Annotated in this window: 45 protein-coding genes and 1 riboswitch (1 of these 46 running past the window's edge); of the genes, 38 read left to right on the top strand and 7 right to left on the bottom strand. The window is 68.8% G+C overall.

The genetic code is table 11. From position 1 onward, the window contains the following. Positions 1–764, bottom strand: partial view of an esterase/lipase family protein gene (locus VBO01S_RS11225; protein WP_235926910.1) — the 5' portion only. The gene continues 292 nt to the left of window position 1, outside the view; only the first 764 of its 1,056 coding nucleotides appear in the window; the start codon lies at positions 762–764; its stop codon lies beyond the left edge, outside the window. Positions 765–896: 132 nt separating this feature from the next. Then, a riboswitch (S-adenosyl-L-homocysteine riboswitch) is annotated at positions 897–972 on the top strand. A gap of 22 nt (positions 973–994) precedes the next feature. On the opposite strand from VBO01S_RS11225, the gene metH reads away from it, so the two are divergent. The 4 genes from metH to VBO01S_RS11205 all read left to right on the top strand — a co-directional run bounded on the left by metH (position 995) and on the right by VBO01S_RS11205 (position 7,025). Further along, positions 995–3,757: a methionine synthase gene (gene metH, locus VBO01S_RS11220; RefSeq protein ID WP_082818090.1), complete on the top strand. Its 2,763-nt coding sequence runs from the start codon at positions 995–997 to the stop codon at positions 3,755–3,757. A 100-nt stretch (positions 3,758–3,857) separates the two neighbouring features. After that, positions 3,858–5,615, top strand: a complete 1,758-nt coding sequence (locus VBO01S_RS11215) for an ArnT family glycosyltransferase (protein ID WP_255221098.1) — start codon at positions 3,858–3,860, stop codon at positions 5,613–5,615. Continuing rightward, entirely contained in the window at positions 5,612–6,601 is a 990-nt protein-coding gene (locus VBO01S_RS11210) for a glycosyltransferase family 2 protein (protein WP_062473993.1), read from the top strand. Before VBO01S_RS11215 ends, VBO01S_RS11210 begins: the two co-directional genes overlap by 4 nt. Before the next feature lie 10 nt (positions 6,602–6,611). Continuing rightward, complete coding sequence (locus VBO01S_RS11205) at positions 6,612–7,025, top strand: GtrA family protein (RefSeq protein WP_062473991.1); 414 nt, start codon at positions 6,612–6,614, stop codon at positions 7,023–7,025. Positions 7,026–7,053: 28 nt separating this feature from the next. Here the strand turns inward: VBO01S_RS11205 and VBO01S_RS11200 are convergent, their stop codons facing one another. From VBO01S_RS11200 to VBO01S_RS11190, 3 genes are read right to left on the bottom strand one after another with little or no spacing between them, the layout of a single operon-like run. Further along, positions 7,054–8,253, bottom strand: a complete 1,200-nt coding sequence (locus VBO01S_RS11200; RefSeq protein ID WP_062473990.1) for an amidohydrolase family protein — start codon at positions 8,251–8,253, stop codon at positions 7,054–7,056. After that, positions 8,208–8,975 (bottom strand): TetR/AcrR family transcriptional regulator, encoded by a 768-nt coding sequence (locus tag VBO01S_RS11195; RefSeq protein WP_062473988.1) that lies wholly within the window; start codon positions 8,973–8,975, stop codon positions 8,208–8,210. Before VBO01S_RS11195 ends, VBO01S_RS11200 begins: the two co-directional genes overlap by 46 nt. A gap of 28 nt (positions 8,976–9,003) precedes the next feature. Then, on the bottom strand, positions 9,004–9,777 hold the full coding sequence (locus tag VBO01S_RS11190; protein WP_062473986.1) for a ferredoxin--NADP reductase: 774 nt from the start codon (positions 9,775–9,777) through the stop codon (positions 9,004–9,006). A gap of 319 nt (positions 9,778–10,096) precedes the next feature. On the opposite strand from VBO01S_RS11190, the gene VBO01S_RS11185 reads away from it, so the two are divergent. The 28 genes from VBO01S_RS11185 to VBO01S_RS11050 all read left to right on the top strand — a co-directional run bounded on the left by VBO01S_RS11185 (position 10,097) and on the right by VBO01S_RS11050 (position 45,152). Next, positions 10,097–11,716 (top strand): hypothetical protein, encoded by a 1,620-nt coding sequence (locus VBO01S_RS11185; protein WP_062473984.1) that lies wholly within the window; start codon positions 10,097–10,099, stop codon positions 11,714–11,716. 4 nt (positions 11,717–11,720) lie between these two features. Beyond that, positions 11,721–12,623, top strand: coding sequence for a UPF0280 family protein (locus tag VBO01S_RS11180; protein ID WP_062473982.1), 903 nt, complete (start codon positions 11,721–11,723; stop codon positions 12,621–12,623). A gap of 21 nt (positions 12,624–12,644) precedes the next feature. After that, entirely contained in the window at positions 12,645–13,286 is a 642-nt protein-coding gene (locus VBO01S_RS11175) for an amino acid synthesis family protein (RefSeq protein WP_062473980.1), read from the top strand. Positions 13,287–13,327: 41 nt separating this feature from the next. Further along, positions 13,328–13,912 carry an amino acid synthesis family protein gene (locus VBO01S_RS11170; RefSeq protein ID WP_062473977.1) on the top strand — a complete coding sequence of 195 codons (585 nt, stop codon included), beginning with the start codon at positions 13,328–13,330 and terminating at the stop codon, positions 13,910–13,912. A gap of 59 nt (positions 13,913–13,971) precedes the next feature. Then, positions 13,972–15,177, top strand: coding sequence for an ABC transporter substrate-binding protein (locus VBO01S_RS11165; RefSeq protein ID WP_062473975.1), 1,206 nt, complete (start codon positions 13,972–13,974; stop codon positions 15,175–15,177). An 81-nt stretch (positions 15,178–15,258) separates the two neighbouring features. After that, complete coding sequence (locus tag VBO01S_RS11160) at positions 15,259–17,184, top strand: ABC transporter permease (RefSeq protein ID WP_062473974.1); 1,926 nt, start codon at positions 15,259–15,261, stop codon at positions 17,182–17,184. Continuing rightward, a complete protein-coding gene (locus VBO01S_RS11155; RefSeq protein WP_062473973.1) occupies positions 17,181–17,972 on the top strand; it encodes an ABC transporter ATP-binding protein in 792 nt (263 codons plus the stop codon). The genes VBO01S_RS11160 and VBO01S_RS11155 overlap by 4 nt, the downstream gene beginning before the upstream one ends. Continuing rightward, positions 17,969–18,703, top strand: coding sequence for an ABC transporter ATP-binding protein (locus VBO01S_RS11150; protein ID WP_062473972.1), 735 nt, complete (start codon positions 17,969–17,971; stop codon positions 18,701–18,703). Before VBO01S_RS11155 ends, VBO01S_RS11150 begins: the two co-directional genes overlap by 4 nt. Positions 18,704–18,737: 34 nt before the next feature. After that, complete coding sequence (pncA, locus tag VBO01S_RS11145) at positions 18,738–19,463, top strand: bifunctional nicotinamidase/pyrazinamidase (protein ID WP_062473971.1); 726 nt, start codon at positions 18,738–18,740, stop codon at positions 19,461–19,463. Positions 19,464–19,533: 70 nt separating this feature from the next. After that, positions 19,534–20,694 carry an ABC transporter substrate-binding protein gene (locus VBO01S_RS11140; RefSeq protein ID WP_174543644.1) on the top strand — a complete coding sequence of 387 codons (1,161 nt, stop codon included), beginning with the start codon at positions 19,534–19,536 and terminating at the stop codon, positions 20,692–20,694. Further along, entirely contained in the window at positions 20,672–21,184 is a 513-nt protein-coding gene (locus VBO01S_RS11135) for a (2Fe-2S)-binding protein (protein ID WP_082818089.1), read from the top strand. The genes VBO01S_RS11140 and VBO01S_RS11135 overlap by 23 nt, the downstream gene beginning before the upstream one ends. Further along, complete coding sequence (locus VBO01S_RS11130; RefSeq protein ID WP_062473970.1) at positions 21,181–24,912, top strand: molybdopterin cofactor-binding domain-containing protein; 3,732 nt, start codon at positions 21,181–21,183, stop codon at positions 24,910–24,912. The genes VBO01S_RS11135 and VBO01S_RS11130 overlap by 4 nt, the downstream gene beginning before the upstream one ends. Positions 24,913–24,977: 65 nt before the next feature. Beyond that, positions 24,978–26,165: a fumarylacetoacetate hydrolase family protein gene (locus VBO01S_RS11125; RefSeq protein ID WP_062473969.1), complete on the top strand. Its 1,188-nt coding sequence runs from the start codon at positions 24,978–24,980 to the stop codon at positions 26,163–26,165. A gap of 140 nt (positions 26,166–26,305) precedes the next feature. Beyond that, positions 26,306–27,391, top strand: coding sequence for a type VI secretion system protein TssA (tssA, locus tag VBO01S_RS11120; RefSeq protein ID WP_062473968.1), 1,086 nt, complete (start codon positions 26,306–26,308; stop codon positions 27,389–27,391). Between the two features lie 85 nt (positions 27,392–27,476). Beyond that, the gene (gene tssB, locus VBO01S_RS11115; protein WP_062473966.1) at positions 27,477–28,046 is read left to right on the top strand and encodes a type VI secretion system contractile sheath small subunit; all 570 of its coding nucleotides are present in this window, start codon (positions 27,477–27,479) and stop codon (positions 28,044–28,046) included. After that, positions 28,043–29,551, top strand: a complete 1,509-nt coding sequence (tssC, locus tag VBO01S_RS11110; protein WP_056583649.1) for a type VI secretion system contractile sheath large subunit — start codon at positions 28,043–28,045, stop codon at positions 29,549–29,551. The genes tssB and tssC overlap by 4 nt, the downstream gene beginning before the upstream one ends. Before the next feature lie 51 nt (positions 29,552–29,602). After that, a complete protein-coding gene (locus VBO01S_RS11105; protein ID WP_062473964.1) occupies positions 29,603–30,085 on the top strand; it encodes an Hcp family type VI secretion system effector in 483 nt (160 codons plus the stop codon). Between the two features lie 140 nt (positions 30,086–30,225). Continuing rightward, positions 30,226–31,101: a type VI secretion system accessory protein TagJ gene (locus VBO01S_RS11100; protein ID WP_062473962.1), complete on the top strand. Its 876-nt coding sequence runs from the start codon at positions 30,226–30,228 to the stop codon at positions 31,099–31,101. Beyond that, positions 31,098–31,643 (top strand): type VI secretion system baseplate subunit TssE, encoded by a 546-nt coding sequence (tssE, locus tag VBO01S_RS11095; protein WP_062473960.1) that lies wholly within the window; start codon positions 31,098–31,100, stop codon positions 31,641–31,643. Before VBO01S_RS11100 ends, tssE begins: the two co-directional genes overlap by 4 nt. A 127-nt stretch (positions 31,644–31,770) precedes the next feature. After that, positions 31,771–33,642: a type VI secretion system baseplate subunit TssF gene (gene tssF / locus VBO01S_RS11090; RefSeq protein WP_062473958.1), complete on the top strand. Its 1,872-nt coding sequence runs from the start codon at positions 31,771–31,773 to the stop codon at positions 33,640–33,642. Further along, positions 33,639–34,799, top strand: a complete 1,161-nt coding sequence (tssG, locus tag VBO01S_RS11085; protein WP_174543641.1) for a type VI secretion system baseplate subunit TssG — start codon at positions 33,639–33,641, stop codon at positions 34,797–34,799. Before tssF ends, tssG begins: the two co-directional genes overlap by 4 nt. After that, positions 34,796–37,501, top strand: coding sequence for a type VI secretion system ATPase TssH (gene tssH / locus VBO01S_RS11080; protein ID WP_062473956.1), 2,706 nt, complete (start codon positions 34,796–34,798; stop codon positions 37,499–37,501). The genes tssG and tssH overlap by 4 nt, the downstream gene beginning before the upstream one ends. A 17-nt stretch (positions 37,502–37,518) precedes the next feature. Continuing rightward, positions 37,519–39,912: a type VI secretion system Vgr family protein gene (locus VBO01S_RS11075; RefSeq protein ID WP_082818088.1), complete on the top strand. Its 2,394-nt coding sequence runs from the start codon at positions 37,519–37,521 to the stop codon at positions 39,910–39,912. 14 nt (positions 39,913–39,926) lie between these two features. Then, the gene (locus VBO01S_RS11070) at positions 39,927–40,388 is read left to right on the top strand and encodes a hypothetical protein (protein WP_157627346.1); all 462 of its coding nucleotides are present in this window, start codon (positions 39,927–39,929) and stop codon (positions 40,386–40,388) included. 42 nt (positions 40,389–40,430) lie between these two features. After that, positions 40,431–42,989: a DUF2169 family type VI secretion system accessory protein gene (locus VBO01S_RS11065; protein ID WP_062473953.1), complete on the top strand. Its 2,559-nt coding sequence runs from the start codon at positions 40,431–40,433 to the stop codon at positions 42,987–42,989. Between the two features lie 11 nt (positions 42,990–43,000). After that, positions 43,001–44,035 carry a pentapeptide repeat-containing protein gene (locus VBO01S_RS11060; protein ID WP_255221097.1) on the top strand — a complete coding sequence of 345 codons (1,035 nt, stop codon included), beginning with the start codon at positions 43,001–43,003 and terminating at the stop codon, positions 44,033–44,035. A 61-nt stretch (positions 44,036–44,096) separates the two neighbouring features. Continuing rightward, positions 44,097–44,759: a DUF3540 domain-containing protein gene (locus tag VBO01S_RS11055; RefSeq protein WP_062473948.1), complete on the top strand. Its 663-nt coding sequence runs from the start codon at positions 44,097–44,099 to the stop codon at positions 44,757–44,759. Between the two features lie 12 nt (positions 44,760–44,771). Next, positions 44,772–45,152, top strand: a complete 381-nt coding sequence (locus VBO01S_RS11050) for a DUF4150 domain-containing protein (RefSeq protein WP_062473947.1) — start codon at positions 44,772–44,774, stop codon at positions 45,150–45,152. A 45-nt stretch (positions 45,153–45,197) separates the two neighbouring features. On the opposite strand, the gene VBO01S_RS11045 is transcribed toward VBO01S_RS11050, so the two are convergent. The 3 genes from VBO01S_RS11045 to VBO01S_RS11035 form a co-directional block, all read right to left on the bottom strand. After that, positions 45,198–46,019, bottom strand: a complete 822-nt coding sequence (locus VBO01S_RS11045; protein ID WP_062473945.1) for a PP2C family protein-serine/threonine phosphatase — start codon at positions 46,017–46,019, stop codon at positions 45,198–45,200. Then, positions 46,012–47,904, bottom strand: a complete 1,893-nt coding sequence (tagH, locus tag VBO01S_RS11040) for a type VI secretion system-associated FHA domain protein TagH (RefSeq protein WP_062473943.1) — start codon at positions 47,902–47,904, stop codon at positions 46,012–46,014. Before tagH ends, VBO01S_RS11045 begins: the two co-directional genes overlap by 8 nt. Positions 47,905–47,968: 64 nt before the next feature. Beyond that, entirely contained in the window at positions 47,969–48,343 is a 375-nt protein-coding gene (locus tag VBO01S_RS11035) for a TssQ family T6SS-associated lipoprotein (RefSeq protein WP_223301458.1), read from the bottom strand. Between the two features lie 171 nt (positions 48,344–48,514). Between VBO01S_RS11035 and tssJ the strand changes: the two genes are divergently transcribed. The 6 genes from tssJ to VBO01S_RS11005 all read left to right on the top strand — a co-directional run. Beyond that, positions 48,515–49,030, top strand: coding sequence for a type VI secretion system lipoprotein TssJ (gene tssJ / locus VBO01S_RS11030; protein ID WP_062473939.1), 516 nt, complete (start codon positions 48,515–48,517; stop codon positions 49,028–49,030). 243 nt (positions 49,031–49,273) lie between these two features. Then, positions 49,274–50,569 carry a type VI secretion system baseplate subunit TssK gene (gene tssK / locus VBO01S_RS11025; protein ID WP_235926916.1) on the top strand — a complete coding sequence of 432 codons (1,296 nt, stop codon included), beginning with the start codon at positions 49,274–49,276 and terminating at the stop codon, positions 50,567–50,569. Positions 50,570–50,577: 8 nt separating this feature from the next. Continuing rightward, on the top strand, positions 50,578–51,957 hold the full coding sequence (locus VBO01S_RS11020; protein WP_062473937.1) for a DotU family type VI secretion system protein: 1,380 nt from the start codon (positions 50,578–50,580) through the stop codon (positions 51,955–51,957). Then, complete coding sequence (gene tssM, locus VBO01S_RS11015; protein WP_062473935.1) at positions 51,957–55,592, top strand: type VI secretion system membrane subunit TssM; 3,636 nt, start codon at positions 51,957–51,959, stop codon at positions 55,590–55,592. Before VBO01S_RS11020 ends, tssM begins: the two co-directional genes overlap by 1 nt. A gap of 1 nt (position 55,593) precedes the next feature. After that, on the top strand, positions 55,594–56,319 hold the full coding sequence (gene tagF, locus VBO01S_RS11010; RefSeq protein WP_062473933.1) for a type VI secretion system-associated protein TagF: 726 nt from the start codon (positions 55,594–55,596) through the stop codon (positions 56,317–56,319). Positions 56,320–56,355: 36 nt separating this feature from the next. Beyond that, positions 56,356–57,671, top strand: a 1,316-nt coding sequence (locus tag VBO01S_RS11005; RefSeq protein WP_062473931.1) for a serine/threonine-protein kinase, incomplete at its 3' end; no start/stop codon positions are given.

Raw genomic sequence — 57,671 nt, 5'->3', positions numbered from 1 at the left:
ACGCCGTTGGCCACGGCCGCACCGCTCTTCACGTCGCACGACGAGCCCGGCGCGGGGCGCCCCTGCGGGAACTTGGCGTCGAAGGCCGCGCCGCCCGCCGTGGTCAGCGAGGCCAGCGCGTTCAGCGGCACTTCGGGCAGCTGACTCGGGTCCTTGCCCGAGAGAAAGCCGATCAGCCCTGTCAGCAGGCCGACGGCCTTCACCACCAGGGTCTGGCCGATGCCGCCCTCGGGCAGCTTGGCCAGCAGGTCGGCCACCTTCGAGCCGCCGTTGGCACCGCCCACCGAGGTGACCGAGGCCACCATGTCGGGCGCCACCGCCGCCACGTAGCGCACCGTGGGCGAGCCCTGCGAATGGCCGATGAGGTTGAACTTGAGCGTGGGGTTCTGCTCCAGCGCGCGGATGGTCTTGAGCTCCTGCAGCAGCTGCTCGCCGCGGATCTCGGAGGTGTTGGTGCCCGACACCTGCGCCACGTACACCTTGGCGCCCGCGGCGGCCAGCCTGCCGGGGATGTCGTAGAAGTAGTCGACGCCCAGCAGGTTGTCGAAGCCCAGGAGGCCGTGGACCAGCACGATCGGGTACTTCGTCTTCGCCGTGTCGGAGGTGACGCGGGCCTCGACGCGGGTGGCGCTGTCGCCGGCGGCGGCACGCGCCGGTGGCGCATGAACCGCGAGGGCCGCGGCGGCCAGGAGGCCGCAGCTCAAGGCCACGGCGCGCATCGGGGTGGCTGCATGCTGCAACCGGACATTCCACTTCCTGGCCATCGGCGAACTCCCTTACGTTTGGTTAAAAACACGAACGTTCGTTCAGAAACGGTGGGCGCATTCTGTTGACACGTGCAGGAATGAAAACTGGGGTTTTCCCAGGGCGCAATCGAATCGACCTAAAATGCGCGACTTCCCAAGGAGCGTTGCAGCGGTTCGCCACAGAGGCGAATCGTCAGGCTTGGGGCGACAACGACGCTCGCCTGTCCGACTCTTCCGCAGGTGAGGCCATGTCCCAGATTCCCGCATCCGTTTCCGCTCCCGTCGCTCCCCCTCCCATGAAGCTGTCCGGCCTCGAGCCGGTCGCCATCGGCGAAGGCTCGCTGTTCGTCAACATCGGCGAGCGCACCAACGTCACCGGCTCCAAGGCCTTCGCGCGCATGATCCTCAACGGCCAGTTCGAGGACGCCCTGGCCGTCGCGCGCCAGCAGGTGGAGAACGGCGCGCAGGTGATCGACATCAACATGGACGAGGCCATGCTCGACAGCAAGGCCGCCATGGTGCGTTTCCTGAACCTCATCGCCAGCGAGCCCGACATCGCGCGCGTGCCGGTGATGGTCGACAGCTCCAAGTGGGAGGTCATCGAGGCCGGCCTGCGCTGCATCCAGGGCAAGGGCATCGTCAACTCCATCTCCATGAAGGAGGGCGTCGACAAGTTCAAGCACGAGGCCAAGCTGGTCAAGCGCTACGGCGCCGCCGCCGTGGTCATGGCCTTCGACGAGAAGGGCCAGGCCGACACCTACGCGCGCAAGATCGAGATCTGCGAGCGCGCCTACCGCGTGCTGGTCGACGAGGTGGGCTTCCCGCCCGAAGACATCATCTTCGACCCGAACATCTTCGCCATCGCCACCGGCATCGAGGAGCACGACAACTACGCGGTCGACTTCATCAACGCCGTGCGCTGGATCAAGCAGAACCTGCCGGGCGCCAAGGTGTCGGGCGGCGTGAGCAACGTGAGCTTCAGCTTCCGCGGCAACGACCCGGTGCGCGAGGCCATCCACACCGTGTTCCTGTACCACGCGATCCAGGCGGGCATGGACATGGGCATCGTCAACGCCGGCATGGTCGGCGTGTACGACGACCTGGAGCCCACGCTGCGCGAGCGCGTGGAAGACGTGGTGCTCAACCGCCGCCCCGACGCGGGCGAGCGCCTCGTCGAAGTGGCCGAGACCGCCAAGAGCGGCGCCAAGGACGACAGCAAGAAGCTCGAATGGCGCGGCACGCCCGAGCACCCGGTGCACGTCAACCAGCGCCTGTCGCACGCGATGGTGCACGGCATCACCGACTTCATCGTCGAGGACACCGAAGAGGCCTACCAGCAGATCCTCGCCAAGGGCGGGCGTCCGCTGCACGTGATCGAAGGCCCGCTCATGGACGGCATGAACATCGTGGGCGACCTGTTCGGCCAGGGCAAGATGTTCCTGCCGCAGGTGGTGAAGTCGGCGCGCGTGATGAAGTCGGCCGTGGCCCACCTCATTCCGTACATCGAGGAAGAAAAGCGCCAGGACGAGGCCGCGGGCCGCGACGTGCGCACCAAGGGCAAGATCATCATCGCCACCGTGAAGGGCGACGTGCACGACATCGGCAAGAACATCGTCACCGTCGTGCTCCAGTGCAACAACTTCGAAGTGGTGAACATGGGCGTGATGGTCCCGTGCCACGAAATTCTGGCGAAGGCCAAGGTCGAGGGCGCGGACATCGTGGGCCTGTCGGGCCTCATCACGCCCAGCCTCGAAGAGATGCAGTACGTGGCCGGCGAGATGCAGAAGGACGACCACTTCCGCATCAAGAAGATCCCGCTGCTCATCGGTGGCGCCACCACCAGCCGCGTGCACACGGCCGTGAAGATCGCGCCGCACTACGAAGGCCCCGTGGTCTACGTGCCTGACGCCTCGCGCAGCGTGAGCGTGGCGCAGTCGCTGCTCTCGGACCAGGCCACCGCGTACATCGACGAGATCAACGCCGACTACGAGAAGGTGCGCACGCAGCACGCCAACAAGAAGCAGGTGCCGATGTGGCCGCTGGCCAAGGCGCGCGCCAACAAGACGCCGGTCGATTTCGCCAACTTCGTGCCCACCGTGCCCAAGTTCATCGGCCGGCGCGTGTTCAAGAACTTCGACCTCACCGAGCTGGCCAAGTACATCGACTGGGGCCCGTTCTTCCAGACCTGGGACCTGGCCGGCCCGTTCCCCGCCATCCTGAAGGACGAGATCGTCGGCACCGAGGCCGTGCGCGTGTACGCCGACGGCCAGCGCATGCTCAAGCGCCTCATCGAAGGGCGCTGGCTCAGCGCCAGCGGCGTGGTCGGCTTCTGGCCCGCCAACACCGTGAACGACGACGACATCGAGCTCTATACCGACGAGACGCGCAGCGAAGTTGCGCTCACCTGGTACGGCATGCGCCAGCAGACCGAGAAGCAGATGATCGACGGCGTGATGCGCCCCAGCCGCTGCCTGGCCGACTTCGTCGCGCCCAAGGACAGCGGCGTGAAGGACTACGTCGGCGTGTTCGCCGTCACGGCCGGCCTGGGCGTCGAGAAGAAAGAGAAGTTCTTCATCGACGACCTCGACGACTACTCGGCCATCATGCTCAAGGCCCTGGCCGACCGGCTGGCCGAGGCTTTTGCCGAAGCCATGCACCACCGCGTGCGCACCGACCTGTGGGGCTACGCGCCCCACGAGGGCCTGAGCAACGACGACATGATTGCCGAGAAGTACCGCGGCATCCGCCCCGCGCCCGGCTACCCGGCCTGCCCCGACCACAGCGTGAAGGGCCCGATGTTCGACCTTCTGAACTGCGCGGACATTGGCATGACCCTGACGGAGAGCCTCGCTATGATGCCCGCCGCCAGCGTGAGCGGCTTCTACCTCGGGCACCCCGATGCGACGTACTTCAACGTCGGCAAGATCGGGCACGACCAGTTGCAGGACCAGGCCGCGCGGCGCCGCACGAGCGAAGCGGAGCTCGAGCGCCTGCTGGCGCCGAACCTTTGAACCTGCCGGCCGGTCGGCGCGACCGGAGTGACCGGCCACGGGAGTTGATATTCAGAAGCTGATCTTTGCCGCCGCGCACTACGCCCAGTTCGCGATCTTCGTGATTGCCTGCTGGGGTGCCGGCCGCGCGGTGCTCGCGCGCCTGCGCCCGCCCTCGCGCCGCGACGCCTGGCTCGAAGCGGCCATATCGGCCGCGCTCGGTGTCGGCCTTTACATCTGTGCCTTCCAGGCGCTGGCGATCTTCGGGCTCTTTCGCCGCGAGGCCACGCTGGGCCTGATCGGCGCGGGCGTCGTGGCCGCCGCGTGGCAGTGGCGCGGCTGGCGTGCCGAGGTGCGTGCGCTGCGCGCGGCCGCGCCCGCCACGCCGCCGTGGACCCGCTTCGAACGCATCGCCGCCATCGCGCTGGCACTGGTCGCGCTGCCCGCGCTGGTGGCGCCGCTCGCACCGCCGGCCGCCTTCGACGAGCTGATGTACCACCTGCCGTATGCACGCCTCGTGGCGCAGCAGGGCACGCTGGGCATCCACGACTGGCTGCGCTACCCCTGGTTCCCGTACAACTACAACCTGCTGTACGCCGCCGCGCTGCAGGTGGGCGACGACGTGCTGCCGCACTTCCTCAACGCCCTGGCGGGTGCGCTGTCGGTGCTGATGATCTTCCGCCTGGGCATTCTGCACGCCAACCGGCTCACCGCCTGCATCGGCGCGGCCATCTGGCTGGGCATGGGCGACTACGCCAACGCGCTGATCGACATGGGCGTGGCGCTGTTCGTGCTGTCGGCCTTCGTGGCGCTGTGGTGGTGGCGCGAATCCGAACCGCTGCGCGACGGCACGCGCTGGCTCTCGCTCGCGGCGTTCTGCCTCGGCGTGGCGGCGGGCTCCAAGTACCAGGCGCTGATCTTCCTGCCGCTGGTGGCGCTGTTCGTGGTGCGCCACGAGCGCCGCCTGCTGCAGGCCTGGGCGCCCGCGCTGCTGTGCTTCCTGATCCCGTGCATCTACTGGTACGCACGCAACGCGATCATGACGGGCGACCCCTTCAACCCGATCGGCGCGCGCGTGTTCGGCTTCACCGAATGGGTGCCGGCCGACTACGTGCAGCAGGTGGCCGACGTGCGAGATCACGCCGAGATGCCCAACGCGCTGATCTGGTCGGTGTTCCTCGCGCCCTTCAGCGTGTGGTGGAAGCGCTCCGCCGCCGTGCGCGCGGCGGGCTGGTTCTGCCTGTACTCGGTGGCCGTGTGGGTCGTGACCTCGCGCTACCCGCGCTACCTCATGGCCTCGTTCCCGCTGCTCGCGATGACGGCCGCCGTGGGCTGGCAGGTGCTGTTCGGCTGGATCGCGGCGGGCGTGCGCCGCCTGCGCGGAGCGCCCGTTGCTGTCGCTGCAGACGGCCCGCGCAGTGGCGCCGGCGTTGGCGACTGGGTCGTGGTGCTGCTGCTGGCCGTGCTGGCCGCCGTGTCGGTGGGCCAGACGGCCACCAAGGTGTCGATGATCTCGCTCACGCCCGAGGCGCGCGAGGCCTTCCTGCGCAAGCACGTGCCGGGCTACGGCGTGATGGATTACGTGCGCCGCAACGTGACCGGCCGCGTCTACCAGATCGCGCTGAACGAGGCGATCTACTACGGCCCCAACCCGATCTGGGGCGACACGCTGGGGCGCTGGCGCTACCGCGACTACCTGCTGATGTCGCCCGGCGACACGGCGCGCAAGCTGGCGGCCGAGGGCTTCACCACCGTCGTCATGTCGCCCGAGATGGTGAAAGTGCTCAGCGTGCGGCCCGGCTTCGACCAGTACTATGGCCTGCTGCACGACCAAGACGGCAGCCGCGCCTACCGACTCCTTCCGACGACCGCTCCATGACGACCGACCACCGACCCGCCCCCGTGTCCGCCATGCCGCGCATTGCCGCCGTCATTCCCTGCTTCAACGAGGCCCTGGCCATCACCCAGGTGATCGAGGGCTTCCGCGCGGCCCTGCCCGGTGCCGAGATCCACGTCTTCGACAACAACTCCACCGACGACACGGCCGCCGTGGCCCGCGCGGCCGGCGCGATCGTCACGCACGTGGCCGCGCGCGGCAAGGGCAACGTGGTGCGGCGCATGTTCGCCGACGTCGAGGCCGACATCTACGTGATGGTCGACGGCGACGCCACCTACGACACCACCGCCGCGCCGCGCCTCATCGCGCGGCTGGTCGAGGGCAACCTGGACATGGTGGTCGGCAGCCGCGTGGACGACGGCCAGGACGCGCTCACCTACCGCGCCGGCCACCGTTTCGGCAACTGGCTGCTCACGGGCACCGTGGCGCAGCTCTTCGGCGGCGGCCTCACCGACATGCTCTCGGGCTACCGCGTGTTCTCGCGCCGCTATGCCAAGTCGTTCCCCGCGCTGTCGCAGGGCTTCGAGATCGAGACCGAGCTGACCGTGCACGCGCTCGAACTGCGCATGCCCTACGCCGAGGAAGCCACCGCCTACAGCACGCGCCCCGAAGGCTCGCACAGCAAGCTCTCGACCTACCGCGACGGCTGGCGCATCCTGAAGACCATCGGCAAGCTGTTCGTGAGCGAGCGGCCGCTGCAGTTCTTCTCGATCGTCGCGGCCGTGCTCGCGATCGCTGCGCTCGCGCTGGCCCTGCCGCTGTTCATGACCTACGCCCACACCGGCCTGGTGCCGCGGCTGCCCACGGCGGTGCTCGCCACCGGCGCGATGCTGGCGGCGCTGCTGTCCTTCGTCTGCGGCGTGGTGATGCACACCGTCACGCTCGGCCGGCAGGAGGCCAAGCGGCTGCGCTACCTGGCGCAGCCCTGCGTGCGCGAGAGCTTGCGCAAGAGCCTGCGCGCGCACTGACGGCGGCGCGATGAAGATCGGGCGCGAGTTCCTCTCGTTCGCCGTGGCCGGCGTGATCGGCTTCGTGGTGGACGTGACGGTGCTCTACCTGCTGGCACCGCTCTTGGGATGGTACGGCGCGCGCGTCGTGTCCTTCCTGGCCGCCGCCACCACCACCTGGCTCTACAACCGCCGCTACACCTTCGCGGCGAGCGCGGCCGGCGCCGCCACGGGGCGTTCGGTCTGGCGCGAATACCTGGGCTACCTCACGACCATGCTGGCCGGCGCCGTGCTGAACTACGGCACCTACGTGCTCACGCTGCACTGGGTGGAAGGCCGCTGGGCCGCCGCGCTCGGCGTAGCGCTGGGCAGCCTCGCGGGCCTGGGCGCCAACTTTCTCTCGGCGCGCTACCTGGTCTTCCGCTCGCATCGCAGCGGCGGCTGAGGCCATCGCCGGGCGCGTTCAAGCGCGCTCAGTGCCCGCCCGACACCACCACCGGGATCTCGGTGGCCGGCGGCGTGTTGCGGCTGCGACCGCAGCGCACGAGGCCGTCGATCATCACCATGCCCACGCCCGGGATGTCGCCCAGCTGCACGCTTTCGAGCAGGCCCGGCGCGGGCGAATGCTGGGCGCGGTCCATGAACACGAAGTCGGCCGCGCGGCCCACTTCGATCAGGCCGCAGTTGAGCTTGCGGATCTTCGCCGTGTTGCCGGTCGCGAAGCAGAACACCAGCTCGGCCGGAATGTTCGCGATCGACGACAGCATCGCCACCATGCGCAGGATGCCCAGCGGCTGCACGCCCGAGCCCGCGGGCCCGTCGGTGCCCAGGATCACGCGGTGCGGGCACTTCAGCTCGAGCGCGGCCTTCGCCGCCGCGATGGCGACCTTCTCGTTGCCGTTGTGCACGATCTCGATGGCGCGCGAGCTCTTCTCGCACAGCTCGCACACATGCGCCTCGGGCAGCGAGGTGTGGCCGCCGTTGATGTGGCCGATGACGTCGGCGTCGGCTTCGAGCACCACGTCCTTGTCGATCAGGCCCGAGCCGGGGATCGACGGGCCGCCCGTGTGGATCGTGCTCTGGATGCCGTACTTGCGCGCCCAGGCCACCATTTCCTTGGCCTCGTAGCCGGCCTTCACCGAGCCCAGGCCCACTTCGCCCAGCAGGCCGACGCCGGCTTCGGCGAGTTCCTTGAAGTCGCTCTCGACCATGCCCTTTTCGATGACGGGCGCGCCCGCCAGCACCTTCACGCCGCCGGGGCGGAAGTTGTCGAAGGCGCGCTGCGCGGTGATGGCCAGCGCCTTCAGGCCGACGATGTCCTTCGGGCGGCCGGGCAGGTGCACTTCGCCGGCGGAAATCATGGTGGTCACGCCGCCGTGCATGGTGGAGTCGATCCAGCCGATCTGGCCCTGGCGCGGCGTCCAGTCGCCGAACACCGGGTGCACGTGGCTGTCGATGAGGCCGGGTGCGACGCAGGTCTTCTTCGCGTCGATGACGGTGACGGCGCCTTCGAGGTCGCAGTCTTTCTCCTTGCCGACCGCCACGATCAGGCCGTCGTTCACCACCAGGGTGTCGGCGTCGAGGATGGGCTTGTCGATGTCGCCCGAGAGCAGCAGCCCGATGTTCTTTATGACGACCTTGCCCGACTTTGCGCCGGCTGCGATTTCTGCCATTTCGTTGTGTCCTCGTCGTGGGGTGGGGAGTGGTTGACTTGTTCCTGGATGTCGTCCGCGCGCACGGTGCGCAGCAGGGTCTCGATCACGAAGTCTTCCCAGTGCGCGACGGCTTCCGGCGACTCCAGCGGCTCGCCGAGGAAGGCCGTGAGCGTGTGCCGGTTCGAGGTGTAGAAATAGCCGGTGGACGCGATCAGCAGGTAGATGTCGCGCGCCACGAGGTCGGTGCGGAACAGGCCCTGGGCCGCGCCGCTGGCGAGGATTTCCGAAATGATGGCCACCGCCCGCGACGAGTACTCGCGCGCCCGCAGCGACTTCGAGATGTGCCGGCCCTTGTGCAGGTTCTCGGTGTTCAGCAGGGTGACGAACTCGGGGTTCTTGCGGTAGTAGCCGAGCACGAAGCGGATGACTTCGGTGAGCGCTTCCACGGGCCGCGAGGCGTCGAGCGCAATGGCGGCTTCGGCATCGTCCATGCGCTGGTAGATGCCTTCGAGCACCGCGATGAACAGGCCCTCTTTGCTGCCGAAGTAGTAGTAGATCATCCGGTCGTACGACTTGGCGGCCTTGGAGATCTTCTCCACGCTGCCGCCGTCGTAGCCGTACTTGGCGAACACCTTGGTCGCCGCCTTGAGGATGCTGTCGCGCGTGGCCTGGGCCGCGGCCTCGCGCACGCCGGTGCGGCGCTGGGGCTTGGGCTTGCTGACGGAGCGGGAGTCGGCCATCGTGCGCGCAGCGCCTCTGTGTCGGGTCTTACTTCTCGGCGAAGGCGCGTTCGACGACGAAGTCGCCCGGCGTCGAGGTGTTGCCTTCCTTGAAGCCGCGCTTTTCCAGGATGTGCTTCAGGTCGACCAGCAGGCCGGGGCTGCCGCACAGCATCACGCGGTCTTCCTCGACGTTCAGCGGGGGCAGGCCCAGGTCGTCGGTGAGCTTGTTGCTCTCGATCAGGTCGGTGACGCGGCCCTGGTTGCGGAACTCCTCGCGCGTGACCGTGGGGTAGTACAGCAGCTGCTTGGCGATCATCTCGCCCAGGATCTCGTGCTTGGGCAGGTGGTCGGTCACGAGGTCGTGGTACGCCAGCTCGTCGACCTGGCGCACGCCGTGCACCAGGATGACCTGCTCGAACTTCTCGTACGTGTCGGGGTCGCGGATGATGCTCATGAACGGCGCCAGGCCGGTGCCCGTGCCGAACAGGTACAGGCGCTTGGCCGGCAGCGTGTAGTCGATCAGCAGCGTGCCGGTGGGCTTGCGGCCCACGATCACGGTGTCGCCCACCTGGATGTGCTGCAGCTTCGAGGTGAGCGGGCCGTCTTCCACCTTGATGCTCAGGAACTCCAGGTGCTCCTCGTAGTTCGGGCTCACGATGCTATAGGCGCGCAGCAGGGGCTTGTTGTTGACCTTCAGGCCGATCATCGTGAAATGACCGTTCGAGAAGCGCAGCGCCGGGTCGCGCGTGGTGGTGAAGGTGAACAGGCGGTCGGTCCAGTGGTGGACGCTCAGGACGCGTTCTTCGCTGAATGCACTCATACAGAACTCAAGTGTTGGTTGAAGACAGAAAAGGGTGGCTGAGCCGAAATGCACGCCTTTGGGGCGTCCGCCATCGGCCGGCTAGCAACCCTCCATTGTCGTTGGTCGGAAAAACCCCGATGAACACCGCGAGAAAACACCATTGCAAGCATCGGGCCTGTTTGCTACATTGACATTTGATGTAGTGAACGCAACATGAAAGTGTAGGGGATGCTACACAAACGAAAGCCGCCGCACAAGCACCTGCACGGCACGTTTGTTGCAAACCTCCGGGGCCTGAAGACCCGCTCCGACAGCACCACACCACGAGATCGCCCCGATGACTGAACACACCAAGACAGACGGATTGCCCGGCATCGACATGCCCCTGGTCGCGCAGGCCGGCGGCGCCGCCTTCGGCAAGGCGCCGCCGCGCAACGAGAAGATGAGCACCGCCAAGGTCGAGTGCAACGCCTGCCCGGTGCTGTGCCAGATCTCCGACGGCCGCACCGGCGCCTGCGACCGCTACGCCAACCGCCAGGGCGTGCTGGTGCGCGTCGACCCGGTGGTGCTGCTGCGCCGCACGCTCGCCAGCGAGCAGCCGGCGCTCGTGCCCTTCGACCGGCCCGGCGCCGACGCGGCCGAGGCCCATGCTGCGCCCGACTGGAACGGCGACCTGCTGCACGCCGACGAGGTCTTCGTCACCGGCGTGGGCTCGTCCACCACCTACCCCGACTACAAGCCCGCGCCCTTCATCGTGGCTTCCAAAGCCCAGGGCGTCGACATGGTCACCGTGGTCACCGAAGGCATCTTCAGCTACTGCAGCTTCAAGGTGAAGATCGACACCGACCGCTTCCTGGGCGCCGAGCAGGCCAACGTGCGCTACAAGGGCGAGGTCGTGGGCCATGTCACCACGGCCGAGTACGGTTCGCAGATGCTGTCGCTGGGCGGCGTGCACCACCTCACGGGCGGCAGCAAGAAAGAGGGTCGCATGACGGCCGAGCTCATGCAACTGCTGGGCAACAAGCAGGCGGTCGAATGCACCATCGACGGCGGCGCCAGCCTCGTCATCCAGGCCGGCAAGGCGCCCATCGTCAACGGCGTGGAAGAGCAGCGCATGCGCGTGGGCTGCGGCTCGGCCGCCGTGGGCATCTTTGCGCGCCAGTTCGCCGGCGTGGCCGACGAGGTGGTGGTGGTCGATGACCACATCACCGGCGTGCTCACCGAGCACCAGGCCGGCCGCTGCCTCGACATGACGCCCTCGGGCATCCAGATGCTGGGGCGCAAGTCGACGCCGGGGCGCTACTTCCAGGTCGCGAATCCCGGCAACGGCTGGGGCGGCACCGACATCGCCGACCCGCTCGCGATCATCGAAGGCTGGGAAGAGGGCGTGGCCCGCCCCGGCCTGCGCCTGCTCATGACCTCCACCACCGGCGAGCACGCGCAGTGGTACGTGCTCGACGAGGCGCTCAAGCCCATCGAGCAGCCCATGCCGCCCGAGGTGCGCCGCATCGTCGACCGCATCGGCGAGAACTGCGAGCCCTCGCTGTGCACCGTGCTGTTCCTCGGCGGCGCCGGCGGCAGCCTGCGCGCGGGCGTCACCGAGAACCCCGTGCTGCTCACGCGCGCCATCAAGCGCGCGCTGGTCAACGTCACCTGCGGCGGCGCGCCGGCCTATGTGTGGCCCGGCGGCGGCATCACCGTGATGGCCGACGTCATGCGCATGCCCGACAACAGCTTCGGCACTGTGCCCACGCCGGCCATCGTCGCGCCCATCGAGTTCAGCATGCGGCGCGACGACTACGAGGCGCTCGGCGGCCACGTCGAACACATCTTCCCGCTCGAACAGGCGCTCGCGCGCGGTGCGTGGCAGGAAGACGGCGCACCGCTGGCGCGCCAATGGCTCGTCATCGACGATGCCAATCCGTGGCCGCTCGGCCACGCCCCCATGCTGGGCTGAAACCATGTCCGCCCAACGCACGGCGCTCGACGCGGGCCGCTGGCATTTCAACCACGGCCCGATCGACATCGTGGCCGAAGCGCACGGCGACCCGTACGCCGTCGCCGCCGCGCACGATGCGGCCTGGGCGCGCTTCGGCCATGTGCTCGACGAACTCGTGCGCGAGCTGCCGCAGCTGCGCCTGCCCGTGGCCGCACGCCAGCGCCCGCGTGGCGTGGTCGCGCGCCGCATGTGGGACGCCTGCGATGCCTTCTCGCCGCTGTTCCTCACGCCCATGGCGGCCGTGGCCGGCAGCGTGGCGCAGGAACTCATCGCCTTCTACGACCGGCCCGGCATCGAGCGCGCCTGGATCAACAACGGCGGCGACATCGCGCTGCACCTCGCGCCCGGCCACACGGCGCGCGTGGGCTTGTTCGCCGACCTCGCGCGCTTCGACTGGCGCGACAGCGGCATGCTCACGACCGATGGCCAGTTCGAGCTGCACGCCGACCAACCCGTGCGCGGCGTCGCCACCAGCGGCTGGCGCGGGCGCAGTTTCTCGCTGGGCATCGCCGACAGCGTGACGGTGTTGGCCGCCACCGCGGCGCAGGCCGACGCCGCCGCCACCGTGATCGCCAATGCCGTCGACGTGGCCGACACCGCCATCCAGCGCCTGCCCGCCAGCGAATGCAAGGACGACAGCGACCTCGGCGACACCCTCGTCACCGTCGACGTGCCGCCGCTGGCGCCCGCGCAGGTGCACCATGCACTCGATGCGGGCGCGGCGTGCGCCCACGCGTTGCAGAAAAGGGGGCTCGTGTGGGCCGTTCTGCTCGTTTGCCAGGGGCAGTGGCGGCGGGTGGAACCCTTATGCTCGAAGTCGCTGGACATCGCGCTGCCCGAAGCAGTTGGTTCAGTATTTGCTTAACGAAAAGCAAGGTTCTTTTTCATGATCGAAATCCGTCGCGTCTTCACCCATGTCGAGCACATCCACCACGAGTTCGGACCGCGTGCCGACACGCCGCTGGTGCGCGGTGCCATCGGCGCGGTGCTGACCAATCCTTTCGCGGGCCGCTACGAGCCCGACATCCTGCCGATGATGGCGCTGCTCGACCCCGTGGGCGTCGACATGGCGCACCAGCTGCACGCCGCCATGGACGTGCCGCTCGAGCAGATCGCCACCTACGGCAAGGGCGCCATCGTCGGCGCCGACGGCGAGCTGGAGCACGGCGCGCTGTGGCATGTGCCCGGCGGCTACGCGATGCGCGAGCTGCTCGGCTGGAAGGGCAGCCGCGCCGCCTACACCGCGGGCAAGGCCGAAGAGAAAACCGGCCAGCCCGGCAACGCGCTGTCGATCGTGCCCTCGACCAAGAAGGTCGGCCCGCCCGGCGCCGCGCTCGACGTGCCGCTCACCAACATCAACGCCAGCTACGTGCGTGGCCAGTTCGACGCCATCGAAGTGCGCGTGCCCGGCGCGCCGATGGCCGACGAGATTGTCTTCATCCTCGCGATGAGCACGGGCTACCGCGTGCATGCGCGCGTCGGCGGCCTGCTCGCCAAGGACATCAGCAAGTGGGACGGCCTGCGCTGACCGCACAAGACAAGAGACAAGACAACAAGGAACACACAGACATGACCGCCAACATCCGCAAGCTCGTCATTCAAGTGGACGAAACCCGCAAGGAAATGGGGCAAGACGTGACGCCGCCCACGCGCCGCGCCGTCGCCATCGCCGTCATCGAGAACCCCTACGCCGGCCGCTACAGCGAGAACCTCGACGAGCTCATCGCCATCGGCGAAGAGCTCGGCGCGCTGCTCGGCCAGAAGGCCGTGAAGGCGTTGGGTATCGAGCCCGGCCAGGCGCAGAGCTACGGCAAGGCCGCCATCGTCGGCGAGCGCGGCGAGCTGGAGCATGCCGCCGCGATCCTGCATCCCAAGCTGGGCGCGCCGCTGCGCGTGGCGGTCGAGAAGGGCGCGGCGCTCGTGCCCTCGGCCAAGAAGCAGGGCACGCTGGGCACCGCCATCGACGTGCCGCTGGGCCATAAAGACGCCGCCTTCGTGCGCAGCCACTTCGACGCCGTCGAGGCCCGCGTGAGCGACGCGCCGCGCGCCAACGAGATCGTCGTGGCCGTGGCCGTCACCGACAGCGGCCGTCCGCTGCCGCGCGTCGGCGGCCTGCAGGCCAGCGAGATCAAGGGCGAAGACGGTCTTCGCTGACCTGTCATTGCATCGTCACCCGCATCGTGTTTTCTGTTCGAACTTCTAGGAGCTTCCCGATGAATCCATTGCGCCTTGCCTTCTGCGCCGCTTCCGTCGTCACGCTGGCCACCGCCCTCGTCCCCGCGCATGCGCAGGGCGTGATCAAGATCGGCGAAATCAACAGCTACAAGGCGCAGCCCGCCTTCCTCGAGCCCTACAAGAAGGGCATGGAACTGGCGGTCGACGAGATCAACGCCAAGGGCGGCGTCAACGGCAAGAAGCTGGAGCTCATCAGCCGCGACGACAACGCCAACCCCGGCGACGCCGTGCGCGTGGCCGAAGAACTCATCTCGCGCGAGAAGGTCGACGTGCTGGCCGGCGCCTTCCTGTCGAACACCGGCCTGGCGCTGACCGACTTCGCCAAGCAGAAGAAATTCTTCTACCTCGCCGCCGAACCGCTCACCGACAAGATCGTCTGGAGCAACGGCAACAAGTACACCTACCGCCTGCGCCCCTCGACCTACATGCAGGTCGCGATGCTGGTGCCCGAGGCCGCCAAGCTCAAGAAGAAGCGCTGGGCCATCGTGTACCCCAACTACGAGTACGGCCAGTCGTCGGTCGCCACCTTCAAGACGCTGCTCAAGGCGATCCAGCCCGACGTCGAGTTCGTCGCCGAGCAGGCGCCGCCGCTGGGCAAGGTCGATGCGGGCAGCGTGGTGCAGGCCCTGGCCGATGCCAAGCCCGACGCCATCTTCAACGTGCTGTTCGGCGCCGACCTGTCCAAGTTCGTGCGCGAAGGCAACACGCGCGGCCTGTTCAAGGACCGTGAGGTCGTGAGCGTGCTGACCGGCGAGCCCGAGTACCTCGACCCGCTGAAGGACGAGGCGCCCAACGGCTGGGTCGTCACCGGCTACCCCTGGTACGGCGTGAAGACCGCCGAGCACAAGGCCTTCAACGACGCCTACCAGGCCAAGTTCAAGGACTACCCGCGCCTGGGCTCGGTGGTGGGCTACAGCGCCATCTACTCGATCGCCGCCGGCGTGAAGAAGGCCGGCAGCACCGACACCGAGAAGCTCGTGGCCGCCTTCAAGGGCCTGCAGGTCGACACGCCCTTCGGCAAGATCAGCTACCGCGCGCAGGACAACCAGTCCACCATGGGCGCGTACGTCGGCAAGACCAAGAACGACGGCGGCAAGGGCGTGATGGTCGACTATGTGTACCTCGACGGTGCCAAGTTCCAGCCCACCGACGACGAAGTGAAAAAGATGCGCCCTGCGGACTGACCGCACGGCTCCTGCAACGCGTCCGCCGCCGCTTCTTGAGCGCGGCGGGGCGCGGTGTCTCCAGTTTCCTCAGGGTCCCTCATGAGCTTTTCAGGCTTCGTTGTTCAGTTGCTCAACGGGTTGGCCGGCGCGTCTTCGCTGTTCTTGGTGGCGGCCGGCCTCTCGTTGATCTTCGGCGTGACGCGCATCGTCAACTTCGCCCATGGATCTTTTTTCATGGTGGGCATCTACGTCGCGTACACGCTGGTCGAGAAGCTCGGCCCGAGCGTGGGCTTCTGGCCTGCGCTGTTGATCGCCGCGCTCGCGGTGGGCGTGCTGGGTGCGCTCATCGAGGTGCTGCTGCTGCGCCGCATCTACAAGGCGCCCGAGCTGTTCCAGTTGCTGGCCACCTTCGCGCTGGTGCTGGTCATCAAGGACACGGTGCTGTGGCTTTGGGGGCCTGACGAACTGCTCGGCCCGCGCGCGCCGGGCCTGAAGGGCTCGGTCGAAATCCTCGGTCGCCAGTTTCCTTCCTACGACCTGTTCCTGATCGTCGTCGGCCCGCTGGTGCTCGGCCTCGTGTGGCTGCTGCTCACGCGCACGCGCTTCGGCACGCTGGTGCGCGCCGCCACGCAAGACCGCGAGATGGTCAGCGCGCTGGGCGTCAACCAGGCCTGGCTCTTCACCGCCGTGTTCGCGCTCGGCGCGCTGCTCGCGGGCCTGGGCGGCGCACTGCAATTGCCGCGCGAACCCGCCACGCTCGAGATGGACCTGAACACCATCGGCGCCGCCTTCGTCGTCGTGGTGGTCGGCGGCATGGGCTCGCTGCCCGGCGCCTACGTGGCCGCGCTGCTCATCGCCGAGATCAAGGCCGTGTGCATCTGGCTGGGCGTGGTGCAGATCTTCGGCATCGACGTGTCGTTCTCCAAGCTCACGCTGATGGTCGACTTCCTCGTGATGGCCATCGTGCTGGTGTGGCGCCCCTGGGGCCTGTTCGGCCGGCCGCAGGCGCCGAGCCGCTACGTCGGCATGCAGGAAGAGCCGCTGCGCCGCCCCAGCACCGCCTACATCGTGGCCGCCGCCGGGCTGGCGCTGGTGCTGGCCGCGCTGCCGCTGCTGACGGCCGGCTCGCCCTACACCACTGTGCTGATGATCGACCTGCTGATCGCCGCGCTGTTCGCCACCAGCCTGCACTTCATCATGGGGCCGGCCGGCATGCACTCCTTCGGCCACGCCGCCTACTTCGGCCTCGGGGCCTACGGCGCGGCGCTGCTGGTGCGCGCGCTGCACCTGCCGATGGAGCTGGCGCTGGTGGTCGCGCCGCTGGTGGCGGCACTCGGCGCCTTCGTCTACGGCTGGTTCGCGGTGCGGCTGTCGGGCGTGTACCTGGCGATGCTCACGCTGGCCTTCGCGCAGATCACCTGGGCCGTCACCTACCAGTGGGACAGCTTCACGGGCGGCAGCAACGGCCTGACCGGCGTGTGGCCTTCGGAGTGGCTGTCGAACAAGCAGGTGTACTACTGGCTCACGCTGGTGCTCGTGGGCGCGGGCGTGTGGTGGCTGCGCCGCGTGCTGTTCTCGCCCTTCGGCTATGCGCTGCGCGCGGGCCGCGACTCGGTGCTGCGCGCCGACGCCATCGGCATCGACGTCAAGCGCATGCAGTGGGCGGCCTTCGTCATCGCCGGCACCGTGGCGGGCCTGGCCGGCGCGCTCTATGCGTTCTCCAAGGGCAGCATCTCGCCCGAGAGTCTGTCGGTCGGCAAGTCGGTCGACGGCCTCGTGATGGTGCTGCTGGGCGGCATCCAGACCCTGGCGGGGCCGGTGGTCGGCGCCGTCACCTTCACCTGGCTGCACGACACGGTGGCACGCAACACCGACTACTGGCGCGCGATGCTCGGCGCCATCATCCTGATCCTGGTGCTGCTGTTCCCGCAGGGCATTGCAGGCTCGATCAAGCAGCTCGTCGACCGGTGGCGCGCACCGAAGCATGATGAAGCAGACGCCAAGCTCAAGGAGGTGAAGGCATGAGCCTCCTCAAAGTAGAAAACCTCGGCAAATCGTTCGGCGGCGTGAAGGCCGTGGACGGCATCAGCTTCGAGCTGCCACCCGGCGAGCTGCTCGCGCTCATCGGCCCCAACGGCGCCGGCAAGTCGACCACCTTCAACATGGTGAACGGCCAGCTCAAGGCCGACCAGGGCTCGATCACGCTCGACGGCCACGAACTCGTGGGCCGCAAGCCGCGCGAGATCTGGCGCAAGGGCGTGGGCCGCACCTTCCAGATCGCCGAAACCTTCGCCTCGCTGACCGTGGTCGAGAACGTGCAGATGGCGCTGCTCTCGCACGACCACAAGCTGTTCTCGATGTGGCGCCGTGCGGCCGACCACAAGCGCGACGAAGCGCTGGCACTGCTCGACCAGGTCGGCATGAAGGCGCAGGCCGACCGGCCCTGCAGCGTGCTGGCCTACGGCGACGTGAAGCGCGTCGAACTCGCCATCGCCATGGCCAACTCGCCCAAGCTGCTGCTCATGGACGAGCCCACCGCCGGCATGGCGCCCCAGGAGCGCAACTCGCTCATGGCGCTCACCAAGGACCTCGTCATCCAGCGCGGCATGGCCGTGCTCTTCACCGAGCACAGCATGGACGTGGTGTTCGCGTACGCCGATCGCATGATCGTGCTGGCGCGCGGGCGCCTCATCGCGCAGGGCAAGCCGCTCGAAATCCGCGACCACCCGAAGGTGCAGGAGGTGTACTTCGGCAGCGGCAAGACCTTCGAGAAGATTGCAGAGAAAGCCGCAGCGCTGGGAGTCACCGCATGAGCACGCACGAACCGCTTCTGGAAGCCAAGGCGCTGTGCGCCTGGTACGGCGCCGCGCAGATTCTCTACGACGTCGACCTCGAAGTGCGGCGCGGCGAAGTCGTCGCGCTCATGGGCCGCAACGGCGCGGGCAAGTCGACCACGCTCAAGACGCTGATCGGCATGCTCACCAAGCGCCGCGGCGCCGTGTGCTTCCTGGGTCACGACATTTCGAAGAGCGAGCCGCACCACGCGGCGCGCCTGGGCCTGGGCTTCGTGCCCGAAGACCGGCGCGTGTTCACCGACCTCACGGTGATGGAGAACCTCGAGGTCGGCAAGCAGCCCGCGCGCCAGTGGGCCGACGGCACCGCCGCGCCGCTGTGGACGCCCGAGCGCCTGTTCCAGCTGTTCCCCAACCTCGGCGAGATGCCCAACCGCCCCGGCGGCCGCATGAGCGGCGGCGAGCAGCAGATGCTCACCGTGGCGCGCACGCTGATGGGCAACCCCTACCTCGTGCTGCTCGACGAACCTTCCGAGGGCGTGGCCCCGGTCATCGTCGAGCAGATGGCCAACATGATCCTCGAGCTCAAGGCGCAGGGCGTGAGCATCCTGCTGTCGGAGCAGAACATGCACTTCGCCGAGCTGGTCTCCGACCGCGCCTACGTGCTCGAGAAGGGACAGATCCGCTATCACGCGACGATGGCCGAGTTGGCGGCCAACGAAGAAGTGCGCAGGGCCTACCTCAGCGTCTGACCGTTTTCTTTCCTCAACCACCGGAGTCCACACCATGCATCGCAGAACCGTCTTGAAGTCCGCCGCTGCCCTGGGGCTCGCCGGCAGCCTCGGCAGTTTCGGCCTCTCCGCTTTCGCGGCCGGCAAGATCAAGCCCGGTGGCAAGGCCGCACTGATCGTGGTCGATGTGCAGAACTGCTTCCTCGACGGCGGCACGCTCGCGGTGAAGGGTGGCAACGAAGTGATCCCGGTCATCAACGCGCTGGCGCCCGCGTTCCAGAACATCGTCGTCACGCAGGACTGGCACACGGCGGGCCATGCCTCCTTCGCCAGCACCTACAGCGGAAAGAAGCCCTTCGAGACCACCAAGCTCAATTACGGCACGCAGGTGCTGTGGCCCGACCACTGCGTGCAGGGCACCGAAGATGCCGCGCTCGGCAAGGAGCTGAAGGTGCCGACCGCGCAGCTCATCATCCGCAAGGGCTTCCACAAGGACATGGACAGCTACTCCGCCTTCGAGGAGGCCGACCACAAGACGGCCACCGGCCTGGCCGGCTACCTCAAGGCGCGCGGCATCAAGACCGTGTTCGTCACGGGCCTGGCCACCGACTTCTGCGTGGCCTGGACCGCGATGGACGCGCGCAAGGCCGGCTTCGAGGCCTACGTGATCGAAGACGCCACGCGCGGCATCGACCTCAACGGCTCGCTGGCCGCCGCCTGGAAACAGATGACGGCCAAGGGCGTCAAGCGCATCCAGTCCGGCGACATCCAGGCCGGCTGACGACGACGAAGTCCGCGGCGCCGCCGCGGCAACACCCCTCCGACGACAACAACAAAGAGACAGACGACGCATGAAGCTTTCGATTTCAAGGCGCACCCTGGTGGCGGGCGGCGCGGCCCTGGCGCTCGGCCCCGGCCTGCTGCGGCCGGCGCGCGCGGACAACGGCGTGAGCGACACGGCGATCCGCATCGGCCAGTCGGCCGTGTTCAGCGGCCCGGCGAAAGACTTCGGCGTCGACTACCGCGCGGGCATCCAGCTGTACTTCGACCGCGTCAACAAGTCGGGCGGCATCCACGGCCGCAGGATCGAACTCGTCACCTACGACGACGCCTACGAGCCCGCGAAGACGGCCGTCAACACGGCCAAGCTGATCGACGAGGACAAGGTCTTCGCGCTCACCGGCTACGTCGCCACGGGCAACCTCGCGGCCGCGATGCCGCTGGCCGAGAAGGCCGGCGTGCCGATGTTCGCGCCGCTGGTGGGCACCACGTCGTTCCGCACCAAGACCAACCGCTACCTGTTCCACGTGCGCGCGGGCTACGACCTGGAGCTGCGCAAGATCATCAGCCACCTCTCGACGCTGGGCATCCAGTCGATCGCCGTGGTCTACCAGGACAGCGCCTTCGGCAAGTCGAACCTCGCCACCTGCGAGCAGCTGGCCGCCGAGTACAAGGTGAAGGTGGTGCAGACGCTGCCCATGGCCATCGCGGCCGAAGACGCCAAGCAGGTGATCGGCGGGCTCGCCGAAGGCCGCCCCGGCGCCGTCGTGATGATCATGGCCGGTCGCATGACCGAGGTCTTCATCCGCGACTACCGCGCGAGCGGCGCGGCCGCGCCGCTGTACACGCTGTCGGTCGGCATCACCGACGCGGCGGGTTCCGCCAAGCGGCTCGAAGGCAAGCTCGCCGGGCTGGTCACGGCCAGCATCGTGCCGCCGCCCGGCGCGCAGCGCGTGCCCATCGTGGCCGACTACCAGCGCGACCGCGCCGAGTTCGGCCAGAAGATCGACAGCTACACCGCGCTCGAGGGCTACATTGTCGCGCGCGTGATGGCCGAGGGCCTGCGCCGCGCGGGCAAGGCGCTCACGCGCGACAGCTTCATCGCCGGGCTCGAGAGCATCGGCAGCACGCGCTTCGGCGACTTCCCCGTCGACTACAGCGCGAAGAACCACAACGGCTCGACCTTCGTGGACCTGGAGATGTACACCCGTGACGGCCAGTTGCGGCGCTGAGCCGCTGCACCTGCAGGTCAACGGCCGGGCGCACACGCTCGCCGGCGTGCCGCGCGAAGCCACGCTGCTGCACCTGCTGCGCAACGACCTCGGGCTCAACGGGCCCAAGTACGGCTGCGGACTCGGGCAGTGCGGCGCGTGCACGGTGCATGTCGACGGCGTGGCCGCGCGGTCCTGCGTGATTCCCGCGTACGGCGTGGCGGGGCGCAGCATCACCACCCTCGAAGGCCTGGGCATGCGCGGGCGCTGGCATCCGGTGCAGGCCGCCTTCGAAGACGCGCAGGCCGCGCAGTGCGGCTACTGCCTCAACGGCATGGTCATGCAGGTGGCGGCACTGCTCACGCGTGATCCGCACGCGAGCGAGGCGCGCATCCGCAGCGAGCTGTCGGGCAACCTGTGCCGCTGCGGTACGCACATCGAGATCCTCGACGCCGTGCAGCGCGCCGCCGTGCGCCTGCGTGCGGCCCCGCCGGACGCCCCCGCCGCATGACGCGCCGCGCCGACCTGCCGCAGACCCGCGCGGAGTTCCTCGCCGCCGACGGCGTGCTGCTGGTGGTGCGCGAGGCACCGCCCCCGCCGCCGCCCGCCAAGGGCCAGCCCGCCTTCATCGCCAGCCACCCCAGCGAAGGCGACGAGGTGCTGCTCGCGCTGTGGGACGACGGCAGCGTCTCCGCGCTCAACGGCCACGTCGACCTGGGCACCGGCATCCAGACCGCACTCGCGCAGATCGTGGCCGAGGAGCTCGACCTCGGCATGCCCTGCGTGCGCATGATGCTCGGCGACACCGCGCGCGCGCCCAACCAGGGCGCGACCATCGCGAGCGCGTCGATCCAGATCCACGCGCAGCCGCTGCGGCTGGCCGCGGCGCAGGCACGCGCCTGGCTGCTGGCGCGCGCGGCCGAACGGCTCGGCGTGGCCGTCGATGCGCTGCAGGTGCGCAACGGCGTGGTGCGCGTGGCCGAGGCGCCGGACCGTCACGTCAACTACGCGGACCTCGTGGCGCACCAGCGCACGGTGCTGCGGCTGGACCTCGACGCCACCCCCAAGAACCCGGCCGACTACCGCCTCGTCGGCACGCGCCAGGCGCGCGTCGACATCCCGGCCAAGCTCGCGGGCGACCTCGTGTTCGTGCACGACATGCGCGTGCCCGGCATGCTGCACGGCCGCGTGGTGCGCCCGCCGTACGCGGGCGCGGACCACGGCGAGTTCATCGGCAACACGCTCGAAGCGGTCGACGAAGCATCGATCGCGCACATCCCCGGCATCCGCGCCGTGGTCGTGGTGCGCGACTTCGTCGGCATCGTCGCCGAGCGCGAGGAGCACGCCGAGCAGGCGATGCGCGAGCTGCGCGTGACCTGGAAGCCCTGGCCCGGCATGCCCGACCTGCGCGACGTGGCGCAGGCCCTGCGCGACAACCCCTCGACGCAGCGCCTGCTGGTCGACGAAGGCGACGTCGACGGCGCCATGGCCGCCGCGGCGCAGCCGATGCAGCGCACCTACGTGTGGCCCTACCAGATGCATGCGTCCATCGGCCCGTCGTGCGCGCTGGCCGAGTGGCAACCGGCCGACGGCAGCGGCATGCAGCTGCGCTGCTGGGCCGGCTCGCAGAACCCGCACGTGCTGCGCGCCGATCTCGCCAAGCTCATGGGCGTGGACGACGTGCAGGTCGATGTGGTGCGCATGGAGGCCGCGGGCTGCTACGGCCGCAACGGCGCCGACGACGTGGCGGCCGATGCCGCGCTGCTCGCGCGTGCCGTGGGTGCGCCGGTGCGCGTGCAGCTCTCGCGCGAGCAGGAGCATGCGTGGGAGCCCAAGGGCGCCGCGCAGCTCATGGAGATCGACGGCGGGCTCATGGCCGACGGCCGCGTGGCCGCCTACGACTTCGAAACCTCGTACCCCTCGAACGGCGCGCCCACGCTGGCGCTGCTGCTCACGCGCACGGTCGAGCCCGTGGCGCAGGCCTACGAGATGGGCGATCGCACCGCGCGCCCACCCTACACCTACGACAACCTGCGCGTGAAGGTCAACGACATGGCGCCGATCGTGCGCGCCTCGTGGCTGCGCGGCGTGTCGGCGCTGCCGAGTTCGTTCGCGCACGAGTCGTACATCGACGAGCTGGCCACGGCCGCCGGCGTCGACCCCGTGCAGTTCCGCCTGCGGCACCTGGACGATCCGCGCGCGGTCGAGCTCGTGCAGGCCACCGCGCAGAAGGCCGGCTGGCGCATGCGCACCGGGCCGCAGGAGAACGCCGACGGCGGGCTCGGCGAAGGCGGCGACATCCTCTTCGGCCAGGGCTTTGCGTACGCGCGCTACATCCACAGCAAGTGGCCGGGCTTCGGCGCCGCATGGGCCGCGTGGGTGGCCGACGTCGAGGTCAACCAGAAGACCGGCGAGGTGCATGTGCGCCGCGTGGTGGTGGGGCACGACGCGGGGCTGCTGGTCAACCCGGCGGGCGTCGAGCACCAGGTGCACGGCAACGTGATCCAGACCACGAGCCGCGCGCTCAAGGAGCAGGTGCAGTTCGCGCCGCAGCAGGGCGCCGCAACGGGCGGTGCGCAGTTGCCGGGCGTGCTGCCTTCGGGCGTGGTCGCGAGCCGCGAGTGGGGCAGCTACCCGATCCTCAATTTCCGCGACGTGCCGGTGATCGAGGTGATGCACATGCCGCGTCCCGGCGAGTCGTCGCTGGGCGCGGGCGAGTCGTCGTCGGTGCCGGGCACGGCGGCGATCGCGAATGCGATCTTCGATGCGACGGGCGTGCGCTTCCGCTCGCCGCCGTTCACGCCGGAGACGGTGCTGGCGGAACTGAACCGGGGTTCGCTGCCACCGCCTCCGGGCCAGGGCGATGGCCACGCGAAGGGCGATGCCGCCGGACCCTCTTCCTCAGCTGCCTCGAGCGCAGGCGTGAGCAACGCCCTGTGGCCGCGTCGCAAGGGCCTGTGGGCCACCGGCGCCGCGCTCTTCATCGGCGGCCTCGGCGTCATCGCCGGCCTGCTCGGCTGGCGCTCCGCCATCGCGCCCGTGTCGCTCACCGCACCGGTCTACAGCGAGTCCACCATCGAACGCGGCCGCGTGCTCGCCGCACTCGGCGATTGCGCCGTGTGCCACACCGCGCCGGGCGGCGCACCCAATGCCGGTGGCCGCGCGATGGACACGCCCTTCGGCACGCTCTACACCACCAACCTCACGCCCGACGCCGAGACGGGCCTGGGCCGCTGGTCCTTCAGCGCCTTCCAGCGCGCGATGCGCGAAGGCGTCTCGCGCGACGGCCACCACCTGTACCCCGCGTTCCCCTACACCGCCTTCGCGAAGACCAGCGACGACGACCTGCAGGCGCTCTATGCGTACTTCATGTCGATGCCGGCGGTGCGTGCACCAACGCCCAAGTCCGAACTGAAGTTCCCGTTCAACCTGCGCCCGCTGATGGCCGGCTGGAACGCGCTGTTCCACGACCCCGCGCCGCTTCCGCCCGTGCCCACGCAGAGCGCCGAATGGAACCGCGGCGCCTACCTCGTCAACGGCCTGGGCCACTGCGGCGCCTGCCATACGCCGCGCAACGCGCTCGGCGCGGAGCAGGGCGGCGGCGCGTTCCTCTCGGGCGCGATGGTCGATGGCTGGGAAGCGCCCGCGCTCACGCAGCTGTCGAAGGCCGCCGTGCCGTGGGACACCGACGCGCTGTACCGCTACCTGCGCAACGGCCACTCGCCGCGCCACGGCATCGCGGGCGGGCCGATGGCCGAGGTGGTGCGCGAGCTTGCGCAGGTGCCCGACGCCGACGTGCGCGCAATGGCCGTCTACCTCGGCGCGTTCAACCCCGCGCCGGTCGCGCAACCGCAAGCGCTCGCGCAACAGGCCATCGACAACGCCGCGCGCACGCAGGGCCAGTTGCTCGGCCCCGCGCAGCGTATGTTCGACAGCGCGTGTGCGTCGTGCCACCACGACGGCGACGGCCCCACGCTGCTGGGCGTGAACACGCCGCTCGCACTCAACAGCAGCCTCACGAGCACACGGCCCGACAACCTGCTGCGCACCATCCTCGATGGCGTGCGCGCGCCCGCGCACCGCGACATCGGCTTCATGCCCGCGTTCCGCGAGGCGCTCGACGACCGCCAGATCGCCGACCTCGCCGGCTACATGCGCGCACGTTTCGCACCACAGGAAGCGCCGTGGCCGAACCTGCCCGCCGAGGTGGCGCGCGTGCGGGCCACGCCAGGCCACTGACACACAGCGGTTCCCGGGGCGCGGCTACGATGGCGCGCAGACCTTATTCACGGAGACACCCCACTATGCCTTTGGACCTTTCGACCGCTTCCAGCCTGCCCCGCGACGCCGAGCGCGCCACCCTTGTCGGCCGTCTCTGGCAGCCCGGCGTGGGCCCGGTGCTGGTGGCCGTGCAAGGCGATGGCCTGCACGATCTGTCGACGCTCGCGCCCACGATGAGCGACCTGCTCGAACGCCAGGGCTCGCCGGCCGAGGCCGTGCGCGCTGCACTGCAGAGTGGCACCGCGCCACGCATCGCCGCACTCGATGCCGTGCTCGCCAACAGCGACGAAAGCACGCGCGACAGCCACCAGGCCTGGCTGCTCGCCCCCTGCGACCTGCAGGTCGTGAAGGCCAGCGGCGTGACCTTCGTCGCGAGCCTGCTCGAACGCGTGATCGAAGAACAGGCGCGCGGCGATGCCTCGCGCGCCGAGGCCACGCGCGCGGCCATCGGCGACGTGCTCGGCGACAACCTCGCCGACATCGTGCCGGGCTCGCCCGAAGCCATGAAGGTGAAGGACGTGCTCATCGCGCAAGGCATGTGGTCGCAGTACCTCGAAGTGGGCATCGGCCCCGATGCCGAGGTCTTCACCAAGGCACCGGTGCTCGCGGCCGTGGGCACGGGCGCCGACGTGGGCATCCACGCGGACTCGGCCTGGAACAACCCCGAGCCCGAGGTCGTGCTCGCAGTGAACAGCCGCGGCGAGGTGCTCGGCGCCGCGCTCGGCAACGACGTCAACCTGCGCGACTTCGAAGGCCGCAGCGCACTGCTGCTGGGCAAGGCCAAGGACAACAACGCCTCGTGCGCCATCGGGCCGTTCATCCGTCTGTTCGATGCGCACTTCGGCATCGCCGATGTGCGGCGCATCACGGTCGCGTTGAACGTGACGGGGCCCGAGGGCTTCACGCTCGAAGGTTCGAGCTCGCTCGCGAAGATCAGCCGCGATCCACTCGACCTCGTGGCGCAGACACTCAACCGCCACCACGCCTACCCAGACGGTTTCATGTTGTTTCTGGGAACGATGTTCGCGCCGACACAAGACCGTCACGGACCGGGGCAAGGATTCACGCATGTCGTGGGCGACCATGTGCGCATCGCGGCCCCTGAATTGGGTGCGTTGAACAACCGCGTGGTGCATGCAGACCAGGCGCCGCGGTGGTCTTTCGGCCTCGGTGCGTTGATGCGCAACCTCGCGTCGCGTCGGCTGCTGTAGCCCGTACTTCTGCACTTTAAAAGCAGATGTACTCCTTTGGAATTCAGAGGCTGCACTTTGCATTCTGTTGCGGTTGACCATGCCTCTTCTTACCCTCAAGATGACTACCATCGCGAGTGGATAAATCAAGGGAGTCGTGGTTGCTGCCGAATGAGATCGATCTGTTGCAGACGCCCGTCGAGGGCCCGCTTCCCTGTGGTGAAGATCTGGAATACGACGCCGATTTCATGGCGCTCCAACAGGCGGCCACGGGCAAGCGCGAGCAGCAGTTCGGCGACACCATCATTCCCGCCGAGCCGCCCGACTGGGCGCGCGTAGACCGCATCGCACGACAGCTGTGCCTGCGCACGCGCGACCTGCGCGTGCTGGTGCCGCTCACGCTCGCATGGACCGAAAGCCGCGGCTTGCCCGGCTACGTCGACGGGCTGCGCCAGGTCGATGCGGTGCTGCAGACTTTCTGGAACGACGTGCATCCGCGCGTCGTCGATGGCACGAACGAAGACCCGCTGCCGCGCATGAATGCGCTGGCCGCACTGGCCGAAGCCGAAGGGCTCGGACGCAGCGTGCGCGATGCGCGGCTGCTCGAAGACGGCGGCACGGCGATGAGCCTGCGGCAGGTCGAGGCGCTGCTCGATTCGAGCAAGAGCGACCAGGTGGACTACCCCGGCGGCGTCGGCCGCCTGCGCGAGGCCGCACGCCGCGCACACGACAAGGCGGCGGCGCCGGTCGTGGCCCTGCGTGAGGCTTTGGCACTCCTGCAGCGCATCCGCGAGACCTGCGAGCGTGCGCTGGGTCAGAGTTGGGCGCCCGATTTTTCAAGACTCGAACGGTCGCTGCGCACCGTGGGCCAGTTGCTGCCGGAGCAGCCGCACAGCGAAGTGCCGCAGGCGTCGGCAACGGGCCGTGCAGAAGACACAAGCGGTGCGGCGCAGGTGCACGCACCCGCAGCGCACGTTGCAGCGGCCACGCAGGCTGCGGTGCGTCCGCTGCGTATTCAAGAGATTGAAATATCGGCTCGTGAAGATGTGCAAGTGTTGTTGGAAAAAGCATGCGAGTTCCTGGAACGAACGGAACCGAGCCATCCGGCACCCATGCTGATCCGCAGGGCCCAGCGGCTGATGGACCTCAACTTCTTCCAGATCATCGAAGAGCTCGTGCCCGAGGGATTGCAAAAGATAGAAAGCCTTGCCGGCCGCCCGTTGAACGGCGACGCCGCATTGCCCTAGCGGCCGTTGCTGCCGGCGAGCAGGAACAACGCGCCGGCACCGGTCGACCGGTACGACCCATGCATTCAGTTTCAAGAGGACGCTTATGGCAGACAACCGTGTCAGGAACAGTGGTCAGAAGTTCATCGCGCGCAACCGGGCGCCGCGCGTGCAGATCGAGTACGACGTCGAGATCTACGGCAGCGAACGCAAGATCCAGCTGCCCTTCGTGATGGGCGTCATCGCCGACCTCGCAGGCAAGCAGACCGACCCCATGCCCGACCTCGCGGAGCGCGAGTTCATGGCGGTGGACATCGACAACTTCGACGAGCGCATGAAGTCCATCAAGCCGCGCGTCGCGTTCCAGGTGCCCAACACGCTCACCGGCGAAGGCCAGATGAACGTGGACATCACCTTCGACAGCATGGACGACTTCTCGCCCGCGCGCATTGCGCGCCAGGTCGATGCGCTGCAGCAGTTGCTCGAGGCGCGCACCGAGCTGTCGAACCTGCTCTCGTACATGGACGGCAAGAACGGCGCCGAGCAACTCATCGCGCAGGCGCTGCAGAACCCGGCGCTGCTCAAGTCGCTGGCGTCCGCGCCCAACCCCGCGGTCGCGCAGGCGGCCGCCGATGCTGCAGCAGCCAAGCAAGCCGACGACAGGACCGCACCATGAGCACCGCATCCCAGCAAGGCGCACGCGCCCGCACCGCCACCGTCGAAGCGCTCGAGCCCAACGAGTTCTCCGACCTCCTGCAGCGCGAGTTCAAGCCCAAGACCGAGCAGGCGCGCGAGGCGGTGGAGAACGCCGTCAAGACGCTGGCCGTGCAGGCGCTCGAGAACACCGTCACCATCTCGAACGACGCCTACCGCAGCGTGCAGGCCATCATCACGGAGATCGACCGCAAGCTGTCGGAGCAGATCAACCAGATCCTGCACCACGAAGACTTCCAGCAGCTCGAAGGTGCATGGCGCGGCCTGCACTACCTCGTGAACAACACCGAGACCGACGAGCAGCTGAAGATCCGCGTCATGTGCGCATCGAAGCGCGAAGTGGCGCGCTCGCTCAAGCGCCACAAGGGCATCGGCTGGGACCAGAGCCCGATGTTCAAGAAGATCTACGAGGCCGAGTACGGCCAGTTCGGCGGCGAGCCCTTCGGCGCGCTGATCGGCGACTTCCACTTCGACCACAGCCCGCCCGACGTCGAGATGCTCGGCGAGATGGCCAAGATCGCCGCCGCCGCGCACTGCCCCTTCATCGCCGGCGCCTCGCCCACCGTGATGCAGATGGACTCGTGGCAGGAGCTGTCGAACCCGCGCGACCTGACCAAGATCTTCCAGAACACCGAGCACACCGCGTGGCGCTCGCTGCGCGATTCGGAAGACGCGCGCTACATCGGCCTGGCCATGCCGCGCTTCCTGGCGCGCCTGCCGTATGGCGCGCGCACCAATCCGGTCGACGAGTTCGAGTTCGAGGAAGAAACCGATTCGGCGCTGCACACGCGCTACACCTGGGCCAACTCGGCCTATGCGATGGGCGTGAACATCAACCGTTCGTTCAAGCAGTTCGGCTGGTGCACCTCGATCCGCGGCGTGGAGTCGGGCGGCGCGGTCGAGAACCTGCCCACGCACACCTTCCCGACCGACGACGGCGGCGTGGACATGAAGTGCCCGACCGAGATCGCCATCAGCGATCGGCGCGAGGCCGAGCTCGCCAAGAACGGCTTCATGCCGCTGGTGCACCGCAAGAACTCCGACTTCGCGGCCTTCATCGGCGCGCAGTCGCTGCAGCAGCCGGCCGAGTACTACGACGCCGACGCCACGGCCAACGCCAACCTGGCGGCGCGCCTGCCGTACCTGTTCGCCTGCTGCCGTTTCGCGCACTACCTGAAGTGCATCGTGCGCGACAAGATCGGTTCGTTCCGCGAGCGCGAGGACATGGAGCGCTGGCTCAACGACTGGATCATGAACTACGTCGACGGCAGCCCCGGCACCTCGTCGCAGGACACGAAGGCGATGAAGCCGCTGGCGGCGGCCGAAGTCCAGGTGGAAGCCATCGAGGACAACCCCGGCTACTACGCCGCCAAGTTTTTTCTCCGGCCGCACTACCAGCTCGAGGGGCTGACGGTGTCGTTGCGGCTGGTTTCGAAGTTGCCGTCCAACAAGAAGGACAGCAGCTAATTCCACTGTCCCGCTACCGGGCAATTCATCGATAACTTTTGGGGGTCAATCATGGCAGTAGACATGTTCATGCGCGTCGAGGGTGCAAACGGTGAGTCCAAGGACTCCAACCACAAGGACTGGACCGACATCAAGTCGTTTGCATGGGGAGCGACGCAGCCTGGCAACATGGTCAGCGGCGGTGGCGGCGGCGTGGGCAAGGCCAGCTTCAACGACCTGCAGGTGCTCGCGCGCATCGACAAGGCGGCGCCTTCGGTGCTGAAGAACTGCGCGAGCGGCAAGCACCTGAGCAAGGTCGAAGTGGCCGTGTGCAAGGCCGGCGGCTCGCAGATCGAATACACGCGCGTCACGCTCGAAGAGGTGCTCGTCACCTCGGTGCAGTACACGGCCGAGCAGGGCGGCGATGCGGTGCTCGTGCAGTACGCCTTCCAGGCCGCGAAGGTGAAACAGCAGTACTGGGAACAGACCGACAAGGGCGGCAAGGGCGCCGAGACGGTGCTGGGCTGGAACATCAAGGAAAACAAGGAAGCCTGATTTCCTTGTTGCGCGGCGGGGCCGTGGCCTTCAGGGCCACGCAGCCCCCGCCGGCGGTCCACAGCCGTTTGTCTGTCTCCTGCGGCGCCCCTTCGCGGCGCGCCGCCTTTCACCTTTCAGCCAGTCAACGGGGAAGTTTCATGGGCGATGGGTTTGCAGTGCTGGGCGAGCGCTCCGTGGCCGAGCACACCGAATGGGTACAGCGGCAGATCCGCGCCAGTCCCCAGAATGCCGGCCTGCGCCTTGCCCTGTGCCACTTCCTCGCGCTGCGCGGCGAATGGCAGCGGGCCGAAGACCAGCTCAAGCTCGCGACCAAGCTCGACCCCACGTTCACGCCGGCCAGCGTCACCTGCGCGATGGCGTTGCGCGGCGAGCGCGAGCGCACCGACTTCTGGGCCGGCGGCGGACGCACGCCGGCCATCGTCTCGGGCAATGCCGACTGGGTCGAGCAGCTGCTCGGCGCCGCCGTGTTGCCCGCCGAACGTGCCGACGAGGCCGCGGCACTGCGCGAAGCCGCGCGTGACGCGGCGCCCGCGCTGCAGGGCACGCTGACCACCGTCGACCGCTCCGATGCGCGCGCCGTGCAGGCGCTCGACGGCGAGCCCGCGGCACACAGCGACTTTGCCTGGCTGTGCGACGGCGACGCGCGCATCGGCGCTGTGCTCGAACTGTTCACGCCCTCGGGCTATGCATGGCTGCCGTTGCCGGCGGTGCGCCGCATCAAGTTCTCGCGCCCGCAGCACCTGGTCGACCTGCTGTGGGCGCCGGCCGAGATCGAGCTGCACGACGGGCGCGGCCTCAACGGCCTCGTGCCGGTGCGCTACCCGGGCGCGCTCGACAGCCTCGACGACGAGACCGCGCTGGGCCGCCGCACCGACTGGCAACCGCTCGCGGGCGACGACCAGTTCGCGGGCATCGGCCAGCGCACGCTGATCAGCGAGGCCGGCGACCACTCGCTGCTCGACCTGCGGCGCATCGAGTTCGAAGCCGCAGTGGCGGAAGGCGCGGCCCCATGACACCCGCCGTCACCACCGACATCGACGGCGACGCCCAGGAAAGCGTCGCGCGCGACCGCCTGCAGCCGGTGCTGCTCGACCGCCTCACCGACAAGGCGCCGCAGAACGGCCAGGAGCGCGCGGGCGCCTTCCTCATGAGCGGCAAGCTGCTGCGCGACTCGGTGCTGCGCGACCTGCAGTGGCTGCTCAACACCACCAACTTCGGCGCCGACCACCGCATCAACGGCATGCCGCGCGCACGCGGCTCGGTGGTGAACTACGGCGTGCGCGGCTGGGCCGGCGGGCGCATGTCGGAGGTCGACTTCGCCGACGTGGAGGCGGCCATCCGCGCGGCCATCATCGACTTCGAGCCGCGCATCATGAAGGACAGCATCGACGTGCGCTGCGTGACCGATGCGACCGACCTGGAGCACCACAACCTGCTCGCACTGGAGATTCGCGGCACGCTGTGGTCGGTGCCGTACCCGATCGAGTTCATCCTGCGTTCGGAGCTGGACCTGGAAAGCGGGCACATGGTGCTGCGACCGACAGGAGGGCTGTGATGCGACTGCATGGGTCCTCTTTTCAAGGAACACCGTGGAACCGGCTTTGCCGGGCCACTGGTGTTGCCCCCGGTGAGGGGGTAGGAGTAGCGACACGAAGTGCGCGAAGCCTGGGGGAGAGCCACTGATGGACGCCAAGCTCCTCGACTACTACAACCGCGAACTCACCTACATGCACGAGCTCGGGGCCGAGTTCGCGCAGCGCTACCCCAAGATCGCGGGCCGCCTGGGCATGCGCGGCATCGAGGTCAGCGACCCGTACGTGGAGCGCCTGCTCGAAGGCTTCAGCTTTCTCACGGCGCGCATCCAGCTCAAGATGGACGCGGAGTTTCCGCGCTTCTCGCAGCGCCTGCTCGAGGTGGTGTACCCCAACTTCCTCGCGCCGCTGCCCGCGATGGCCGTGGTGCAGATCGACGGCAACCTCAACGAGGGCTCGCTGAAGGCGGGCTACGAGCTGCCGCGCCACACGCTGTTGCGTGGCCGCATGATCAAGGGCGAGCAGACGGCCTGCGAGTTCCGCACGGGCCACGCCGTCACGCTGTGGCCCATCAAGATTGCCGAGGCGAGCCTCGGCCCGGTGCCGGCCGAGATCGCGCATGCGCTGCCGATGGCGGCGCGCCAGGCCAAGAGCGCGATCACCATCAAGCTCGAGGCCGTGGGCGGCGCGCGCTTTTCGGAGATGCCGCTCGATCGGCTCGAGTTCTTTCTCTCGGGCGCGGAGCTGCACGCGCTGCGCGTGCTCGAACTGGTCGCTCACCACAGCGTGGCCACCGTGTGCCGCGCCGGCCCCGGCAGCACGGCGCGCATCGTGCCGCTGGGCGACGAGGCGATCCGCCACGAGGGCTTCGACCCCGAGCAGTCGCTGCTGCCCTACGACGCGCGCTCGTTCCAGGGCTACCGCCTGCTGCACGAGTACTTCGCCTTTCCCGAGCGCTACCTCTTCTTCAGCGTGAAGCACCTGCGCGCGGCGGCCTCGGCCATCGGCGGCACCACGATGGAGATCGTGATCCTGCTCGATCGCGCCGACGCCGACCTGGAGCGGCTGGTCGATGCCAGGCACTTCTCGCTGTTCTGCACCCCCATCATCAACCTCGTGCCGCGCCGCAGCGACCGCATCCCGGTCGGGCCGGGCCAGCATGAGCACCATGCGGTGATCGACCGCACGCGCCCGCGCGACTTCGAGATCTTCACCGTCGAGCGCGTCACGGGCCACATGGCCAACGGCTCCGAAGAGCGCGAGTTCCGGCCCTTCCTCGGTTCGTTCGCGTCCGACGACGGGGACTTCGGCGCCTACTTCTCGCTGCGCCGCGAGCCGCGCCTGGTGTCCGACCGTGCACGCGCGCAGGGCACGCGCACCAGCTACACCGGCAGCGAGGTGTACGTGTCGCTGGTCGACCAGCACGACGCGCCGTTTCCGCACAGCCTGCGCCACATCACCATCGACGCGCTGTGCACCAACCGCGACCTGCCGCTGCTGCTGCCCACCGGGCTCGAATCGGACTTCACGCTGCGCGTGTCGGCGCCGGTGCGCGGCGTGCGCATCCTGCGCGGGCCGTCGCGGCCGTACCCGGCGCTGGCCGAAGGCGCGCTCACCTGGCGCCTCATCAGCCACCTGGGCCTGAACTACCTGAGCCTGACCGACGTCGATGCCACGCAGGGCGCCGCCGCGCTGCGCGAGATGCTCGACCTGTACGGCAACCTCGCCGACCCGGCCGTGCGCCGGCAGATCCAGGGCGTGCGCTCGATGGCGCTGGCGCCCGTGTTCCGCCGCCTGCCCGAGCCGGGGCCGATCGTGTTCGGGCGCGGCGTGGAGATCGCGCTGCAGATCGACGAGGTCGCGTTCTCGGGCACGAGCCCGTACCTGTTCGGCGCCGTGCTGGAGCAGTTCTTCAGCCGGCACGTGTCGCTCAATGCCTTCACCGAGTTCGCGCTGTCCAGCCTGCAGCGCGGCGAAATCGCGCGCTGGACCCCGCGCGTGGGACGCCGCCCCACCGTATGAGCACGACCGGCCTCACCGACGACGCCATGCTGCAGGTGCTGCCGGCAGAGGCCGAGGCGCGCGACGAGGCGGCCGTCGATGCGCGCAGCCCAGTGCAAGCGAAGGCGAAAGCCCCGCCGCGCCGTGGCGTGCCCGAGGCCGACCCCGCGCTGTGGGCCCGGCTCGTCGAGCAGCCCTTCGAGCACGACCTGTTCATGCTGCTGCGCCGGCTCGACGCGCAGGGCGACCATCCGCTGCTGGGCCGTGCGCCGCGCCCGCGCGACGAGCCGCTGCGGCTGGGGCAGGAGCCCTCGATGGCCTTCGCGCCGTCGAACGTGTCGGGCGTCGAGGTCGACGAAGACGGCGCGCCGCGCATCTCGATCTACGGCTTCGGCCTGTTCGGCCCCAACGGCCCGCTCCCGCTGCACCTGACCGAGTACGCGCGCGAGCGCAAGCGCCACCACGCCGACAACACGCTCAGCGCCTTCGCCGACCTGTTCCATCACCGGCTGATCCTGCTGTTCTACCGCGCCTGGGCCGACGCGCAGTCGGTCAACAGCCTGGACCGCACCGACGGCCACCGCTTTGTCGACTACGTGGCCAGCCTCATGAACATGGGGCAGCCCGGCCTGAAGGCGCGCGACCGCATCGCCGACCATGCGCGCACGCACATGGCGGGGCACCTGGTGCGCCAGACGTGCAACCCCGAAGGGCTGATTCAGATTCTTCGCCTGTACTTCGACGTGCCCGTGCGCGTGGTCGAGTTCGTGAGCGACTGGGTGCACATCGACGAGCGCCAGGTCAGCCGCATCGGCCAGCTCGGGCGCAACCACCGGCTGGGCAGCGGCGCCACCATCGGCCTGGCGGTGCGCGATGCGCAGGGCAAGTTCAGGCTCGAACTCGGCCCGTTGTCGCAGCAGCAGTTCCGCGAGTTCCTGCCGGGCAGCCCGCGGCTGCAGCAGGTGGTCGACTGGGTGCGCCAGTACGTCGGCATCGAATTCGCCTGGGAGCTGCGGTTGGTGCTCAGCAAGCCCGAGGCGCGCGGCATGCGGCTGAGCAGCGACCAGCGCCTGGGCTGGGGCAGCTGGCTCGGCACCCGCCTGTCCGACACCGACGCCGGCGACATGGTGTTCCAGCCCGAGGCGCTCTTTTCCCGCAACGCACCGGCTTCCTCATGACCGACATCCGCCGCGTCTCTCTGTTCTCCAAGTTGAACCCGATGCTCTACAAGGCATTGGAGACCGCCACCGCCTTCGCCAAGCTGCGCGGCAATGCCTACGTCGAGCTCGTGCACTGGCTGCACCAGATCCTGCAGCTGCAGGACAGCGACCTGCTGCGCATCATCAAGCGCGCGGGGCTCAACCTCGACGCGGTCGAGCAGGACCTCGTGCGCGCGCTCGACCGCCTGCCGCACGGCGCCACGTCGATCAGCGACATCTCCGAGCATGTTGACCACGCCGTCGAGCGTGCGTGGGTCTATGCCAGCCTGCGCTTCGAAGCGACGTCGATCCGCGGCGCCTACCTGCTCGCGGGCATCGTGAAGACGCCGGGCCTGCGCCAGGTGCTCTCGGGCATCTCGCGCGAGTTCGACAAGCTCGTGCCCGATGTGCTGGTCGCGCAACTCGCCGCATGGACCGAAGGCTCGCCGGAAGACGACTACGACGCCGCGTCGGAGGCGGGCGGTGGTGCACCGGTGGCGCAGCACCAGGGCGACACGCCCGCCGCTGGCGGCTCGGCCCTGGCCAAGTACGCGAGCGACCTCACGGCCAAGGCGCGCGCCGGCGAGCTCGACCCCGTGTACGGCCGCGACGACGAGATCCGCCAGATCGTCGACATCCTCATGCGCCGGCGCCAGAACAACCCGCTGCTCACCGGCGAGGCCGGCGTCGGCAAGACGGCCGTGGTCGAAGGCCTGGCCTCGCGCCTGGCTGCGGGCGACGTGCCGCCGTCGCTGAAGGACGTGTCGCTGTGGGTGCTCGACCCCACGCTGCTGCAGGCCGGCGCGGGCGTGAAGGGCGAGTTCGAGCAGCGGCTGCGCCAGGTGATCGACGAGGTCGAGAAAAGCCCCAAGCCCATCGTGCTGTTCGTCGACGAAGTGCACACGCTGGTCGGCGCGGGCGGCACCGCCGGCACAGGCGACGCAGCCAACCTGCTCAAGCCCGCGCTCGCACGCGGCCGGTTGCGCACCATCGGCGCCACGACGTGGTCGGAGTACAAGAAGTACATCGAGAAAGACCCGGCACTCACGCGGCGCTTCCAGACCATCCAGGTGCACGAGCCCACCGAGCCCAAGGCCGTGGTCATGCTGCGCGGCATCTCGGCCGAACTGGAGAAGCACCACGGCGTGCTCATCCTCGATGCCGCGCTCGAAGCGGCCGTGAGCCTGTCGCACCGCTACATTCCCGCACGCCAGTTGCCCGACAAGGCCGTGAGCCTGCTCGACACCGCGTGCGCGCGCGTGGCGCTGAGCCAGCATGCCTTGCCTGCGGCGCTCGAAGATTTGAAGCGGCGCATCGAGGTGCTGGGCATCGAGTCCGGCATCGCGGGGCGCGAGGCGGCGATCGGGGTCGGCGAGCACCAGCGCGTCGAAGACATCGCGGCGCAGGTGGCTGCCGCGCAGGCTGAACTTGAACTGCTGGAGCAGCGGCGCGTGGAAGAGGCCGCGCTGGTCGAGCGCATCGTCGCGTTGCGCAAGCTGCTGTCGCCTGCGGCGGTGCCGGTGCAATCTGAAGCGGAAGATGACCGCGAAGAGAAACCGCCTACCGAGCCCGAGCGAACGCCCGAGGCCATCCGCGCCGAACTCAACGAAGCGCAAGACCAGCTCGTGCAATTGCAAGGCGAGACACCGCTCATCCTCGCGGCGGTGGATGCGCAGGCCGTCGCCACCGTGGTCGCCGACTGGACCGGCATCCCCATCGGCCGCATGGTGCGCGACGACGCGCAGTCGGTGCTGCGCCTGGGCGAGATCTTGTCGGCCCGCGTGGTCGCGCAGCCCGATGCGCTGGAGACCATTTCGCGGCGCATCCGCACCGCGCGTGCGCGGCTGGACAACCCCAACAAGCCCGTCGGCGTGTTCTTGCTGTGCGGCCCCTCGGGCGTGGGCAAGACCGAAACCGCGCTCGCGCTGTCGGAGGCGCTGTACGGTGGCGAGCAGAACCTCGTCACCATCAACATGAGCGAGTTCCAGGAGTCGCACACCGTCTCCACGCTCAAGGGCGCACCGCCCGGCTACGTGGGTTATGGCGAAGGCGGCGTGCTCACCGAGGCCGTGCGCCGCCGGCCCTACAGCGTGGTGCTGCTCGACGAGATCGAGAAGGCCCACCCCGACGTGCATGAGATCTTCTTCCAGGTCTTCGACAAGGGCTGGATGGAAGATGGCGAAGGCCGCCACATCGACTTCCGCAACACCGTGATCATCATGACGTCGAACGTCGGCACCGACCTCGTCATGCAGCTGTGCGAAGACCCGACGTTGCGCCCCGACCCCGAGCCGCTGGCGGCGGCACTGCGCGAGCCTCTGCTGAAGGTGTTCGCGCCCGCGCTGCTCGGGCGCCTGGTGGTCGTGCCCTACTACCCGCTGCAGGCCGACGCACTGCACCGGATCATTCGCCTGCAGCTGGACCGCATCGCGGCACGCCTGCAGGCCAACCACGGCATTGCATTGGCTTACAACGACAGCGCCGTCGCGCTTGTCGCGCGCCGCTGCACGGCCATAGAGTCGGGTGGCCGGATGATCGACGCGATCCTCACGCACACCATCCTGCCCCGGCTGAGCGAAGAAGTCATCGGCGCCACCGTCAGTGCGCGCAAGCTCGCCGGCGTGCAGCTGGGCGCAGCGGGCGACGACTTCCAGTACGAGTTTTCAGAACGCCCCGCGTAGACACAAGGGAGAGCCGCATGGACAGAGTCGTCAAAGCCCACACCCCGCTTGGAGAGGAACAGCTGCTGTTCCGCTCGATGCACGGCAGCGAAGGGCTGTCGCAGCTGTTCGAGTTCGAGGTCGACCTGCTGAGCCCGAACACCTCGGTCGACATGAAGGGCCTGCTCGGCAAGCCACTGGCGCTCGAGATCCAGACGCTGAGCGGCACGCCGCGCTACCTCAACGGCCAGATCACGCGCTTCACCATGATCGGGCGCGAGGGCGGCTCTTCGCGCTACACCGTGTACCGCGCCGCGGTGCGGCCGTGGCTGTGGTACCTCACGCGCACCAGCGACTGCAAGATCTTCCAGAACAAGTCGGTGGTCGAGATCCTCGAAGACGTGCTGGGCGAGTACGGCTTCGCCTTCGAGAAGAAGCTCAGCGCCTCGTACCGCCAGTGGGAGTACTGCGTGCAGTACCAGGAGACCGACTTCGCCTTCGTGAGCCGCCTCATGGAGCACGAGGGCATCTACTACTACTTCAAGCACGACAAGAACCAGCACACGCTGGTGCTCGCCGACGACATGAGCGCGCACGAGACGCTGCCCGGCTACCCGAAGATCGGCTACCTCGCGAGCGACCGCGCCACCGACCCCGGCCGCGAAGTGATCGACCAGTGGGAAGTCACCGAAGAGATCCGCCCCGGCACCTACGTGGTCGACGACTTCGACTTCAAGAAGCCCCGGGCCGACCTGCTCAACACGCGCAGCCAGCCGCGCGGCAGCGACCACGGCCGCTACGAGATGTACGAGTGGATGGGCGGCTACAGCGACGCGGGGCAGGGCGAGCACTACGCGCGCATCCGCCTCGAGGAAGCGCAGGCCCAGGCCGAGGTCGACACCGGCCACACCAACGTGCGCGGCATGGCGCCCGGCTACCGCTTCACCATGCAGAACGCACCGCGCAACGAGGACAACCGCGAGTACCTCGTCGTCTCGGTGATGTACAGCCTGCGCGAGGGCGGCTATGCCAGCGGCGGCATGCCGGGCGAGTACAGCTTTCACTTCGGCGTGCAGCCCACCTCGTTCCCGTTCCGCGCGCGCCGCATCACGCGCGTGCCGAGCACCCAGGGCCCGCAGACCGCCACCGTGGTCGGGCCGCCCGGCGAAGACATCTGGATCGACAAGTACGGCCGCGTGAAGGTGCAGTTCCGCTGGGACCGCTACGGCCAGCGCAACGAAGACAGCTCGTGCTGGGTGCGCGTGTCCAGCGCCTGGGCCGGCTCCAACTTCGGCGCGGTGAACCATCCGCGCGTGGGGCAGGAGGTGATCGTCGATTTCATCGCGGGCTGCCCCGACCGGCCGATCATCATCGGGCGTGTCTACAACGCCGACCAGATGCCGCCGCTGGAGCTTCCTGCCAAGGCGACGGTCAGCGGCTTCATCAGCCGCACCGTGAAAGGCGATGGGGAGTTGGCCAACCATTTTGTGATCGACGACGACCCGAGCAACGAGTCGATCAAGATCCATGCACAGAAGGACTTCTTCATCGAGGTCGAGAACGACGAGACCCACACGGTGGAGGGTCACCGCACCACCAACGTCCACAAGAACGACGAGCTCACCGTGGACCAGGCGCGGACCACGACGGTGGTCAACGGCCTCGATCACGCGATCTACAAGTCGGGCTCGAAGCTGGAAGTGACAAAGAAGGCCGAGCACTTCTTCAACAACGCCATCGCGATCACGACCAAGGAGGGGGCCACGGAGACCGTTGAGACAGGCGACTCCAACGTGCACGTGATGGCCGGCCTGCGACAGGAGAATTTCGACAACGCGCTGCACGTCGACGTGAAGAACGGCATGACCGAGCACGTCTACACCGGGGACTCCAGGCTGGAAACCTGGGCCGGCAAGCGGTTCGAGAGCTACAAGACAGGGTGGGAGCGGGATGTCCTGGGCGGCGGCGGCAAGGACACGATCAAGGGTGGCCTCACGGAGACGATCGAAACGGGCGACCACACGTCCACCGTGTCGGCGGGCGACTACGTGGGCAAGGCCAAGAACGTGTCCATCGACGCCGAGACGAACTTCAACGTCAAGGCCAAGAAGATCCTCCTGCATTCGACCGAGAAGCACACCAACAAGTACGACGGCAGCATCGAGACCGTGGCGGGTGGCAGCGCCACGACCAAGGCGTCGAGCTACATCCGCTCGCAGGCCAAGCTCATGTTCTCGTTCGCCTGGGTGAACTCGCTCACCTACGCCACCCTGTCGGAGACCTTCAATGCGGTCTCCACCAACATCGGTGGGGCGAGTTTCGACATCAAGGCCTATCGCTGGTCGAACCAGGCCTTCAACCAGAAGGCCGAAGCCAAGGTCTCGATCGGCACGGTCTACATCGACATCAAGATCCTCGTGCTGATCCCGTGATGACCGCAACCGCGATGCCCCATCGACGCGCGATCCGAGTCCTGGGCGCCGTGCTGGTGGCGGCGGGCCTGCTGCCGCTCCTGCTGCCGATGGAAACCCTCTCGATGTGGCTCGTGCTGCCCTGCATCGCATCGATCTTCGCGGGCTCGGCCTTGCTGTGCGGCGCGTGGGAGTTGCTGTCGATCCGTCGCCGCGAGGCGCGCAGCCGCGGCTTCGACGCGCAGGCGCAGGGCGTCATCGTCGGCAGCGAGGTCGGCGGCGCCTACAGCGATACCAGCCCGCTGATGAATCTCACCGTGCGCTTCGCCGACCGCGACGGCGTCGAGCGGCAGGTCGTCGTGCAGAAGGTGGTGATGCTGAACGAGCTGCCGTTGTACGCGATGGGGCGGCCGGTGCTCGTGCGCTTCGCCTCCGCATCGCCCACCACCGAGCTGGTGATCTCGCCGATCGTCGCGCCGGGCGGTTTTTCCTTCTGATTCCGCGCCCCCACCGCGCACTGCCCACACCCGAAGCCGACCTTGAAGATCGTCAAGCCCTTTCGCCTCAGCCTTCTCACCCGCCCCTACCGCTGGCGTTCCCGCAACCAGCTGGGCATTGCTGTGCTGGCCTGCGCCAGCCTGGAGGCCGAGTCGCGCCTGCAGCCCGAGCAGGAGCTCTGGCAGATGGCGGGCGATGTGCTCGATCCCGGCAGCGTGCTCGACATGAGCATGCCCAAGGGCGAGGCCGAGGTGCTGGCCAGCGGATTCGCCTACACGGCGCACCAGGACGACAAGACCCGGTGCGCGGTGCGGTTGCGCGTCGGCGGGGTCGACCGTTCGCTGGCCGTGTTCGGCGACCGTTTCTGGTTGGGCGGGCGTATTACCGAGCCGGCCGCATTCGAGCAGATGCCGCTCGACTGGCGCCACGCGTTCGGCGGCCCCAATGTTCCCGACAACCCGTTGGGGCTGGGCACGGTCGACGAACTCGTCAATGGCGTACAGACCTGCCGGCTTCCCAATGTGGAGGTGGTCGGGCAGCAGATTCAGCGCCGCGGGCAGCGCTCGCGGCCGGCCTCGTTCTCGGGCTACCTGCCCGATGCACCGCAGCGCATGGCGCTGGCCGGGACGAAGTACGACGATGCATGGCTGCAGACGGGATTCCCCGGCTTTGCCGACGACCTGGACTGGCGCTTCTTCAATGCCGCCAGCCCCGAGCAGCGCTGGCCCGGCCAGCCCGTGCTTCCCACGGGTGCGCCCTACGAGCTCTGGAACATGCACCCGCGCATCCCGGTGCTGCGCGGCAACCTGCCCGCGTGGCATGCGGTCTGCCACCTCAATTTTTCCAAAGAGGTCGGTGAGTTGCGCCGCGTCGACCTCGGACTGAGCACCGCCTGGTTCTTTCCCGACCGCGAACGGGTGGTGCTGGTGTGGCACGGCACCACCCCGATCCGGGAGGACGATGCCGCGGACGTGACGCACATCATGCCGTCGATCGAACTGCCGGACGCGCCGCGCACGCTGACGCACTACGCCGACGTGATGCGCAAGCGCATCGACCCGGAAAAGAGCAGCATCCACGTCCTGCGCGACAGCGATCTGGTGCCGCGCCCGCTGCTCGCGGAATGGACTGCGATGCGCATGCCCGATACCTTGGCCGAGCCCTTGCCGCGCAACCTGCAGGCCGGCATGCGCAGGCACTACGAGAGCCAGCGTGCCGAGTTGCTCGCACAGGGGCTCGACCCCGGCGACTACCTCACGCCGCCGCCGGCGCCCGAGGTCCTGCCGGCCTTCGACGACCTGCCCGAGTACCTGGAGCGCGCCGAGGCGCAGGCGGTCCAGACGCGCGCGCGGCTGGAGGGCGAGGTGGCCCGGGTCGAGGCCGAACGCGCATCGGAGCCCGAGGTTCCCGAGGGCGCCGAGGCCCCGGTGCCTTCGGTATTCGAGGAGGAGGCAGAAGGCTCGCGCGAGGAAAGCGAAGCGAACGAAGAGAGCGTCGATGCCCCGGTGGAGACCGATCCGCTGAAGCTTCAGGGCCGCCTCTATTCGGCGCACCTGACCCCGACGCCACCGCGCGTGCCGAGCTTCAGGGCTGCCAAGTTGCGCCGCAGGCTGGCCGCGGCGGAGCCTGGGCGGCGCCACTTCTCGAAGATGAATCTCACCGGTGCAGACCTGTCGGGCATGGACCTGCGCGGGGCCGATTTCACCCACGCGGTCCTGGCCGATGCGAACCTGCAGGGAGCGAATCTCGAGGGCTGCGACTTCTCCGAAGCCGTGCTCGCGCGGGCCGTTCTCACGGACACACGCCTCGTGGGCAGTCGGCTGGACAAGGCCAACCTGGGTGGCGCGCGCCTCGAAGATTGCGATCTCGCGTCGGCCAGCCTGCGCGAGACCCTGTGCCATGGCACGCGCTTCAGGGGCTGCAGCCTGCGTGGCGCGCAGCTCGATCAGACCCAGCTGCACGAGACCGAAATGGTGGAATGCGCCATGCAATCCTCGCGCTGGACGCAGGTCGCGCTGCGCCGCATGACGCTGCGCGATCTGGTGCTGGACCAGGCCGAGCTGAACCAGGTCGTGCTGCTCGAATGCAGCCTGGAGCGTGTGTCCTTGAAGGCCGCGCGATTGGTGCGCTGCGGCTTCGTCACGGTCACGCTGGTTGCGGATGTCGACTTGTCCCATGCGCGGTTCGATGCCTGTGGTGTCGCGCTCGGCAGCTCATTCGCCGGCGCGACGGCCGTGGGAATGTTCATGAAGCAGTGCGGGCTGCGCGGCACCTCCTTCGCGGCAGCGGACCTGACCGCGGCCCGTCTGGAGAACTGCGACCTTTCGGAGTGCGATCTGTCCGATGCGCGGCTGGACGGCTTCGTCGCCGGCGAAAGCCTGTTCGTGCGCGCAAACCTCGCGCGCGCCTCGCTGCGCAAGGCCCACCTGATCGACGCCAACCTCTCGAAGTCGAACCTGCTCGGCTGTGACCTGCGCGAGGCGAACCTGTTTCGCGCCGACGTGTCGCAGGCCTTCATCGATGCCACCACCTTGCTCGACGACGCCTACACGCAGCATGCCAAGGTCTGGCCGCGGCGCGACCCGGAGGCGGCATCATGACTCCCGAGTCCTTGCTGGACGACGTGCGGCACGGCGTGCAGCTGCACGGACTCGATTGCCGCGGCTGGGATCTGCGCGGGCTCGACCTCTCGGGGGCGCTGTGGGACCGCATCGACTTCACCGGCGCCGATTTCCGCGGCGCCGATCTGTCGGGCAGCGTCATCACCCATTGCCCGATGGACCGCTGCGATTTCTCGGGTGCGACGGGCAAACAGGTACAGATGTTCCGCGGGCGCTTCGAGGGCGCGAATCTCTCGCAGGCCATGCTCGAGCAGGCGTCGTTCGTCGAGTCTCATCTGGCGGGCGCCCGCTTCGACGAGGCGGTGCTCGATCGCGTCACCTTCTTCCGCTGCGACCTGGCGGACGCCTCGTTGCGGACCCGCCGCATGGCGCAGGCCACGGTCATGGAATCGAACCTGGCGCGCTGCGATCTCACCGGTGCGAGCCTGAACACCGTGACGATGTTCAAGCTCGACCTGCGCACCGCCGTCTTCGCACAGTTCGAAGGCGAGGGCGTGGTGTTCCTCGAATGCGACCTCGCGCGCCAGCACTTGGCCGGGCTCGTGCTGCGCCGCTGCCAGTTCACCGACTCCAAGCTCGACGAAGCGGATTTCCGCCATGCCACGCTCACGCAGAGCAACTTCAAGGGGGCCTCGCTGCGCGGCGCCCGCTTCACCGGGGTCGAGGCCGGCATGACGATCTTCGCGGAAGCCGACCTGGGCGGTGCCGACTGCACCGCGGGGCGGTTCGACCAGTCGCTGTGGGTGGATGCCGCGCTCGAGGGGGTGAGCTTCGCGCAGGCGCGGCTGCCGCTCAGCGTGTTCCAGCGCGCACGCTGCAAAGGCAGCAGCTTCGCGCAGGCCGACCTGCAAGACGCAGACTTCTCCTATGCGGACCTCACGGACGCGGACCTCAGGGACGCCCGCTTTCTGCGCACCCGCCTGCACCGCGCCGTCCAACAGGGGACCCGTTTTTCCGGGCGCGGCGGCATCATCGAAAACGATCCGGACCTGCACCGCGCACAGTCGTGGTCCGACGCTCGCTGATGGCTCGCCATCCTTTCATACGAGGGCCGAAGCCTCGTCCAGTTCGAAAAGGGAAATCATCATGAATGTTGTTCCGCTGCGCGTCGCATCCGACGCCTCATCCCCGGTTCATTCGATCGGCACGGTTCGCCGCCTGCTGGACGACGGGCAGTTCGCCGTCGAGGACGAGGCCGGTGGCGTGCGCACCTGCCGGCGTGCGGCCAGTTGCCTGCTCAAGCCGCAGGTCGGCGACACCGTGCTGCTCTCGGGGCCGGACTCCTACCGCGTCTTCCTGATCGCGGTGCTCGAGCAGGCCGATGCCGCCGTCAGCCGCATCGAGGTCGATGGCGCACTGGTGCTCGGCGGCAATGCGCATCCGGTCGCGATCGAGAGCGAGGGCGAGGTGCGCCTGCGCAGCGGCACCCGGCTCGCCATGAGCGCCGGGCAGTGGGCCTTGCAGGCCGACACTGCCGATTGCCGCACCGACGAATTGCGCTTCACCGCGAAGTCCGTCGAGGCGACCGCAGGAACGACCAGGTTCTTCGGCAAGGTCCTCGAGACGGTGGCCGACCGGATCGTGCAGATGGCACGCAACACGTTGCGGATCGTCGACGAGATGGACCAGTCCCGGGTCCGGCACCTCGACTGCAAGGCCAGCGACACGGTGCGTATCCATGGCCGGCACACGATGGTCACGGGGCAGGACCTCGTGAAGGTCGATGCCTCGCAGATCCACATGGGCTGAGGAGGTCGCACGATGTTCGCCAATTGCCAACTCATGGGGATGGATCTCGCGTTTCCCGACGTGTGCCGCACGCCGGTTCCCATCCCTTTCCCCAACATGGCGTTGGGGCCGATGGCCATTCCCAATGCATGGAACATCCTGTTCGCGGGCATGCCGGCCCACAACATGGCCACGGTGACACCGATCACGCTCGGCGATCAGCCGGGTGCGCTTGGCGGTGTGGTGTCCCAGACCTTCATGCAGCAGTCGCGCCACCTGACGGGCGCCTTCACCGTGCTGCTCAAGGGCACGCCAGCCACGCGCGTTACAAGCATCACGTTGCAGAACCGCTGCAACATCGTCGGCATGCGGTTGGTGCCAAGCCAGTTGAAGGTGCTTGTGCTGGCGGCCTGAGGCGCCGCCCTGTCGAGCGGTGCGCGACGGGGCTGTTTCCCCGGCTTAACGGGGCGCGACTGGCTGCGCTGTCGAAGTTGCCCCCGCCAGCGTCACCTGCTGCGGCGACCCCACCCACACCGCCAGCGCCGAGTAGTTGTCGCGCGACTTGTCGGCCTTGGCCTCGGCCGCGCGGCGCAGCAGGGCGAGCCACTCTTCCGCGCTGTCGGCCAGCTGCAGCGATCGTTCCATCACCTGCTGCGAGATGAGCTGCCAGAGCCCGTCGGTGCACAGCAGGAACGCATCGCCATCGGCCAGCCGCTGCGGTGTCGACACCGAGGTCTCCGCCGTCGCGCGCGCACCGAGCGCGCGGTACAGCAGGTTGCTTTTCACCAGGCGCTCGCCGCCGTTGGCGCCCTGGCCCGCGGCGGCTTCGCCGGAGCGTTCGGACAGGCTGTGGTCTTCGGTGCGCTGCATCAGCGCGCCGCGGCGGAACCAGTAGAGGCGGCTGTCGCCGACGTGGGCCCAGCAGGCTTCGCCGGTGGCGCGATCGACGAACAGTGAGACGATGGTCGCGCTCATGCGGCTCTGGTCGGCCAGCTCGCGCTGCTTGGCGAGCACGGCGTCGTTGGCTTCTTTCACCGCATGGCGGATGTCGTCGGCCGCGACGGACGGGTGGTCGACAAAAGTGTTGAGCGCGGTGTCGACCACGATGCGCGAGGCCAGCTCGCCGCCCGCGTGGCCGCCGACGCCATCGCTCACGACGAAGCAGGCGTTGCGTTCGTCCAGGTGATAACCGATGGCGTCCTGGTTGCCGCTGCGTTCGCCCACGCACGAGAACTGCGAGGTCGAGATAGGCACTGCGAAGGCGTGGGTGGCTTCAAGCACGGCGCGCCTCCTTCAAGCGTTCCATCTCGCGGTCGTAGGCCTGCTGGAAGGCGCGGCCGAAGACGGCCTGGAAGTCGTCCTCGACGGCGGCGGTGGTGCTGGCGTGCAACTGCTTCAGCTGGCGCCACAGCCGCGCTTCGCGACCGCCGGGTAGAAACTTCTCGCCGAGCCCGCCGTCGTGCGGCGTGGCCTTGTCGAGGCCGCCCGGATCGAAGCGATGCAAGAGCGTGAGCAGTGCGGCGCGCATGCCGGCGACCATGCCGAGCTGGTGCGACTGCAGGTCGCCCAGCGCATCGTGCACGGCGGCCTCGGGCGTGAGAAAGCCGGGCATGCGCGCGCCGAACATCTGCATCAGCACGGCGCGGCCGTTGGGCAGGATCTTGAAGGGGTTGTTCTCTTCATCCACGATCATGGTGATCTCGGCGCGCACCTCGCGCTTGAGCATCGCGCGCGACGACAGCAGCTCGATGGTGCCGTCGGTGAAGGCGCGCATCAGCCGGCCGAGGTGGCGCATCGCCTCGGCATCGAGCGGCTGCTGGCCCGCGATCTCGGGCACGCCGGCGCCTTCGAGAAACGCCTTGAACAGGTCGTCGCCGGAGGAGGGGGCGCGTGGTGAGGTCGGCACCGGCGCAGGGACTGCAGCGACGGGCAAGGCAGGCGGCGCTTCTTCTTCAAGCACGGCGGGCTGCGCCACGGCGGCCGGAATCTCCGGCGCTGCGACAACGACAGGCTCCTCTTCAACCGGCACAGCCTCTTCCACAGGCTCCGGCACGGCGACCGATGGCGCAACTGCCACCGGCTGCGGCGGATTGAACTGCGACGTCATCTCGCGCGCATGGTTCGCGAGGCTGTGGCCCGACGCCGCGGCCGGCGGTCGCGCGATCAGTTCCATGGCCGGGTGCACGTCGTCGAGCGGGTTGTCCTGCGTCAGCGCCGTGGGGCGCGGGTCGGACAGCGGCGAGGGCGCATCGCGGTCTTCGGCGAAGAAGGAGAGCGGGTCCATGCTGCGCTTGAGCGCGAGGTCCGACAGGCCTTGCGTCGCCTGCGGATCCAGTTCGGCGAGCGGATCGACGGGGTTGCGCTGCGCCTGCGAGGGCAGGGCGAAGGGCTCGTGCGCCAGCGGGTCGGGCATGGGCGCTGCCGCATCGTCGGCGCGGCGCGGTGCGTTCGCGAGGATGGCGTCCCAGTCGGCGGCCGACGGCATCTGCGCGGAGACCTGCGTGGTCGTGGAGGTTGCTGCAGCAGTAGAAGACAACGGCGGCGGTGCAGGTAGCGGCGCAGGGGCCGGTGCATTCACCGGCGCCGGCGCGAAGGTCGGCATCGCGACCGTCTTCTCGGGCGGTGCATCACCAAGAGGCAGCGCGCCTTCGCCGAACAGGTCCGCGAAGACATCGGAGGCCGGCGCTGCAGTGGGCAGCAGCGCGCTGATCGACGGCGCCGATGCGAGGTTCGATGCCACAGGCGGAGCAGACACCAACTGCGACAGCGACGGCTCGGTGATCGGTGCGGCCGGTGGCTCCGTGAGCGGCTCGGTGATGGGCGCCTCGGCGATCGCAGGCGGTGGGGCCTGGCTTGCACTCGCGGCTTCGAGCACGTAGCTGCCGATGGTCACGCGGTCGCCCAGCGCGACGCGCGATTCTTCTTCGTGGCGCAGCGTGCGTCCGTTCACGCTGATCGGCAGCACCGCACTCATGTTGCGCACCACGGCGGCGCCGTCGTCGTCGAAGCGCACGGTGGCCTGCAGGCGCGAGATCTGCCGGTGTTCGTCGGGCAGCACGAGGTGGTTGTCGGGGCTGCGGCCGATGGTGCCGCCCGGGGCGGCGAGCAGTGCCGAGGGCCCCGAGGCCACGGGCATGCCGCCGTGTTCAATCACTGTCCAGCGCATGGCATCTCCATGTTCGTCGCGGTGGGCGCGAGCGTGCCCGGGCGCGGCCGTGGCCGGCCGCGTGTCATCCGCGCTTCATCTTCTTCGCGGCCTCGAACGCGGGGCCCCACACGGGGTGGGTGCGTTCCGCGACATTCAGGTCGAAGCTCGGGAACACATCGAGGAGCTTGCGGAATTGCGTGCGGCATTCCGCGATCTGGTTGTTCACGCAGTAGCTGAAGGCTTCGAGCTTGAGTGCGGCCAGCCGCGTCGCGGGCTCGGCCCCGTCGAACACCGACACGCCGCCGCTCTTCAAGGTGGAGATGGCCTTGGCGTAGTCGCCCGCATCGTAGGCCTGCTGCGCGCGTTCGAGCGTGGTGCGTGCCACTTGCTGGCTCAGGCGTTCGGGTTGCTGTGAGGCATCCGGGGTGCTCTGGCAGCCGCTCAACAGCGCAAGCATGAAGGCAAAAGACAGAACAGGCAGGCAAGACTTCAATCTTTTCTCCTACTTCGCGAGAGGCAATGCGTGAGAGAGGGCGTGCTGTTGCATCACGATGCAACAGCACGCAATGCACACCGTGCGCGTGCATGGTTTCGATAATATAGATCGCGAAGCTTTCAGGGAGATCTCATGCATCGACGGACCTTGATTCAAGGCGCATTGGCCACATCGCCGTTGCTCGCAGGCCTCGCTGGTTGCGCATCGACAGCGAAGTCGATGCCCACGCCGTATGCCATCACCGTGCGCATCGACGACGGCGTGAATCCCGATGGTCGCGGCCAGGCCGCACCGATTCTCGTGAAGGTCTTCGAACTGAAATCTTCCGGCAACTTTGAAACGGCAGACTACTTCGCGCTGCAGGACCGCGACCGCGAGACGCTCATGACCGAACTCGTGAACGCGGACCAGGCCATCTTGCGCAGCGGCGAGGAACGCGTGTTCAAGCGCGAGGCCGGACTCGACTCGCGCGCCATCGGCGTGATCGCCGGCTATCGCAAGCTGGAAGCGGCGCGGTGGCGCATCGTGTTGCCGTTGAAGGAACCGAAACAAACGAATCTTTACAAGGTGTGGCAGTTTTCTCCGAGCGAGCAGAGCGTGCGCATCGCGGTGCGCAAGAGCGGCCTTGAACTGCTACCAAGTCGTTAAGTTTCAGCACGCGCTAATACGAAAGTGCGGCGCATTCGCCTCTGAAAAGGCATGCAAAACGCAAGAGGCGCCGTGTAGCATCAGACGCGAAAGAAGATCGAGCGGGGAGCCGCTGTACAGCGCATTTCCCGCCTCCGTGTGAGCACTCCAGGAGGTTCTTTGGTGACAGTTCGCAACGCGGGCGCAGCCGGTCAGGGCGCCCAATCTCAGGCATTGGCGAATCGCGTGGTGTGGTCCGAAGGCATGTACCTGCGGCCCCAGCACTTCCAGCAGATGGAGCGCTATGTCGAGCAGTACGTCACTCGCCGCACCGCGGGCATGCAGGGTGCCTACTGGGGATGGCTGCACCTGGACATCGACCGCGATGCCTTCGCGCTCGGGCGCGTGTCGCTGCTCGGCGGTGCGGGCGTGCTGCCCGACGGCACGCCGTTCTCGTTCGGCCTCGAAGACGCACCGATGCCCTTCGACGTGCCCACCGACCTCACCGACGAACTCATCGTGCTCGCATTGCCGCTGCGCAGGCCCGGCAGCGAAGAGGTGATCTTCTCGGAGGACGAAGGCTCGGCCGCGCGCTTCGGCGTGGTCGAGCGCGAAGTGGCCGACGGCAACGCGGTGGCGCTCGGCCCCGCGGTGCTGCAGCTGGCGAAGCCGCGCCTGCGGCTGGCGCGCGCGTCGTCGCTCACGGCCGAGTGGCAGGCCATCGGCGCGGTGCGCGTGATCGAGCGGCGCACCGACCACAAGCTGGTGGTCGATGCCAACTACATTCCGCCGGTGCTCGATGCCTCGGCGCACCCGATGCTGCGCAGCATGACGGCCGAGCTGCACGGCCTGCTCACGCAGCGCTCCGAAGCGCTGGCCTCGCGGCTGTCGCAGCCGGGGCGCGGCGGCGTGAGCGAGGTCTCCGACTTCCTGCTGCTGGAGCTGGTCAATCGCTACCTCGCGCTCACCTGGCATGCGCAGCAGGCGGTGCAGGTGCACCCCGAGACGCTGTTCGTCGACTGGCTCAAGCTGGCCTGCGACCTGGCCACGCACACCTCGCCCACGCGCCGTCCGGTGGTGTGGCCGGTGTACGACCACGACAACCTCAACGAGAGCATCCGCCCGCTGATGGAAGAGCTGCGGCGTTCGCTGTCGGCGGTGCTCGAGCAGAGCGCCATCGCCATCGAACTCGAAGAGCGCAGCCACGGCGTGCGCGTGGGCCGCATGCCCGACCCGGTGCTGGTGCGCAACGCGGCCTTCGTGCTCGCCGTGCATGCCGACCTGCCGGCCGATGCCGTGCAGCAGCGCTTTCCGACGCAGGTCAAGATCGGCTCGGTCGAGCGCATCCGCGACCTCGTGCAGTTGCAGCTGCCCGGCGTGGTCGTGCGCTCGCTGCCGGTGGCGCCGCGCCAGATCCCGTACCACGCGGGCTACCACTACTTCGAACTCGACAAGGGCGGCGACATGTGGCGCCAGCTCGAGAAATCGGGCGGCGTCGCCATGCACCTGGCCGGCGACTTTCCGGGGCTCGCCATGGAGTTCTGGGCCATCCGTCCGTGAGGGACCCTATGAACGGTGCCAATGACATGGCCGTCGGCCCGGGTGGCTTCGTGCCGCCCAATCCGGGCGGCGGCGCGACCACGCACAGCGGCCCGGGGCCGCAACCCCAGCAGCAACCCCAGCCCGATGCCTTCACCGCATGGCACGACGCGCGGCGCCCGCATGCGGGCGACACGGCGCTGGCGGGCAACAACCCGCTGGTGGCGGCGGCCAACCCGCTGCTCGACCTGATCCCGCAGATCCGCGCCACCGGCCACCACCCGTCGCCCGCGCAACTGCGCGAACACCTGGTCGACGAAGTGCGGCGCTTCGAGACACGCGCGCAGCAGGCCGGCATCGCGCCCGAAGTGATCATCGGCGCGCGCTACTGCCTGTGCACCGCGGTCGACGAGGCCGCGGCACTCACGCCGTGGGGCGGCAGCATCTGGTCGTCGCAGAGCCTGCTCGTGATGTTCCACAACGAGACCTGGGGCGGCGAGAAGTTCTTCCAGCTGCTGTCGCGTCTGGTGCAGAACCCGCAGCAGCACCTGCACCTCATCGAGCTCATCTACTTCTGCCTGGCCATGGGCTTCGAGGGGCGCTTTCGCGTCATCGACAACGGCCGCTCGCAACTCGAGACGCTCAAGCAGCGGCTGCTGCAGATCATCCGGCAGGCGCGCGGCGAAATCGCGGCGCCGCTGTCGCCGCACTGGCAGGACGCGAGCGCGCCTGTGCGCCGCACGCGCCACTGGCTGCCGGTGTGGGCCGTGGGCGCGGTGGCGGCGGTGCTGCTGGTGCTGGTGTTCGCGGTGCTCACCTTCAACCTCGCGGGCCATTCCGACGGCGCGTTCTCGGCCGTGAACGCGGTGCGCCTGCCGCAGACGCAGCGCGCGGTGGCGGTGCCCGCGGCGCAGCCGCGCCTGCAGCGCTTTCTCGAGCCCGAGATCCGCGACGGCCTGCTCACGGTGCGCGACGAAGCCGATCGCAGCGTGGTGGTGCTGCGCGGCGACGGCCTGTTCGCCTCGGGCTCCGACCGCGTGCTCGACCGCTACGCGCCGGTGCTCGCGCGCGTGGCCGACGCGCTCAACGCGGTGGAAGGCAACGTGCTGGTCAGCGGCTTCAGCGACGACCAGCCGATCCGCAGCGTGCGCTTCCCGTCCAACTGGCAGCTCTCGCAGGCGCGCGCCGATGCGGTGAAGGCCATGATCGCCACGCGCCTGAGCCGGCCCGAGCGGCTGCGCGCCGAAGGCCGCGGCGACGCCGATCCGCTGGTGCCCAACGACTCGGCGGCCAACCGCGCGCGCAACCGGCGTGTCGAGGTGACGCTGCTGGTGGCGCCGGTGGCGGGCGTGCCGGTGCCGGGGTCTGCGCCGCAACCACGGCAGCAACCACAAGGAGGAACACGCTGATGCTGCGCGCGCTCTTCCGTTTTCTCGTCAGCCGCGACCTCTGGGTCTTCTTCGGGCTGGTCGCGCTCGCGTTCCTGATCTGGGTCATCGGCCCGGTGATCGCCGTGGGCCGCTACCGCCCGCTCGAAGGCGAGTTCGTGCGCATCGTGGTCATCGCGCTGATGTTCGGCGTGTGGCTGGTGCGCGTGGCCTACCGCAAGTGGCGCGAGCGCCGCCTCAACGCGCAGCTGCTGCACCAGCTGCGCACGCCGTCGCCCAAGGCGAAGGAGGCCAAGCCCGAAGAGGCGCCCGAGATCAAGGAGCTGCACAGCGGCTTCGCCGACGCCACCGCGGTGCTGAAGAACATGCGCTTCGGCCCAGGCCCCGGCGGCAAGGCGGCCGGGCGCTTCGCGCTGTTCGACCGGCAGTACCTTTACCAGCTGCCCTGGTACATCTTCATCGGCGCGCCGGGCTCGGGCAAGACGACGGCGCTGGTCAACTCCGACCTCGACTTTCCGCTCGCCGACCAGCTCGGCAAGGCCGCGGTGCGCGGCATCGGCGGCACGCGCAACTGCGACTGGTGGTTCACCAACGAGGCCGTGCTCATCGACACGGCCGGGCGCTACACCACGCACGAGAGCCACCGCGAGACCGACGAGGGCGAGTGGAAGGGCTTCATCGAGCTGCTCAAGAAGTTCCGGCCGCGCCAGCCGATCAACGGCGCGATCCTCACCATCAGCATCGCCGACCTGCCGCTGGCCGACGACGCGCAGCGCGCGCGCCATGCGATGGCGCTGCGCAAGCGGCTGCTCGAGCTGCGCAACGACCTGGGCATCAACTTCCCGGTGTACGTGCTGGTCACCAAGACCGACCTGCTGGCCGGCTTCAACGAGTACTTCGGCTCGCTGGGCCGCGCCGAGCGCCAGCAGGTGTGGGGCTTCACCTTCCCCATCGAGGGCAACCCCGCCGACCCGGCCAAGGCCGACCTGCGCGAGCGCTTCCACCAGGAATACAAGCTGCTGCACCAGCGCCTGGACGAGCGCCTGCCCGAGCTGATGGCGACCGAGCCCGACCCGATGCGGCGCGCGCAGGCCTACCTGCTGCCGCAGCAGTTCGCGAGCTTCGAGGACATCCTGGGCACCTTCCTGGCCGACGTGTTCAACCCGTCGAAGTTCGAGGTGGCGCCGCTGCTGCGCGGCGTGTACTTCACCAGCGGCACGCAGGAGGGCACGGCCTTCGACCGCGTGATGGGCGCCATCAAGCGCTACCTGCAGGTGAACGCGCCGCCCGCGCCGCCGCCGGGCCCGGGCAAGAGCTACTTCCTGAAAGAGCTGCTGCAGCAGGTGATCTTCCGCGACGCGGGCGTGGCCGGCACCAACCTGCGCTGGTACCGCCGCCGCCGCGCCATCGACCTCGCGGGCTACGCGCTGGTGGGCGTGCTCGCGGTGGTGCTGCTGGGCGCGTGGGCCAACAGCTGGCGCCACAACAAGGCCTACGTGGCCGAGGTGGACGGCAACGCCAAGGCCTTCAACAAGGCCGCCGCGCGCGGCGAGCTGCCGACGGTGGTCGATTCGAGCGGCGACATCGCGAGCTCGCTGCTCATCCTCGACCGGCTGCGCGACCTGCCGAAGTCGGCCGAGTTCGACATCGGCGATCCGCCCGTGGGCTACCGCTTCGGGCTCTACCAGGGCGAGAAGCTGCAGGCCGCGACCGACGGCGTGTACCAGCGCGCATTGGAAACCGTGCTGCTGCCGCAGGCCGCGCAACGCGTGGAGCAGTCGCTGCGCGAGGCCGCGAAGGCCGATGCCGAATACAGCTACGAGGCGCTCAAGGCCTACCTCATGCTGTACGACCCCGAGCGCTACGACGCCGACTTCCTGCAGGCCTGGCTGCTGACCGACGTCGACCGCAAGATCGGCGCCTCGCTCACGCGCGAGCAGCGCACGAACCTCGAAGCGCACCTGAAGACGCTGTTTGCCGACCGCGTCGTGAGCTCGCCCTTCACCAAGGACGACAAGCTCATCGCGCAGACGCGCGAGCGCCTGGCCGGCGTGCCGCTGGCGCAGCGCTCGTACGCGCGGCTGCGCCGCATCCTGCTGCAGACCAGCGCGCCCAATGCCTTCACCATCGCCGAGGCGGGCGGCGCGGAGTCGGCGCTGGTGGTCCGGCGCGCCAGCGGCAAGCCGCTGACCGACGGCATTCCCACGCTCTTCACCTACCGCGGCTACTGGGACATCTTCGACAAGCGCATGGCCGAGACCACGCTGGCGCTGGAGCAGGAAGACCGCTGGGTGCTGCAGATCCGCGCGCCGGGCATCGCCGACATCACTTCGCGCGAGCTGCTGCTGCGCGAAGTGCGGCGCCTGTACCTCAGCGACTACATCCGCACCTGGGACGAGTACCTGGCCGACATCCGGCTGGCCGAGAGCAAGTCGCTGCTGCAGAGCATCCAGATGACGCGCGTGCTGTCGACCGGCGAGTCGCCGATGTCGCGCCTCATCCGCGGCGCGGCGCGCGAGACCGACCTGCTGCGCAACCACGACGAGGCCACGCGCAGCCTGCTCGACCAGGCGCAGAACCGCGTGACCAGCACACGCGAGCGCATCGAGCAGCTCATCGGCCAGCCCGACGGCAGCCAGCGCCGCAACACCGCGCCCGACCGGCCCGAGTCGCTGGTCGACAACCACTTCGCGCCGCTGCGGCGCATGGTGACCGCGCCCAAGGCCGGCGGCCAGACGCCGCTGGACCAGACGGCCGCGCTCATCAACGAGCTGTACACCTTCCTCACCGCCACCGACACCGCGCTGCGCAGCGGCAACATCCCGCCGCCCGGCGATGCCGTGACCAAGCTGCAGGCCGAAGCAGGGCGCCTGCCGGTGCCGTTCCAGGGCATGCTGAACGACCTGTCGGCCACCGCGTCGTCGAAGGCCGCGGCGGTGACGCGGCAGAACATCGGGCAGAACGCGGCCGCGACCATCGGGCAGTTCTGCAGCCAGGCGATCGCGGGGCGCTACCCGTTCGCGCGCGGCTCCAACCGCGACGTGGCGGCCGGCGACTTCGCGCAGCTGTTCGCGCCCGGCGGGATGATGGACGACTTCTTTCAAAAGAACCTCGCCTCGCAGGTCGACACCTCGGTCAACCCGTGGACCTTCAAGCGCGGTGTCGACGGCAGCGCGTCGGGACGCTCGGCGTACCTCGATGCGTTCCAGAAGGCGCAGGCGATCCGCGACGTGTTCTTCATGGGCATGGCGGGCGGGCGCACGCCCTCGTTCACGCTCGACATTCGGCCCGAGGACATGGACGCCACGCTCACGCAGTTCACGCTGGACATCGACGGCCAGACGGTGCGCTACGCCCACGGCCCGCAGGCGCCCAGCAGCATCAAGTGGCCCGGCCCGCGCAACAGCAACCAGGTGCGGCTGCAGGTCACGGTGGCCAACGGCACGCCGGCCGGCGGCATCGTGACCGAAGGGCCGTGGGCGCTGCACCGGCTGTTCGACAAGGCCTCGATCTCGTCGGGGCGCACGCCTGAGTCGTTCAACGCGACCTTCGACCTGCAGGGCAAGAAGGTGGTGCTCGCGGTGACGGCCAACAGCGTCTACAACCCGCTGCGGCTGTCGCAGATGAACAGCTTCTCCTGCCCCGGGAAATCCTAGGATGACGCCTCCCCCGCACGCCTGGTCGCCGCTCGACGAGCAGATCGGCTGGTACGGCAAGCTGCCGTCGGCCGGCGACTTTCTCTACCGCCGCATGCCGCGCGAACTGCAGGCCTGGTGGGACCGCTGGATGCAGAACGGCCTGGGCAGCTTCAAGCGCTGGCCCGACGCCATGACGCGCCACTACGCGGTGGCCCCGGTCTGGAACTTCGCCATCCCCGCGACGCACGGCGTGAACGCGGTCCAGTTGGGCTGCATCGCGCCCAGCTGCGACCGCGTGGGCCGCTACTACCCGGCCTGCGTGGCGCTGCAGGTGGACGCGGCGCGCTACCACCCCGCGCTGCTCGAAGGTTCGGCCGCCTGGTACTGGCAGTGCGGCAGCGCGCTGCTGCAGGCCATCCGCCACGGCGTGGCGCCCGACCTCTTCGACGGCCAGGTGCTGGCCGCGGGCCGCACGGGCTTTCGCACCGCCAGCGGCGGCTCGGACGACATCCTCTCGATCCTCGGCGCGGCCGCCGGCCCGGCCAACGGTGCGCGCGGCGCGAGCGCGCAGCAGCGCCTGGGCTGGCCCGAGCTGCCGCTGTGCTTCGACCCCTTCGGCGGCACCAGCTACTGGTGGACCAACCAGGCCGACGGCTCGCCGCTGCGCACCGCGGCGCACGGCGGCGGGCTCAACACGCCGCTGTTTTCGCAGTTGTTTTCGCAAGGCCACGTGCCATGGGCATGACGCGCCCGACCCACCCGCAGGAAGAAGAGACACCCCATGACGACGCCCGCCAGCCCTAGCGCGACGCCCGACCCGCAGGAGGAGCGCCCCCATCCCCTCGGCACGGGCCACCGGCTCGACGAGTTCGAGCTGCTCGAAGTCATCGGCGAGGGCGGCTTCGGCATCGTCTACCGCGCCTACGACCACTCGCTGCAGCGCGAGGTGGCGGTCAAGGAATACATGCCCTCGATGCTCGCGCGCCGCGTGGGCGACAACAGCGTGCACGTGCGCTCCGAGCGCCTCACCGCCACCTTCGCGGCCGGCCTGCGCAGCTTCATCAACGAGGCGCGCACGCTGGCGCAGTTCAGCCACCCGGCGCTGGTGCGGGTGCATCGTTTCTGGGAGGCCAACTCCACCGCCTACATGGCGATCCAGCTGTACAAGGGCCGCACGCTGCGCCAGCTGGCCGAGAGCGAGCCGGGCACGCTGACCGAGCCCTGGCTGCTGGGCATGCTGGGGCCGCTCTTGGGCGCGCTCGACACGCTGCACCACAGCCAGTGCTTCCACCGCGACATCGCCCCCGACAACATCTTCATCCAGCAGCAGGACGACCGCCCGGTGCTGCTGGATTTCGGCGCCGCGCGCAAGTCGATCGCCGACCTGGTCGACGAGGTCGCGGTGATGGTGAAGTCGGGCTACTCGCCGATCGAGCAGTACGCCGACGACAACACGCTGCTGCAGGGCGCGTGGACCGACCTCTATGCGCTGGGCGCCGTGCTGTACCGCGCGGTCACGGGGCACCCGCCGCCCTCGGCCGTGGTGCGCAGCGTGCAGGACGCCTACGTGCCGCTGTCGTCGCTGGACCGCGACGACCTGAGCCCGGCCTTCTGCGCCGCGGTCGACCACACGCTGGCCGTGCACAGCAAGGACCGCACGCAGACGGTGGCGGCCTTTGCGGCGGAGTTGGGGTTGGTGAAGCTGGGCGATCTGTACGTGGTGGACCGGGCGGCGCCGCCGGCGGCGGTGGTTGCTGCTGTTGTCGTGCCCGTCGCGCCGCCCGTGCCGCAGGAGCCGCCTGCGCCAGAGCCGGAGGAGGAAGCGCCACCGCCCGCGCCCGAGGTGCAGCCCGTGCCCGTGGAAGCGGCGACCGCGCGCGTGCAGGCACCACCGCCGCCTGCGCCGCCATCGCCTGTCGCACGACCGAAGAAGGCATCGAAGCGCCCGCCGTGGTTCCTTGTCGGCGCGCTGGTGCTCGCGTTGTTCGCGGTCGGCGGCTGGATCGGCTGGCGGCTGACGGCCAAGGCGCCGTCCGATCCGATGATTGCGGCTGCGCCGCCGCCGGGCACGCCGATGTCCGATCCGGGCGCGCCCCC

This window comes from Variovorax boronicumulans NBRC 103145 (genome assembly GCF_001591345.1).
Lineage (GTDB): Bacteria > Pseudomonadota > Gammaproteobacteria > Burkholderiales > Burkholderiaceae_C > Variovorax > Variovorax boronicumulans.
Note: the sequence above shows the minus strand (reverse complement) of the source record. Positions and strands in the feature narration are given on the sequence as shown.

Bases quoted from the DNA above. Each gene is read 5' to 3' on its own strand.
- VBO01S_RS11075 (WP_082818088.1), top strand. From the start codon at position 37,519: ATGGACAGAGTCGTCAAAGCCCACACCCCGCTTGGAGAGGAACAGCTG.
- VBO01S_RS11155 (WP_062473973.1), top strand. From the start codon at position 17,181: ATGAGCCTCCTCAAAGTAGAAAACCTCGGCAAATCGTTCGGCGGCGTG.
- tagH (WP_062473943.1), bottom strand. From the start codon at position 47,904: ATGCGCTGGACAGTGATTGAACACGGCGGCATGCCCGTGGCCTCGGGG.
- tssF (WP_062473958.1), top strand. From the start codon at position 31,771: ATGGACGCCAAGCTCCTCGACTACTACAACCGCGAACTCACCTACATG.
- VBO01S_RS11020 (WP_062473937.1), top strand. From the start codon at position 50,578: ATGAACGGTGCCAATGACATGGCCGTCGGCCCGGGTGGCTTCGTGCCG.
- tssE (WP_062473960.1), top strand. From the start codon at position 31,098: ATGACACCCGCCGTCACCACCGACATCGACGGCGACGCCCAGGAAAGC.
- VBO01S_RS11105 (WP_062473964.1), top strand. From the start codon at position 29,603: ATGGCAGTAGACATGTTCATGCGCGTCGAGGGTGCAAACGGTGAGTCC.
- VBO01S_RS11130 (WP_062473970.1), top strand. From the start codon at position 21,181: ATGACGCGCCGCGCCGACCTGCCGCAGACCCGCGCGGAGTTCCTCGCC.
- VBO01S_RS11185 (WP_062473984.1), top strand. From the start codon at position 10,097: ATGACTGAACACACCAAGACAGACGGATTGCCCGGCATCGACATGCCC.
- VBO01S_RS11165 (WP_062473975.1), top strand. From the start codon at position 13,972: ATGAATCCATTGCGCCTTGCCTTCTGCGCCGCTTCCGTCGTCACGCTG.
- VBO01S_RS11190 (WP_062473986.1), bottom strand. From the start codon at position 9,777: ATGAGTGCATTCAGCGAAGAACGCGTCCTGAGCGTCCACCACTGGACC.
- tssG (WP_174543641.1), top strand. From the start codon at position 33,639: ATGAGCACGACCGGCCTCACCGACGACGCCATGCTGCAGGTGCTGCCG.
- tagF (WP_062473933.1), top strand. From the start codon at position 55,594: ATGACGCCTCCCCCGCACGCCTGGTCGCCGCTCGACGAGCAGATCGGC.
- VBO01S_RS11205 (WP_062473991.1), top strand. From the start codon at position 6,612: ATGAAGATCGGGCGCGAGTTCCTCTCGTTCGCCGTGGCCGGCGTGATC.
- VBO01S_RS11140 (WP_174543644.1), top strand. From the start codon at position 19,534: ATGAAGCTTTCGATTTCAAGGCGCACCCTGGTGGCGGGCGGCGCGGCC.
- VBO01S_RS11210 (WP_062473993.1), top strand. From the start codon at position 5,612: ATGACGACCGACCACCGACCCGCCCCCGTGTCCGCCATGCCGCGCATT.
- VBO01S_RS11175 (WP_062473980.1), top strand. From the start codon at position 12,645: ATGATCGAAATCCGTCGCGTCTTCACCCATGTCGAGCACATCCACCAC.
- VBO01S_RS11055 (WP_062473948.1), top strand. From the start codon at position 44,097: ATGAATGTTGTTCCGCTGCGCGTCGCATCCGACGCCTCATCCCCGGTT.
- tssJ (WP_062473939.1), top strand. From the start codon at position 48,515: ATGCATCGACGGACCTTGATTCAAGGCGCATTGGCCACATCGCCGTTG.
- VBO01S_RS11100 (WP_062473962.1), top strand. From the start codon at position 30,226: ATGGGCGATGGGTTTGCAGTGCTGGGCGAGCGCTCCGTGGCCGAGCAC.
- pncA (WP_062473971.1), top strand. From the start codon at position 18,738: ATGCATCGCAGAACCGTCTTGAAGTCCGCCGCTGCCCTGGGGCTCGCC.
- tssB (WP_062473966.1), top strand. From the start codon at position 27,477: ATGGCAGACAACCGTGTCAGGAACAGTGGTCAGAAGTTCATCGCGCGC.
- VBO01S_RS11200 (WP_062473990.1), bottom strand. From the start codon at position 8,253: ATGGCAGAAATCGCAGCCGGCGCAAAGTCGGGCAAGGTCGTCATAAAG.
- VBO01S_RS11170 (WP_062473977.1), top strand. From the start codon at position 13,328: ATGACCGCCAACATCCGCAAGCTCGTCATTCAAGTGGACGAAACCCGC.
- VBO01S_RS11195 (WP_062473988.1), bottom strand. From the start codon at position 8,975: ATGGCCGACTCCCGCTCCGTCAGCAAGCCCAAGCCCCAGCGCCGCACC.
- VBO01S_RS11035 (WP_223301458.1), bottom strand. From the start codon at position 48,343: ATGCTTGCGCTGTTGAGCGGCTGCCAGAGCACCCCGGATGCCTCACAG.
- VBO01S_RS11070 (WP_157627346.1), top strand. From the start codon at position 39,927: ATGCCCCATCGACGCGCGATCCGAGTCCTGGGCGCCGTGCTGGTGGCG.
- metH (WP_082818090.1), top strand. From the start codon at position 995: ATGTCCCAGATTCCCGCATCCGTTTCCGCTCCCGTCGCTCCCCCTCCC.
- tssH (WP_062473956.1), top strand. From the start codon at position 34,796: ATGACCGACATCCGCCGCGTCTCTCTGTTCTCCAAGTTGAACCCGATG.
- tssC (WP_056583649.1), top strand. From the start codon at position 28,043: ATGAGCACCGCATCCCAGCAAGGCGCACGCGCCCGCACCGCCACCGTC.
- VBO01S_RS11125 (WP_062473969.1), top strand. From the start codon at position 24,978: ATGCCTTTGGACCTTTCGACCGCTTCCAGCCTGCCCCGCGACGCCGAG.
- VBO01S_RS11050 (WP_062473947.1), top strand. From the start codon at position 44,772: ATGTTCGCCAATTGCCAACTCATGGGGATGGATCTCGCGTTTCCCGAC.
- tssK (WP_235926916.1), top strand. From the start codon at position 49,274: ATGTACCTGCGGCCCCAGCACTTCCAGCAGATGGAGCGCTATGTCGAG.
- VBO01S_RS11160 (WP_062473974.1), top strand. From the start codon at position 15,259: ATGAGCTTTTCAGGCTTCGTTGTTCAGTTGCTCAACGGGTTGGCCGGC.
- tssM (WP_062473935.1), top strand. From the start codon at position 51,957: ATGCTGCGCGCGCTCTTCCGTTTTCTCGTCAGCCGCGACCTCTGGGTC.
- VBO01S_RS11150 (WP_062473972.1), top strand. From the start codon at position 17,969: ATGAGCACGCACGAACCGCTTCTGGAAGCCAAGGCGCTGTGCGCCTGG.
- VBO01S_RS11180 (WP_062473982.1), top strand. From the start codon at position 11,721: ATGTCCGCCCAACGCACGGCGCTCGACGCGGGCCGCTGGCATTTCAAC.